The 57,671-nt window shown below is 52.1% G+C and carries 47 protein-coding genes (2 of these 47 only partly in view); 21 read left to right on the forward strand and 26 right to left on the reverse strand.

Annotated features, from left to right (window positions below; genetic code table 11):
- From LC084_RS18075 to LC084_RS18095, 5 genes are all read right to left on the reverse strand, one after another.
- Window positions 1–63: the 5' end (the start) of an L-lactate MFS transporter gene (locus tag LC084_RS18075; RefSeq protein WP_226572605.1), read on the reverse strand. The gene continues 1,152 nt to the left of window position 1, outside the view; only the first 63 of its 1,215 coding nucleotides appear in the window; it begins with the start codon at window positions 61–63; its stop codon lies beyond the left edge, outside the window.
- Window positions 64–321: 258 nt separating this feature from the next.
- Window positions 322–1,116, reverse strand: coding sequence for an ethanolamine ammonia-lyase subunit EutC (eutC, locus tag LC084_RS18080; RefSeq protein WP_226572607.1), 795 nt, complete (start codon window positions 1,114–1,116; stop codon window positions 322–324).
- Window positions 1,113–2,501, reverse strand: a complete 1,389-nt coding sequence (locus LC084_RS18085; RefSeq protein WP_226572608.1) for an ethanolamine ammonia-lyase subunit EutB — start codon at window positions 2,499–2,501, stop codon at window positions 1,113–1,115. The genes eutC and LC084_RS18085 overlap by 4 nt, the downstream gene beginning before the upstream one ends.
- Before the next feature lie 13 nt (window positions 2,502–2,514).
- Window positions 2,515–3,891: an ethanolamine permease gene (gene eat, locus LC084_RS18090; protein WP_226572610.1), complete on the reverse strand. Its 1,377-nt coding sequence runs from the start codon at window positions 3,889–3,891 to the stop codon at window positions 2,515–2,517.
- A 201-nt stretch (window positions 3,892–4,092) separates the two neighbouring features.
- Window positions 4,093–4,722 (reverse strand): hypothetical protein, encoded by a 630-nt coding sequence (locus LC084_RS18095; RefSeq protein WP_226572611.1) that lies wholly within the window; start codon window positions 4,720–4,722, stop codon window positions 4,093–4,095.
- Between the two features lie 243 nt (window positions 4,723–4,965).
- Here LC084_RS18095 and tag point away from each other — a divergent pair, with 243 nt between their 5' ends.
- Together tag and LC084_RS18105 are read left to right on the forward strand one after the other, a co-directional pair.
- Window positions 4,966–5,529 carry a DNA-3-methyladenine glycosylase I gene (gene tag / locus LC084_RS18100; protein WP_226572612.1) on the forward strand — a complete coding sequence of 188 codons (564 nt, stop codon included), beginning with the start codon at window positions 4,966–4,968 and terminating at the stop codon, window positions 5,527–5,529.
- Complete coding sequence (locus LC084_RS18105; RefSeq protein WP_226572613.1) at window positions 5,526–5,957, forward strand: N-acetyltransferase; 432 nt, start codon at window positions 5,526–5,528, stop codon at window positions 5,955–5,957. Before tag ends, LC084_RS18105 begins: the two co-directional genes overlap by 4 nt.
- Here LC084_RS18105 and LC084_RS18110 read toward each other — a convergent pair.
- The gene (locus LC084_RS18110; RefSeq protein ID WP_226572614.1) at window positions 5,935–8,262 is read right to left on the reverse strand and encodes a molybdopterin guanine dinucleotide-containing S/N-oxide reductase; all 2,328 of its coding nucleotides are present in this window, start codon (window positions 8,260–8,262) and stop codon (window positions 5,935–5,937) included. The genes LC084_RS18105 and LC084_RS18110 overlap by 23 nt on opposite strands.
- Before the next feature lie 165 nt (window positions 8,263–8,427).
- Between LC084_RS18110 and LC084_RS18115 the strand changes: the two genes are divergently transcribed.
- The gene (locus LC084_RS18115; RefSeq protein WP_226572615.1) at window positions 8,428–9,090 is read left to right on the forward strand and encodes an OmpA family lipoprotein; all 663 of its coding nucleotides are present in this window, start codon (window positions 8,428–8,430) and stop codon (window positions 9,088–9,090) included.
- 1,307 nt (window positions 9,091–10,397) lie between these two features.
- The gene (gene ghrB / locus LC084_RS18120; RefSeq protein ID WP_226572616.1) at window positions 10,398–11,378 is read left to right on the forward strand and encodes a glyoxylate/hydroxypyruvate reductase GhrB; all 981 of its coding nucleotides are present in this window, start codon (window positions 10,398–10,400) and stop codon (window positions 11,376–11,378) included.
- Between the two features lie 57 nt (window positions 11,379–11,435).
- Here the strand turns inward: ghrB and LC084_RS18125 are convergent, their stop codons facing one another.
- Entirely contained in the window at window positions 11,436–12,146 is a 711-nt protein-coding gene (locus LC084_RS18125) for a DUF3053 domain-containing protein (protein ID WP_226572618.1), read from the reverse strand.
- Window positions 12,147–12,442: 296 nt separating this feature from the next.
- Between LC084_RS18125 and LC084_RS18130 the strand changes: the two genes are divergently transcribed.
- A complete protein-coding gene (locus tag LC084_RS18130) occupies window positions 12,443–12,718 on the forward strand; it encodes an HTH-type transcriptional regulator (protein ID WP_226572621.1) in 276 nt (91 codons plus the stop codon).
- A 94-nt stretch (window positions 12,719–12,812) separates the two neighbouring features.
- On the opposite strand, the gene glyS is transcribed toward LC084_RS18130, so the two are convergent.
- The 3 genes from glyS to LC084_RS18145 form a co-directional block, all read right to left on the reverse strand.
- A complete protein-coding gene (gene glyS / locus LC084_RS18135; RefSeq protein ID WP_226572623.1) occupies window positions 12,813–14,882 on the reverse strand; it encodes a glycine--tRNA ligase subunit beta in 2,070 nt (689 codons plus the stop codon).
- Window positions 14,883–14,891: 9 nt separating this feature from the next.
- Window positions 14,892–15,803 (reverse strand): glycine--tRNA ligase subunit alpha, encoded by a 912-nt coding sequence (glyQ, locus tag LC084_RS18140; protein ID WP_036107088.1) that lies wholly within the window; start codon window positions 15,801–15,803, stop codon window positions 14,892–14,894.
- A 159-nt stretch (window positions 15,804–15,962) separates the two neighbouring features.
- Window positions 15,963–16,280: a YsaB family lipoprotein gene (locus tag LC084_RS18145; RefSeq protein WP_226572625.1), complete on the reverse strand. Its 318-nt coding sequence runs from the start codon at window positions 16,278–16,280 to the stop codon at window positions 15,963–15,965.
- Window positions 16,281–16,528: 248 nt separating this feature from the next.
- Between LC084_RS18145 and LC084_RS18150 the strand changes: the two genes are divergently transcribed.
- Window positions 16,529–17,524: an acyltransferase gene (locus LC084_RS18150; RefSeq protein WP_226572629.1), complete on the forward strand. Its 996-nt coding sequence runs from the start codon at window positions 16,529–16,531 to the stop codon at window positions 17,522–17,524.
- On the opposite strand, the gene LC084_RS18155 is transcribed toward LC084_RS18150, so the two are convergent.
- The 4 genes from LC084_RS18155 to xylA all read right to left on the reverse strand — a co-directional run bounded on the left by LC084_RS18155 (window position 17,487) and on the right by xylA (window position 22,096).
- Window positions 17,487–18,440: a GlxA family transcriptional regulator gene (locus LC084_RS18155; RefSeq protein WP_226572631.1), complete on the reverse strand. Its 954-nt coding sequence runs from the start codon at window positions 18,438–18,440 to the stop codon at window positions 17,487–17,489. The genes LC084_RS18150 and LC084_RS18155 overlap by 38 nt on opposite strands.
- An 8-nt stretch (window positions 18,441–18,448) precedes the next feature.
- Window positions 18,449–19,000: an isochorismatase family protein gene (locus LC084_RS18160; protein ID WP_226572699.1), complete on the reverse strand. Its 552-nt coding sequence runs from the start codon at window positions 18,998–19,000 to the stop codon at window positions 18,449–18,451.
- Between the two features lie 189 nt (window positions 19,001–19,189).
- A complete protein-coding gene (xylB, locus tag LC084_RS18165) occupies window positions 19,190–20,644 on the reverse strand; it encodes a xylulokinase (RefSeq protein ID WP_226572700.1) in 1,455 nt (484 codons plus the stop codon).
- Between the two features lie 129 nt (window positions 20,645–20,773).
- Window positions 20,774–22,096 carry a xylose isomerase gene (gene xylA, locus LC084_RS18170; RefSeq protein WP_226572632.1) on the reverse strand — a complete coding sequence of 441 codons (1,323 nt, stop codon included), beginning with the start codon at window positions 22,094–22,096 and terminating at the stop codon, window positions 20,774–20,776.
- 369 nt (window positions 22,097–22,465) lie between these two features.
- Between xylA and xylF the strand changes: the two genes are divergently transcribed.
- From xylF to xylR, 4 genes are all read left to right on the forward strand, one after another.
- Window positions 22,466–23,461 carry a D-xylose ABC transporter substrate-binding protein gene (gene xylF, locus LC084_RS18175; RefSeq protein WP_226572633.1) on the forward strand — a complete coding sequence of 332 codons (996 nt, stop codon included), beginning with the start codon at window positions 22,466–22,468 and terminating at the stop codon, window positions 23,459–23,461.
- A gap of 65 nt (window positions 23,462–23,526) precedes the next feature.
- Complete coding sequence (locus tag LC084_RS18180; RefSeq protein WP_226572634.1) at window positions 23,527–25,068, forward strand: xylose ABC transporter ATP-binding protein; 1,542 nt, start codon at window positions 23,527–23,529, stop codon at window positions 25,066–25,068.
- Entirely contained in the window at window positions 25,046–26,227 is a 1,182-nt protein-coding gene (gene xylH / locus LC084_RS18185; RefSeq protein WP_226572635.1) for a xylose ABC transporter permease XylH, read from the forward strand. The genes LC084_RS18180 and xylH overlap by 23 nt, the downstream gene beginning before the upstream one ends.
- Before the next feature lie 101 nt (window positions 26,228–26,328).
- Window positions 26,329–27,504 carry a D-xylose utilization transcriptional activator XylR gene (xylR, locus tag LC084_RS18190; RefSeq protein WP_226572636.1) on the forward strand — a complete coding sequence of 392 codons (1,176 nt, stop codon included), beginning with the start codon at window positions 26,329–26,331 and terminating at the stop codon, window positions 27,502–27,504.
- An 80-nt stretch (window positions 27,505–27,584) separates the two neighbouring features.
- Here xylR and LC084_RS18195 read toward each other — a convergent pair whose 3' ends face one another.
- Entirely contained in the window at window positions 27,585–28,406 is an 822-nt protein-coding gene (locus tag LC084_RS18195; RefSeq protein ID WP_226572637.1) for a protein bax, read from the reverse strand.
- A gap of 309 nt (window positions 28,407–28,715) precedes the next feature.
- Between LC084_RS18195 and LC084_RS18200 the strand changes: the two genes are divergently transcribed.
- Entirely contained in the window at window positions 28,716–30,746 is a 2,031-nt protein-coding gene (locus LC084_RS18200) for an alpha-amylase (protein ID WP_226572639.1), read from the forward strand.
- A 253-nt stretch (window positions 30,747–30,999) separates the two neighbouring features.
- The gene (gene avtA, locus LC084_RS18205; protein ID WP_226572641.1) at window positions 31,000–32,253 is read left to right on the forward strand and encodes a valine--pyruvate transaminase; all 1,254 of its coding nucleotides are present in this window, start codon (window positions 31,000–31,002) and stop codon (window positions 32,251–32,253) included.
- A 32-nt stretch (window positions 32,254–32,285) separates the two neighbouring features.
- Here the strand turns inward: avtA and LC084_RS18210 are convergent, their stop codons facing one another.
- Window positions 32,286–32,792 (reverse strand): 4Fe-4S binding protein, encoded by a 507-nt coding sequence (locus tag LC084_RS18210; protein WP_226572643.1) that lies wholly within the window; start codon window positions 32,790–32,792, stop codon window positions 32,286–32,288.
- Window positions 32,793–32,940: 148 nt separating this feature from the next.
- Window positions 32,941–33,762 carry a helix-turn-helix domain-containing protein gene (locus LC084_RS18215; protein WP_226572645.1) on the reverse strand — a complete coding sequence of 274 codons (822 nt, stop codon included), beginning with the start codon at window positions 33,760–33,762 and terminating at the stop codon, window positions 32,941–32,943.
- Between the two features lie 260 nt (window positions 33,763–34,022).
- On the opposite strand from LC084_RS18215, the gene LC084_RS18220 reads away from it, so the two are divergent.
- Together LC084_RS18220 and LC084_RS18225 are read left to right on the forward strand one after the other, a co-directional pair.
- Complete coding sequence (locus LC084_RS18220) at window positions 34,023–35,426, forward strand: MFS transporter (RefSeq protein ID WP_226572647.1); 1,404 nt, start codon at window positions 34,023–34,025, stop codon at window positions 35,424–35,426.
- 10 nt (window positions 35,427–35,436) lie between these two features.
- Window positions 35,437–37,413, forward strand: a complete 1,977-nt coding sequence (locus tag LC084_RS18225; RefSeq protein ID WP_226572650.1) for a glycoside hydrolase family 127 protein — start codon at window positions 35,437–35,439, stop codon at window positions 37,411–37,413.
- 72 nt (window positions 37,414–37,485) lie between these two features.
- Here LC084_RS18225 and LC084_RS18230 read toward each other — a convergent pair whose 3' ends face one another.
- The 9 genes from LC084_RS18230 to LC084_RS18270 all read right to left on the reverse strand — a co-directional run bounded on the left by LC084_RS18230 (window position 37,486) and on the right by LC084_RS18270 (window position 48,983).
- Window positions 37,486–38,298 carry a DUF6708 domain-containing protein gene (locus LC084_RS18230; RefSeq protein ID WP_226572653.1) on the reverse strand — a complete coding sequence of 271 codons (813 nt, stop codon included), beginning with the start codon at window positions 38,296–38,298 and terminating at the stop codon, window positions 37,486–37,488.
- A 55-nt stretch (window positions 38,299–38,353) separates the two neighbouring features.
- Window positions 38,354–39,184, reverse strand: coding sequence for a DUF6708 domain-containing protein (locus tag LC084_RS18235; protein ID WP_226572656.1), 831 nt, complete (start codon window positions 39,182–39,184; stop codon window positions 38,354–38,356).
- A 55-nt stretch (window positions 39,185–39,239) separates the two neighbouring features.
- On the reverse strand, window positions 39,240–40,058 hold the full coding sequence (locus tag LC084_RS18240) for a Vps55 family protein (RefSeq protein ID WP_226572658.1): 819 nt from the start codon (window positions 40,056–40,058) through the stop codon (window positions 39,240–39,242).
- Between the two features lie 55 nt (window positions 40,059–40,113).
- The gene (locus tag LC084_RS18245) at window positions 40,114–40,932 is read right to left on the reverse strand and encodes a DUF6708 domain-containing protein (protein ID WP_226572660.1); all 819 of its coding nucleotides are present in this window, start codon (window positions 40,930–40,932) and stop codon (window positions 40,114–40,116) included.
- Window positions 40,933–40,987: 55 nt separating this feature from the next.
- The gene (locus LC084_RS18250) at window positions 40,988–41,806 is read right to left on the reverse strand and encodes a DUF6708 domain-containing protein (protein WP_226572663.1); all 819 of its coding nucleotides are present in this window, start codon (window positions 41,804–41,806) and stop codon (window positions 40,988–40,990) included.
- A 32-nt stretch (window positions 41,807–41,838) separates the two neighbouring features.
- A complete protein-coding gene (locus LC084_RS18255; protein WP_226572665.1) occupies window positions 41,839–44,898 on the reverse strand; it encodes a T6SS effector BTH_I2691 family protein in 3,060 nt (1,019 codons plus the stop codon).
- A gap of 162 nt (window positions 44,899–45,060) precedes the next feature.
- On the reverse strand, window positions 45,061–46,914 hold the full coding sequence (gene selB, locus LC084_RS18260; protein WP_226572666.1) for a selenocysteine-specific translation elongation factor: 1,854 nt from the start codon (window positions 46,912–46,914) through the stop codon (window positions 45,061–45,063).
- On the reverse strand, window positions 46,911–48,302 hold the full coding sequence (gene selA / locus LC084_RS18265; protein ID WP_226572668.1) for an L-seryl-tRNA(Sec) selenium transferase: 1,392 nt from the start codon (window positions 48,300–48,302) through the stop codon (window positions 46,911–46,913). Before selA ends, selB begins: the two co-directional genes overlap by 4 nt.
- Window positions 48,303–48,374: 72 nt before the next feature.
- A complete protein-coding gene (locus LC084_RS18270; RefSeq protein WP_226572669.1) occupies window positions 48,375–48,983 on the reverse strand; it encodes a glutathione S-transferase in 609 nt (202 codons plus the stop codon).
- Window positions 48,984–49,508: 525 nt separating this feature from the next.
- Here LC084_RS18270 and LC084_RS18275 point away from each other — a divergent pair.
- The 7 genes from LC084_RS18275 to lldD form a co-directional block, all read left to right on the forward strand.
- On the forward strand, window positions 49,509–51,434 hold the full coding sequence (locus tag LC084_RS18275) for a PTS mannitol transporter subunit IICBA (RefSeq protein ID WP_226572670.1): 1,926 nt from the start codon (window positions 49,509–49,511) through the stop codon (window positions 51,432–51,434).
- 268 nt (window positions 51,435–51,702) lie between these two features.
- On the forward strand, window positions 51,703–52,842 hold the full coding sequence (mtlD, locus tag LC084_RS18280; protein ID WP_226572671.1) for a mannitol-1-phosphate 5-dehydrogenase: 1,140 nt from the start codon (window positions 51,703–51,705) through the stop codon (window positions 52,840–52,842).
- A gap of 10 nt (window positions 52,843–52,852) precedes the next feature.
- Entirely contained in the window at window positions 52,853–53,431 is a 579-nt protein-coding gene (gene mtlR, locus LC084_RS18285) for a mannitol operon repressor MtlR (protein ID WP_226572672.1), read from the forward strand.
- A gap of 123 nt (window positions 53,432–53,554) precedes the next feature.
- Window positions 53,555–53,917, forward strand: a complete 363-nt coding sequence (locus tag LC084_RS18290) for a YibL family ribosome-associated protein (protein WP_110026901.1) — start codon at window positions 53,555–53,557, stop codon at window positions 53,915–53,917.
- Window positions 53,918–54,171: 254 nt separating this feature from the next.
- The gene (gene lldP / locus LC084_RS18295) at window positions 54,172–55,827 is read left to right on the forward strand and encodes an L-lactate permease (protein WP_226572673.1); all 1,656 of its coding nucleotides are present in this window, start codon (window positions 54,172–54,174) and stop codon (window positions 55,825–55,827) included.
- Window positions 55,824–56,612 carry a transcriptional regulator LldR gene (lldR, locus tag LC084_RS18300; protein WP_226572675.1) on the forward strand — a complete coding sequence of 263 codons (789 nt, stop codon included), beginning with the start codon at window positions 55,824–55,826 and terminating at the stop codon, window positions 56,610–56,612. Before lldP ends, lldR begins: the two co-directional genes overlap by 4 nt.
- Window positions 56,609–57,671, forward strand: partial view of an FMN-dependent L-lactate dehydrogenase LldD gene (gene lldD, locus LC084_RS18305; RefSeq protein WP_226572678.1) — the 5' portion only. The gene runs 128 nt beyond the window's last position; 1,063 of the gene's 1,191 nt are visible here — the first part of the coding sequence; its start codon is at window positions 56,609–56,611; the stop codon falls past the right edge of the window. Before lldR ends, lldD begins: the two co-directional genes overlap by 4 nt.

Raw genomic sequence — 57,671 nt, forward strand, 5'->3', positions numbered from 1 at the left:
CTGAGTTACGATGGTACCCACAAGTGTCAACCAGCGTGTTTGGTTTGAAATTGATGTTTTCATGGCAGATGTCCTGCATTACTGAATAAGGAAAGGTATTTATCTGCCTGTAACCATACTCCCAGGGTGGAAATTGCAGGGTAAAAACGGCATGAAATGCATTGAGTGCGGAATGAAATGCATCTGAGGGGGTATGAACAGCCTTGAAATGCATGAACGACACGTAACACAAACCACTAATGTAAGTGTTCACTATCTCTGTATTGCGCGTCATTCCTGTGTATTAAATGTAAAGCCTGTCTTTGAAGAAGATCACAAATTTCACTTTTCGCGTAAAGCATTAACTTGTGTAAGATGCGGTTTAACACGGCCATACAGCGCCGGGTTATCACTTTCATCTTTCAGGTTAACCCCGGACAGGCGGCGAACAAACGCCTGCTCAAGTAACCAGGCCAGTTTAAAGGCGGCCGCTTCCCAGTTAAGCCCTTCCGGGCGCACGTTAGAAATACAATTTCGCTCAGCATCGCGCCGCCCACGGCTGGGTGACCAGGTCATGTACACGCCAAGGCTGTCCGGTGAAGAGAGGCCCGGACGCTCACCAATCAACATGGCGACCGCCTTTGCATGTAAGCACTCACCAACATCATCAGCCAGCGCGACACGCGCCTGATGCGCCAGAACCACAGGCCCCAGGGAAATACCCAACTCAGAAAGGTAAGGTAACAATGCGCGAATCAACTCACAGGCCTGGCGGTGTACAGCCCAGGATGACAGACCATCGCCCACCACCAGCACCAGGTCAGGTGCATCATTACGCAGTTGGGTGAGCTGCCTTCTGCTTTCAAGGCTAAGTTGTCGGCCTAAATCCGGGCGCTGGAGAAAACAGTGCCTGTCAGGCGCAGCACTTTGCACTGTCAGGGTTTTCAGCCCCAGGCATTCCAGGCTCTGTGCTACTTTTTCGCTATCAAAGGGCTGATGAATCGCATCCCGCGCCTGGGCATGGGCCAGGCCAAATTTCAGCACTTCTCGGGTAGGTAAACTCGCCCCACTGCGCCCCAGCGCAATACGTGCATCGGTAAACTGCGTGAGGGAGCGCCAGGCATCCGGTAATGTCATGCCACTTCTCCTTTGGGTAATGCACTCAGCAGCGGGTGGCTCGCGCCAGTCAGGCGTAATTGCCCTGCGCGATCAATAATCTGCATCCGCTCTAACCAGGCAGCAAACTCTGGTGCATGTTTAAGCCCCAGTAAGCGGCGAATATAGAGTGCATCATGGAATGATGTGCTCTGGTAATTAAGCATAATGTCGTCTGCACCCGGCACCCCAATCAGGAAGGTCAGCCCGGCTGCCGCCAACAGCGTCAGCAAGGTGTCCATGTCATCCTGGTCGGCTTCGGCATGGTTGGTGTAGCACACATCGCACCCCAGTGGCAGGCCAAGTAATTTGCCGCAGAAGTGGTCTTCCAAACCAGCGCGAATAATCTGCTTACCATCGTACAGATATTCCGGGCCGATAAACCCAACCACCGTATTCACCAGCAAAGGTTTAAAGTGGCGGGCAACCGCATAAGCACGGGCTTCGCACGTTTGCTGGTCAACCCCATGATGGGCATCTGCCGACAGGCAACTTCCCTGCCCGGTTTCAAAATACATCACGTTATCGCCCAGCGTACCGCGCTTAAGTGACAATGCGGCGTCACGCGCTTCACCCAGCATCGCCAGGTCAATACCAAAACCGCTATTCGCCGCCTGCGTGCCTGCAACTGACTGGAAAACCAGGTCAACCGGGGCTCCGCGCTCCATTAATTGCAGGGTATTGGTTACATGAGTCAGCACACAAGACTGTGTGGGGATTTCGAAACGGCTGATAACATCGTCCAGCATGTAATTCAGCCGCTCAAGCACGGGCAGGCTGTCACTGGCCGGGTTGATCCCCACCACCGCATCGCCACTGCCGTATAACAGGCCATCCAGCATGCTGGCGGCAATGCCTTGTAAATCATCGGTTGGGTGGTTCGGTTGCAGGCGCACGCTTAGATGGCCGGGCAAACCAATCGTGTTACGAAAACGGGTGATAACCTGGCACTTGCTGGCCGCCAGGATCAAATCCTGGTTACGCATAAGTTTACTGACTGCCGCCGCCATTTCTGGCGTAATCCCCGGCGCAACCTGGGTTAGCACCGTATGGTCTGTACCATCTTCCAGTAGCCAGTCCCGAAATTCACCCACCGTCAGGTGGCTAATGGATGAGAAGGCGTCATGGTCGTGGGTGTCCATGATTAGGCGGGTGACTTCATCTTCTTCATAAGGCACCAGCGCCTGGTTCAGAAATGTGGTTAAGGGTAAATCCGCCAGCACAAATTTCGCGGCCATGCGCTCTTCTGCACTTGCCGCTGCAACCCCAGCCAGCTGGTCCCCGGAACGCGCCGGGGAAGCTTTAGCCATAACCTCTTTCAGACTGGCGAATGTCCATGTGGTGTGCGCCAGAGTGGTTTTATACATGGGATAACCTTTATTACATCACTGTGAGTTGCGGGTCCAGCGCAGCACGGGCACGCGCTGCAGCAGTCATTCGGAACCACACATAACCCGCCAGCATCATCACGGCGAAAATGACCGCCAGTTCAAAATTGTAGTACACCATCGCCACCAGGCAGAGTACCGACACAGCCAGTGCAAACGCCGGAACCAGCGGGAAACCCGGTGCTTTAAAAGGTCGCTCCAGGTCAGGCTCTGTCCGGCGCAGCCTGAACAGCGCCGCCATCGATGTGATGTACATAACAATCGCCCCAAATACAGACATGGTGACAATACTGGCAGTCAGCGGCATGCCGTTAATCGTAATCAGTGAATCGGAAAAAATGGCGGCAATACCAATCACACCACCGGCAAGAATGGCCAGAATGGGCGTTTGTGTGCGGCGATTAACACGCGCTAAAGAAGCAGGCAGGTAACCCGCCCGCGCCAAAGAGAAGATCTGGCGGGAATAGCCCATAATAATGCCATGGAACGAAGCCACCAGGCCGAACAGCCCCAGCCAAACCAGCATATGTAACCAGCCGCTGCTGCCACCTACCTGCAGCTTCATCGCTTGTGGTAATGGGTCATTAATATTCGACAATGCACGCCAGTCACCTACGCCACCAGCAAAAACCATCACACCCACAGCCAGCACAGTTAGAGTGATAATTCCGCCGCCCAGTGCACGAGGAATGGTATGGCGCGGGTCTTTTGCTTCTTCAGCCGCCATGGAAGCACCTTCAATCGCCAGGAAGAACCAAATCGCAAAAGGAATAGCGGCAAACATGCCAGAAAGCGCCACAGAAGAGAATGTGTCACTGCCTGCCCAGCCATGGCTGACAAAATTGCTCCACTGGAACCCTGGAGCTACAACGCCCATAAACACCAGCAACTCAAAAATTGCCAGCAGTGTAACGAACAATTCAAAGGTTGCCGCAATGCCCACACCCAAAATATTGAGTGCCATAAATACCAGATAGGCACCACAAGCTACCCATTTGGGATCCAGAGACGGGAACTGCACATTCAGGTAGGCACCAATCGCCATCGCAATGGCCGGTGGAGCAAAGACAAATTCCACGAGAGTTGCAAACCCGGCAATAAAACCACCGGTTGGCCCAAAAGCACGAAAAGCGTACGCAAACGGCCCACCGGCGTGCGGAATAGCGGTTGTCAGTTCAGTAAAACTAAAAATAAACGCGCAGTACATGGCGGCGATCAGCACGGCGACTATCAGGAACCCCAGGGTTCCTGCCGCAGACCAGCCATAACTCCAGCCAAAATATTCACCTGATATCACCAGCCCAACAGCGATGCCCCATAACCGGAAGCTCCCCAGTGAGCGTTTTAATGTTGTCGGTTGTTCAGACATAACGACCTCGCCATAAAATTAATCAAAAATAAACGCAACTGGCGGAGGTGTTGCAAAGTGTGTACCAGGTCTTAAATACCCATAAAGTCACTGGGTTAATCAGGAATACGCAAGGTGCTGAAACGCAACAAGCAGGAAATGCACTTTTTTAGTGCGCAGGGTTCAGAGGCAAAATAAGGCTGCACCATTTTCGGGCCAGAGTTAAAACGCGACGTCCAGCCCCAGTTGCCAGGTAGTCAGGTCATTGCCTGGCTGGGTGTTACCCTGCGACATGCGGGCATAAGCAGCAACGTTTTGATTTAGTGGAAGGTTTGCCCCCATTGAAAAGCCAATTTTTTCGTCTTCTTGCCCACTTTGAGAGGTATAAGGTTCAGACCATAAAGATGAACCAGAAATAAGATCCACCTGTGCCCAGGGCTGGAGCACTCCCCAGGCATAATCCAAACGCCAGCCAATACGGCTCACATTTACCGTTTCAGCAGAAAGGCCAGACCAGGGCGCATGGTACTGATCCCAACCCGCGACAGGGCCGGTTGCAAGATTATCGTTTAACGGGAATTGCCAGTGAGTATTCACAGACTGCTCACCCGGTAGCGACGGGTCACGCCACATGACGATATTGCCCATCGGTGCATGAGACGCTTTGATATGTTGTGCGAGAACGGTGTTGTAGTCCACCCGGCTGGGGGAGCCAGACTGCTCGGGAACAGGGGCTGCAGTTATATCACCGCGTGCATCCAACGCCAGGGCCACCGACGAATAAAATAAACACAACCCGCAACAGGCTGCATAACTGACTGCTTTGCCACTGCTAAAGGAAATGTTGTTCATTGTGGATGCCTGCAAATATTCAGTTTTATATTTTCTTTATCGGTGTTTTTTTTATGTACAACAGTGCAGAACTGGATTTATTTACGCGCTGAGATTGCCATGTGCTTCACAGGATGGTGTGATGTCCGTCCAGTTTTCCCCCTTACCTGCGTGTTACCCAGATAATGTTAAAAACGCAGGGTATATATTTTAAGCGTATAGCCGATAATAACGATTTACCACATCACAATAAGGACTGGCACCATGCAACGTTGCGGTTGGGTTACCCAGGATTCACTTTATATTGATTATCATGACAATGAATGGGGCATACCGCAAAAATCAGGCGAAAAATTATTCGAAATGCTGTGCCTTGAAGGGCAACAGGCCGGGTTGTCCTGGATTACCGTATTGAAAAAGCGAGAGAATTACCGCGCTGCGTTCCACCAGTTTTCCCCAAGAAAAGTCGCGCAAATGCAGGAAGATGACGTGGAAAAACTGCTGCAAAATGCCGGTATTATTCGCCACCGTGGCAAGATTGAAGCAATTATTACCAATGCCCGAGCATGGGTAGCAATGGAACAAAATGGCGAGTCATTTTCAGATTTTATCTGGGGTTTTGTGAACCACCAGCCAGTGATTAACAGCCCGGCTGCGTTGTCGGATGTTCCTGCCAGCACTCCTGTATCGGAAGCGATGTCTAAGGCACTGAAGAAGAAGGGTTTCAAATTTGTTGGCTCGACCATTTGCTATGCGTTCATGCAAGCTTGCGGGCTGGTGAATGACCATGTCGTGGGTTGCGCCTGCCACTCAGGGGCTGGCAGATGATTCGTCGCAGTCGCAAACGAGATATGCCTGAACTGCTGTCACTCTGGCTTGCCAGCACAACGGCAGCCCACGAATTTATTCCGGTCAGTTACTGGCAGGCCAGTGTGCCTGTTGTCCGGGATATTTACCTGCCCCACGCCACCACCTGGGTTTACCATGAGCAGGGAGAGTTACAGGGTTTTGTCAGCGTACTGGAATCGCGCTTTATTGGGGCGCTTTTTATCGCGCCTCATTCAGTAGGCCATGGGATTGGGCGAGAATTACTCAGCCACGTTAAAAATCGCTACCCGCTGTTAAGCCTGGAGGTATACCAGAAAAACAGCCGGGCAGTGAGTTTTTACCATGCTCAGGGCTTTCGTATTATTGAAAGCGCCTGGCAGGACGATACTCAGGAACCCACCTGGATCATGAGCTGGCAGGCGGGGTAAAAGCCGTCACCACTGGCAGCTCGCCAGTAAATTTTTCCATCCACACCAGTGATGTATTCGCGGCACAACCATTCCCCAGGCGCGACGAAGGAATATCTTTCGTCAGCACATTCACTGCACCGTGCTTGCACAGGCTGCCTTCCCCATTCTGTAAATCTGGCCAGGCCCCCTGGTGAATACAAATTACGCCAGCTTTAATGCCATCAGTCACATGCGCCCCAGCAAGCACTTGCCCACGATCATTCCACACCCGCACCACATCGCCATGGCGAATACCGCGAGCTTCTGCATCAGTGGCATTGAGTGTCACAGGCTCCCGCCCGGCAACCTGGTAACGCTCACGCAACCGGCTGTAATTCAACTGGCTGTGCAACCGATGAGCCGGGTGGGCAGACAACAACTGCAATTGTTCCGGTTGCGCATTGCCGTGCCATTCATCAGGTGCAAGCCAGGTGGGGTGCCCTGGGCAATCCGGGTAACCGTAACTGGCAATCCGCTCTGAATGAATCACAATTTTACCGGTTTCGGTTTTCAGTGGATGTGCCTGCGGGTCTGCCCGGAAATCACCAAACCGCACAAACTGGCTGTTCGCCGGGTTTTCAGGCATTTCGATGAGCTGGTTTTGCTCCCAGAAAGTGGCAAAAGGGATCAGAGCTACCTGGTTTGCCGCTCCCCGTGTTGCTGCCATTTGATAAAACGTCTCCAGCCAGGCCATTTCATCTTTACCTTCCGTAAAGCGCTGTTTTCCACCTTTCTCCCAATACTCGCTCAGGTCGGCAAAAATAGTGAAATCATCACGTGCTTCATATTGGGGTGCGACAACCTGCTTCATGGGAACCAGGTGCTGCTGGCTGTAATCCCCGGTCATGGTCATATCATTACGTTCGTAGGTTGTGGTAACGGGTAACACGATATCGGCATGCTTCGCAGCCCCCGTCCAGAAACACTCCGAGATAACAATAAGCTCGGGCTTTTGCCAGGCACGAATCAGGCGGTTGGTGTCCTGATGGTGAGTAAAATTGGCTCCACCTGCCCACCAAATCATTTTCACGTCCGGGAATATGCGGTTTTCACCATTGTGCTGGTAAGCGCCACCGGGGTTTTCCAGTGCCTCGACAATCCGGGCAACCGGCACTTTATCCACCGCATCAATTCCGCCTGCCACACTCCCTTGCATGGAAGCCAGCACGGCTGAACGCCGGGTTGGGTTACCGCCATTAGCAAAATGATAAGACAACCCAAAACCACCACCTGGCAGGCCAATCTGCCCCAACATGGCCGCCAGCGTCACCAGCATCCAGTGTTTCTGCTCACCATATTGCTGGCGCTGCATGCCCCACCCTGCCATCAGCATGGTGCGGTTGTGGCTAAATAACTCAGCCAGTTCACGTAGCGTGTGCGCCGGTATGCCACAAATCTCCGCGGCCCAGTCGGCGTCTTTTCTAATGCCGTCCTGCTCACCCAACAGGTAATCCTGGAAAGTCGCGAACCCACTGGTGTATTTGCCGAGAAAATCACTGTCATGCCACTGATTTTCCAGCAATGTTGTGGCGATACCTAACATCATTGCGACATCGGTACCCATATGCGGAGCCAGCCAGGTCATCTGCTCGCCAAAGAAATCGAGGGTTTCTGAACGCATCGGGTCAATACAAATCAGGCGCTTGCCGCTCTTTTTCAGCGCCTCGTAATACTTCATGCCTTGCTCATCGCTGGCATTCCAGGCAATTTTCAGGGTATTGAGTGGGTTGGCACTCCACATCACCACCACATCGCTATGCTCCAGCACCAAAGGCCAGCTGGTTTGCTGCTGGTAAACTTCGTTACCACCCACGACATACGGCATGATCACCTGAGCGGCCCCGGTAGAGTAATCGCCAAGATGCCCTGTGTACCCGCCAGCCAGACTCATATAGCGCTGTAACAGTGTGGCGGCTTTGTGCATCACGCCATTAGAGCGCCAGCCATATGAACCCGCAAAAATTGACGAAGCCCCCCAAGTTTGGCGGATACGGCGGTGCTGTCGGTCAATCAGCGCCAGCGCATCTTCCCAGCTGACCCGAACAAATTCATCCTGCCCACGCACACCCTGAGGGCTGTCTGGTGATGCCAGGTAGCCCTTACGCACCATGGGGTAACGCACACGGGTTGGGCTGTGAACCTGGTCGGCAACAACGGTTTGCAGCGTATTTTCGTGGGGCGTGTCGAGTGCTCCGCGAGACGAAAATACGGTTTCACCATCAGTTTCTACCAATACCGGCCCCCAGTGGGCTGCTGTCAGTACCTGGTATCGTTTTTTATCCACAATGGGCTCCGGAATCTTTGCAGGTGTTAAGTGTTGTTGTTTTGCCGCGCTCTGTTGGCGCATTTTACAAAATCAGACTTTTCAACGAAATTTTCTTTCGGTAAAGCCGTCATAATCTACCGCCATCCGCATTACGACAATTCAATTTCGGCATAAGGATATAACATGCAAAAACATAAGGTTATGCTGGCGACTTTAGTATGCGCCACACTCGTTATTTCTGGTTGTACAACAAACCCTTATACCGGTGAAAGCCAGGCTGCAAAATCTGGCGTTGGCGCAGGTATTGGCTCGCTGGTTGGTGCTGGCGTGGGTGTACTGTCTTCTTCAAAAAGCGACCGGGGTAAAGGTGCGCTAATTGGTGCGGCAGCCGGTGCTGCATTAGGCGGTGGCATTGGCTACTACATGGATGCCCAGGAAGCGAAGCTGCGGGAAAAAATGCAGGGAACCGGGGTGAGTGTAACGCGCCAGGGCGATAACATCGTGCTGAACATGCCCAATAATGTCACCTTTGACAGCAGCAGCGCTGTGCTGAAGCCTGCCGGGGCCAATACCTTAACGGGTGTCGCGATGGTGCTGAAAGAGTACCCGAAAACTGCCGTTAATGTGGTGGGCTATACCGACAGCACTGGCGGGCACGACCTGAATATGCGCTTGTCACAGCAACGCGCAGACAGCGTTGGTAGTTCGCTGATTACTCAGGGTGTTGCAGGTAACCGGGTGCACACTTCTGGTATGGGCCCGGCTAACCCTGTCGCCAGCAACGCTACCGAACAAGGTAAAGCCCAAAACCGCCGGGTAGAAATTACGTTGTCGCCGCTGCAGTAACACATATTGTCCGGGTTATAGATTAGCCCGGCCAATAAATAAGAACATTCTTATTTAAAGAAAATGACACTCCTCTATTTTAGCCCTACCATTTTCCAGAGTTTCATTATCATTGACAACATGAAAAAATGGAGTTTTAAGAATATTGATATAAGAAATGGAAGATGGACATATCACTCGCCAGGCCAACCGAAATATTTTTCATCATTGAGCGCTTATTCCCGAGAGATAATTTAGTACCGGAAATGTTAGCTTTTGGTGAAATAAGTCCGTCAGCAATACAAATACACAGAACTGTAATACGTCTTATGGTTAAACAAGATCTCTACATGGATGGCATAAAAATTCAGGCAGGTGACATATCCTTATGGCAAAGAATTAAATACCTCTTTGGTGCAAATGTGTCGTAAAAAGATACTAAAAACTTCATTTACAAATTGGATTACTCTGGATCATTGATTGCCATTATACCGCTTCCTGGCTCTGACATCATTAATGTTAAATGGGGGAATATTTTTATACTCGCATTCATCACATTCATCACATTCATCACATTCATCACATTCATCACATTCATCACATTCACTATCGAATCACGCAATAGGCTCAGAATTACAATAGTGAATACAGCATGCAATGTGATTCTTCTAATATTAAGCATAACATTAACATTTAAAGTAGCTAGTTACCTTATATCCTCACCATCAAATAACATCGTATTAAATACATACGATAGAAATGTTTTTCTGTTATGCTTAATCGGATGTATTATCTATTTTATCATTAAAAAAGTTATCTATGAATTACATACCAAGAACATTAGTTAAAGCTTATACACAGGCGCTTGATTGTTATGGCAAAGATACAAAACTGGAGTATCTATTAACTGCATCTTTCCAATGCGCTTGGTACTTCAGCTATTTGTTCTTATTATCTGGAGATTATTGGTCAATAATTCTAACCGGGCTATTCATTGTACCACTTATTTCCAGCAGTCTGCGTTGCCTGAATGGGTTAAAAAGGAGTAGAGCTATCGGGTTCCTGTGGCTCATCTGCCCTTATGTTATGCTGTTTTTACCTTTATTGCTGCCAGTTAACAAGAACACTCACCAAGAATAAACACATCAAAATGGGCACCTGCACAAAAAACAGTGTAATTATCTGTCTTTTTTCGCACTTTCCTGCTCAGTAAACACTGTACTCTAGTAGTAGAATCGTAATGTCATATCAGCCTTTCCAGGCAAAATCACAACGTGTGGCCGGCAATTGCCGCCCGTTAATATTCAGTTGAATTTACGGAGACCTGTATGAAGCCGTCCATTATTCTCTATAAAACACTGCCCGAAAACCTGGTTGCCCGCCTGAAAGAAAAAGTGGACGTTATCCAGGTGAATAACCTGAGCCCGGAAACTGTTCAGGCCAATGCGGATGCCTTTGCCAGCGCGGCAGGTTTGTTAGGTGCGGGGGGAAAAGTGGATGCAGCACTGTTAACTGCCATGCCTGCTTTACGCGCTGCTTCAACCGTTTCCGTGGGTTACGACAACTTTGATGTCGATGCCCTCACTCAGCGCAATGTCCTGCTCATGCACACCCCTACCGAATTGACAGAAACCGTGGCAGACACGTTGATGACACTGATTCTGGCAACAGCCCGTAGAGCACTGGAAGTGGCTGAGCGGGTAAAAAAAGGTGAATGGACCAGCAGTATTGGGCCAGACTGGTACGGCGTGGATGTGCACCATAAAACTATCGGTATTATTGGCATGGGTCGCATTGGTATGGCGCTGGCACAACGCGCGCACTTTGGGTTTGGTATGCCGGTGTTGTATAACGCTCGCCGCCACCACACCGAAGCAGAATCGCGCTTTGGCGCCCGCTACTGTGACCTGGATACACTGCTGAGCGAAGCGGATTTTGTGTGCAGCATTCTGCCGCTGACCGATGAAACATACCATGTGCTGAATGCAGAAAAACTGGCGCTGATGAAACCTTCAGCCATTCTGATCAATGCAGGTCGTGGCCCGGTGATTGATGAACCCGCGCTGATTGATGCCCTGAAAAACGGCAAAATTCACGCTGCCGGATTGGATGTGTTCGAGCAAGAACCGCTGCCCGTTGATTCTCCACTTCTGAGTATGCCAAATGTTGTTGCCCTGCCGCATATTGGCTCAGCAACCCATGAAACACGTTACAACATGGCAGCTACGGCGGTGGAAAATCTGCTTAATGCGCTGGAAGGAAAAGTTGAGAAAAACTGTGTGAATCCGGCTGTTGCCAGGAAAGGTTGAAGAAAGCGAAACAGGTAATAACCGCTCTGTGTTTATGGCACAGAGCGGAAAATGAGTTTACTGCATTGTGTTCATGGCGCTAGCGTAAGCCTGGCTAAATGCCTGGTGTTGTGCGGTAAGCGGCCCAATCAGCGCGTTGTACTGGTTGGCTTGCTCTGTGGTTGGGAATTGAATACCGTCTGCCACAAAAGTCACTTTATCGCCCTGCTGCTGTACAAAATCCCCTACCTGCACCAGTTGCTGAGACAATACCTGTGCTGCCGGAATCAGTGGCGTAACCGCATTTGACGGCGCAGTCACCACCTTCTGGTAAGCCTGGTCAAATACCGGCTTCAGGTCATCCGCCAGTTGCAACCCAGAACGTGCTGAATCAGCCTGCATTTTGGCATTCTGGACCTGCTGGCTTAATACCCCTAGGGAACCGTTAATCTGGCGTAACGTATCACGGCTCGTCATATAATCCTGCGGTGAGCGAATCCCATTAATGCTGTCCACCAGGGGCTTAATACCGGAATCCATTGCCTGGTTCATTTGTTGGGAGAAGCCATACAGAATGGCATAATCAGAAACAAACGAGCCAAACTGTTTTTTCTGATCGGTGGTTAACGTGGGCAAATGCTCACCACTGCGCATCACTGTATTCTGCAGAAAATCAATGAATGCTTTACGCTGATCAGCTTCTTTGTCAAAACACCCACTCAAACTGACCACCATCAATAACGCCAGAAACGGCGCAAACCAGCGAGAGCAGGACTTTCCTGTCGCCATTTTCTACTCCTTACACCCGAAAAACGCGCAAGCGCGACCATAAATTCAACGCACACAAGGATAGTCCAGTCGGCGCGCACTTAATAGCCTTTCCTTATGAATCTGGCGAATTTCTTCGCAAAACTGGCCCGCCGAAAGCCACAAATCCACGGCGCATTTTTCGTTCAAGAATTGTTCTGTTGCGCGAAATTTTCCGTCTATTATTAAAAATGCGGCCCCGGAAAATGCACATTGTTTTTGCTCATTCCCTGTGCCACAGGCATGCCATTTCCGCTGTGAGATTTGAGGAGTTCTCAATGGAATTAAAAGACCCTGGAGCTGAACTACTGACAAGCCTTGAGCAGATTATTTTTAAAGATATGCCGCAGGCCAACCTGACAACCCCGAATAGCATTTTTTCTGAGTATGAACAATTACGTCAGGGGACAGGCCTGAAACTTGATGACTTTGCCACTGCAATGGGCGTGACTCTTGCCCATGTGCAGGAGTGGGAAGAGCGGCGGGCACAACCTTCCGCAACAGAGTTAAAATTAATGCGCCTGATTCAGGCAAAAAACCCTTTGCTTCAATAAATCCGCACTTTTTTATCTTTCCTTGTAACCCCTGATACAGTGACAAAAAAACCCGCCATTTGAGGCGGGTTTTGATTTTTAGCAGAGCAGAACCTTACTGCAATAAGGAAATATCAGCAACCTGCAGGAAAAGCTCGCGCAATTTCTCTAACAGTGTCAAACGGTTAACCCGAAGCGCTGGGTCTTCATCCATAACCATTACCTTGTCAAAGAAAGCGTCAACGGTATCGCGCAGTTCAGCCAGTTCCACCAGGGCATCCTGGTAACGACCTTCTGCGAAATACGGTTCCAGCTTGTCGCGCAATACAGTGACCTGCATCGCCAGGCGAATTTCTTCGTCTTCTTTCAACACCGACGCATTCACTCGTTCATTCAGCGTCTCGTTGGATTTTGCCAGAATATTAGACACACGCTTGTTGGCCGCGGCCAGGCTTTGTGCTGCGTCCAACGTACGGAAGTGAGAAACTGCTTTCATGCGGGCATCGAAATCAGCGGGGCGTGTCGGGCGGCGCGCCAGAACAGCCTGAATGGTATCAACCGCATGGCCTTCTTCCTGGTACCAGGTACGGAAACGGCCCAGCATAAAGTCGATAACTTCATCCACCACTTTCGCGTTAGTCAGCTTATCGCCATACAACCGCACTGCTTCCTCTGCCAGGGTTTGCAGGTCAAGAGGCAAGTTTTTCTCAACGATAATACGCAGTACGCCCAGTGCAGCACGGCGCAGAGCAAATGGGTCTTTATCACCTTTCGGGTGCTGACCAATACCGAAGATACCGGCCAGGGTGTCCATTTTGTCGGCGATAGCCACCGCACAGGCAACCAGGCTTGAAGGCAGGTCATCACCAGCAAAACGCGGCATGTACTGCTCGTTCAGAGCAACGGCCACGTCTTCTGCTTCACCGTCATGGCGTGCATAGTGCATCCCCATAACGCCTTGCGTGTCGGTGAATTCGAACACCATGTTGGTCATCAGGTCACATTTGGACAGCAAGCCCGCACGAGTAGCGTGGGTAACATCGGCACCAATTTGGCGGGCAATCCAGCCAGATAGCGCTTCAATGCGGTCTGTTTTGTCACGCAATGTACCCAGTTGTTTCTGGAACAATACGGTTTCAAGGCGCGGCAGGTTATCTTCAAGGCGTTTTTTGCGGTCAGTATTGAAGAAGAACTCCGCATCTGCCAGGCGAGGGCGAACCACCTTCTCGTTACCGGCGATAATTTGCTGCGGGTCTTTGGATTCAATGTTTGCCACGAAAATGAAATTGGGCAACAGTTTCCCGTCGTTGTCATACACCGGGAAATACTTCTGGTCGCCTTTCATGGTGTAAACCAGCGCTTCAGCGGGTACCGCCAGGAATTTTTCTTCAAACTTCGCGGTCAGCACTACCGGCCATTCCACCAGAGAAGCCACTTCTTCCAGCAAGCTTTCGCTCAAATCGGCATTACCACCAATTTGGCTGGCTGCAGCCTGAGCATCTTGCTTAATTCTGGCTTTACGCATCTCGTAATCCGCCATGACTTTGCCACGTTCCAGCAAAATTTGCGGATACTGGTCGGCATTATCAATGGTGAATTCCGGCTCGCCCATAAAGCGGTGACCACGAATCACACGGCCAGAGTCGATACCCAAAATGGTGGCTGGCACCACGGTATCGCCCAACAGCAGCGTAAGAGTATGTACCGGGCGCACAAACTGCACGTCAGAAGCACCCCAACGCATCAGTTTAGGAATCGGCAGTTTAGACAGTGAATTGCTGACCATAGCGGGCAACAGCTTCTCGGCAGTTTCGCCTTGCACGTGAGCACGGTATAACAACCACTCACCTTTATCAGTCACCAGGCGCTCAGCCTGATCCACTGTAATGCCGCAACCCCGAGCCCAGCCTTCAGCGGCTTTACTTGGTTTACCTTCGGCATCAAAAGCCTGAGCAATCGCCGGGCCACGCTTTTCCAGCTCGCGATCAGGTTGCGTTGCAGCAAGTGCAGATACTTTCAGCGCCAGACGACGCGGTGCAGCAAACCACTGAACTTCGCCATGGGCTAAATTAGCCGCATCCAGTTCAGCGGTAAAATTCGCAGCAAAAGACTCGGCCAGGCTGCGCAATGCTTTTGGTGGCAGCTCTTCAGTGCCAAGTTCCACCAGAAAGGTTTTTTCAGACATGGCAGCCTCTTACTTGTCCTTGTTACACATAGGGAAACCCAGCGCTTCACGGGAAGCGTAGTAGGCTTCAGCCACAGCTTTAGTCAGGGTACGGATGCGCAGAATATAGCGCTGACGCTCAGTTACCGAGATTGCCTTACGGGCATCCAGCAAGTTAAAGCTGTGAGCCGCTTTAAGAATACGTTCATAGGCCGGTAATGGCAGCGGTTTTTCCAGTGCCAGCAGTTGCTGGGCTTCTTTTTCATACTGTTCAAAACAGGTGAACAGGAAATCCACATCAGCGTATTCAAAGTTGTAGGTAGATTGCTCTACTTCGTTCTGATGGAATACATCGCCGTAAGTGGTTTTCCCCAGTGGGCCATCGCTCCACACCAGGTCATATACGCTGTCAACGCCCTGGATATACATCGCCAGGCGTTCCAGGCCGTAAGTGATTTCGCCAGTAACCGGTTTACACTCAAGGCCGCCAACTTGTTGGAAGTAAGTGAACTGAGTCACTTCCATCCCATTGAGCCAAACTTCCCAGCCCAGCCCCCAGGCACCCAGTGTCGGGTTTTCCCAGTTGTCTTCAACAAAGCGGATATCGTGAATAGTGGGATCCATACCCAGCTCTTTCAGCGAGCCAAGGTAGAGTTCCTGAATGTTGTCCGGTGAAGGTTTGATTATCACCTGGAACTGATAATAGTGCTGTAAGCGGTTCGGGTTTTCGCCATAACGCCCATCAGTAGGGCGACGAGAAGGCTGTACGTAAGCGGCGGCAATGGGCTCTGGCCCCAGTGCACGCAGGCAAGTCATTGGGTGAGAAGTGCCTGCACCAACTTCCATGTCCAACGGTTGAACAATGGTACAGCCCTGGCGAGCCCAGTAATCCTGTAATGTAAGGATGAGGCCCTGAAAGGTCCTGGTATCAAACTTTTGCATGTTGATTTCGCACGCGATACGAGTGGGTTTATAAAGAAGCGGTCAGTATACCCGTTGGGCGCAAGATATACAGCCCAAATCCTCCGACAAAACCTTACACACCGTTTGAGCCGTGCAAATAACACCATTTATGCGCATTTTTCCTGCTTAACTGCGCAATCAACGCATAGATAACGACATAAACTTTCCGGTATCGTCAAAGGTGCAGGTAAAACGCTCACGACGTTGGGTAGCGCCACGAATTTCATAGCTGCGCTGAAAGGCTTCCGGGGCATCGAACGTAACAGTACCCACCCGAGTGTTATAGCGCCAGGCTACCTGGTCACGGCACTGTGACGTCATGTCTTCTACAGAAGCTGGCGTAGAGTGGCGAGCTGATGTGTGGTGGGGGCGAGAGGCGTTCTGGCATCCTGCTAACAACAGGCAAGCAGGCAGCAGCAAACCTGCCACATGCCAGCGAAAAGGAACAATCATCATAAATTCTGTATCAAATGTTTTTGCGTGTGACGCGCCGCATACCACCATGCAAATACCGGAACGTTAGGTACAGTTAGCCGCGGGCTGGGTTTTCTACCCAGTCACATCAATATGTTAGTAATAACTTATCAGTTTGCAGGGCGATGTTGGCTGATGCAAGACTTGCACCAGAAACTCGGTTTTTTCCTGGAGGCAAAGCCCACCTCAACCAACACACTGGCTCTACATGCATAGAAACTGAGGACCGGATGAATCAAAAAGTCGCCTGGATTGACAACTTGCGCGGTATTGCCTGCCTGATGGTTATTGTTATTCACACCACAACCTGGTATCTCACCAATGTAGATAAAGTCAGCATGATGACCTGGGATGTCGCGAATGTTCTGAACTCTGCATCAAGGGTATGTGTGCCGTTATTTTTTATGATTTCGGGTTACCTGTTCTTTGGTGAACGCAGCGCCCAACCAAGGCATATTGCCCGCCTGTTTTTGTGCCTGGTGTTTTACAGCGCCATTGCGCTTCTTTATATGAGCACACTCACGCGCATTAACGCCTGGCAGGCATGGCTGCATATTCTACAAAAGCCCGTGTTCTATCACTTATGGTTTTTCTACGCGCTGTTCGTGATTTACCTGATGTCTCCATTAATCAACGCCCGGCAAGTCAGTGCACCAGTGCTGATTCTGCTGGTTGCCGTGCTAGGTGTTATTGCCAACCCGAATATGCTGTCCGTTTATGGCTGGCATACCCGCCTGTTGCCTGTCGACCTCTATATTCAGGGAGATGTGTTCTACTACATTTTGTACGGTGTGCTGGGTTATTCGCTCGGGCAGGTACAAACTGAACGGGGTTGGGTTACCTTGCTGGCACTGGCAGGTTTTATCGCCTGCGTCGTCGGGATTATTAAAGGGACACAACATGCCTTACATACTCATGGCGATTTCGCAGACACCTGGTATCGTTATGCCAGCCCGCTGGTGCTGCTTGCCGCAATTAGCCTGTTTATTCTGGTAAAAAATACCCTGAGCAGCGGCCCGGTGCCTGGCCTTGCTACCATTGCACGCTATTCACTGGGTATTTATGGTTTCCACGCCTTTTTCATCCATTTTCTGCGCACACGGGATATCGAAATAACCCGTTATCCACTGCTGGACATGCTGTGGATATTCAGTGCGACACTGGCTGGCAGCCTGGTTCTGGCAACCGTTACTCAGTGGGTGGACCGTAAGCGGTGGGTGAGTTAGCCGGTACACGGAGTAATGCCCGCTGCCATTGGCGGCGGGACGAAAAACCCGCCTTAAGCGCCACCTGCTCACCATGCAACCCCTGGCGCAGGTATTGATCTGCCAACGCCAGGCGTAATTGTTCAATATAATCCCGCACGGTAACGCCAAGGTGTTCATGAAATAAACGCGCAAGATGGCGGGCGCTGACATGAACCTGTTCCGCAAGAATGGAAACCGACCAGGCTTGTTGAGGGGCTGAAGACAATAAATCTTGTGCCAGGTGCAGTGCCGGGTGAAGGTGGTTGCGGTAACGCAACCAGGGCGAAAGTTGTGGGTCATCTCCGGCGCGCCGGAACCACACCACCATTTCACGGGCGACTTCCAACGCCTGATGCGGGCCACACAGGTGGCTGATTAAATGCAGGCTTACATCAATACCCGAGGTAATTCCGGCACTGGTCCAGACACCCCGGTCAACAACAAAAATCCGGTTAGTTTTAACCTGTGCATCCGGTGCCGCCTGCTTCAGGCGCGCAATAACATCATGGTGAGTGGTGCACTGGCGCTGGTGCAATAACCCGGCTCTGGCTGCCATTAATGCCCCGGAACAAATACATAACAGCGCTAATTGCTGGTGATGAATAGCCGGTTGCTGGCGAGTCAGCCAACGGCGCACTTGTTCAGCCTCTGGGGTAGAAAAATTGCGGGACGAATCTGCCACACCGGGTATCACCAGTAAGCTGCCAGGCGGCAGGGTATCTGGCAATGGCGCAATACCGCCCAGTGTCAGCCCAATGGAACTGACTACTTCAGGTTGCGGCCCGATATAGTGCAAACGGAACGCTTCCCCCGCCAGCCCAAAGGTTTCAGCCGGGCCAGTTAAATCCAAAGCCAGCACCCCAGGTAGCACCACAAACCAGACATCCACTGCCATAGTTACCCTCACTCTTGCCTGGTTAAACCCGCCAGGCACTGTTCAACGGTGCTGATGGTGGCAAACCGGCCGGTTAACACCGTTTCAGTTCGGTGGTGTAACACATCGCTGCTCAGCGTAACCCCTTGCCACGTCATAGCAAATGTCAGAGTAGCTTCACTGACAAATGTCACCTGGTACCCAAGGTCAGATGCTACTCGGGCCGTGGTTTCACAGCACTGTTCAGTTCGCATACCACAGATAATCACATGGCCAATATTCTGGCGACGCAGCCAGTTATCCAGCCCGGTATCAGTAAATGCATTATGCACATGTTTATGAAAAGTTGCGGCGGGTTTATGGGTTAGAAACGGCATCGGTGTGACAAAACCGGACTTAATTGAGAATGGCCCGCTTTCATCGACATGGAAAATATCTACCACCGGAATTTGGCGTTCAGTACAACCCGAAATCAGCATATTCATGTTCCGGGAAAAATCAGCAAAATGGCTGTCCTCCCAGAAATCACGCTGGAAAAAGGAACATTGGGTATCGATATTCAGTAATGCGCTGCGTGTCATGGTCATTCGCCTCATTTGGAAACCTGACGCTATTCTGGCAAGAAAAAATTGCCCGGCGAATACCAAAAACGGACAGAACAGGGGTACGAGCGGACAAACGGGAAACAGGAGCAGAGCCAGCATAAAAAAACGGCGGCACAGGGCTGAATTCGCCCGGCACCGCCGGTTATGCTCAGAAGGCTTGCAGAGTCACACCATCAGTGGCGCAAGCTGCTGGTAAATCTGGCGGAAGGTTTCCCTGCGCGCCGCATACTGCTGGTTACGCGGTACATCCGGGTGGTGGCGCTGCTCCAGGGGTAACTGCGGCAATAATGCCGTTAACGGCGCATTAGGGCTTAACGCCACCTGCGCCAGCCGTGCCGCCCCGAGAGCCGGGCCAACATCCCCACCAGTGCGGTAATCCAGCACCTGGCCACTGATATCTGCCAGCATCTGCCGCCAGTAAGGGCTGCGGGCACCACCACCAATCAGGGTGATGCTTTCCGGGCGCAGTCCGCAACTGTGCACCACATCCATACCATCCGCCAGGGCATACCCCACACCTTCCAGCACCGCCCGCGCCAACTCCGCCGGGCCATGTTGGTGTGTCAGGCCAAAAAAGACACCTTTGGCAGCAGGATTATTATGGGGGGTACGTTCGCCGGAAAGATAAGGTAAGAACCACAGCGCACCTGCCGTGCCATCGGCCTGTTCTGCCGCAGCCAGCAAAGCAGGAACTGAAGGCTGCCCGGTTAATTTTGCCGCCCAGTCCAGGCAGGAAGCAGCACTCAGCATGACTGACATTAAGTGCCAGCGTTCCGGCAATGCGTGGCAAAAACTGTGCACCGCACTTTCTGGTTTACTCAGGAAACCGTCACTGACAGCAAAGTAAACCCCGGAAGTGCCTAACGACAACATAGCCTGCCCGGCATCCACCATACCAACCCCAACAGCCCCTGCGGCGTTGTCACCACCACCAGCAACGACCGGTACCACCGGCATGTGCCAGGCGTCGGCGAGGCCAGCATGAAGTTCACCAGTCATCTCATTGCCTTCATACAGTGCAGGCATGTTATCGCGTGTCAGGCCGCAGGCAGCCAGCAGCTCATCACTCCAGTCGCGCCGTGCAACATCCAGCCACATAGTCCCTGCGGCATCAGACATATCGCTGGCATAATCACCAGTCATACACAAGCGCAAATAATCTTTGGGTAACAGTACCTTGTCTATCTGGCGGAAGATTTCCGGCTCGTGATTTTTCACCCACAACAGCTTGGGTGCAGTAAAGCCGGGCATCATCAGGTTGCCGGTGATTTTGCGGGAATCAGGCACTGCCTGCTCCAGTTGCATACACTCAGCAGCACAACGCCCATCGTTCCACAGAATTGCCGGGCGCAGGATGTTTTGTTGATTATCCAGCAACGTTGCGCCGTGCATTTGCCCGGTCAGGCCGATTGCTTTTACACCCTGCAAAGAGTGCTGCCGGCCTAATGCTTTCATCGCCCGGTCGGTTGCCGCCCACCATTGCAGGGGATCCTGTTCCGACCACAACGGGTGTGGCCGCGACACTGCCAGCGACTCGGTTTGGGTTGCTAACAGGGCTCCGTCTTCACTTAATAAAATGGCTTTAACGCCGGATGTACCTAAATCAATACCAATATACATTTGCGCCACACCCTCCCGGCAATAAACAGCGTGCATAGCCCCGACAGGCAGATAACACAGAGGATACGCCAGCACACACCGCGTATCCTCTTACCTGTTTATCGGGGCGCTTTCTGTCCGCCCTGGCCCTTAACGGTCAAACAACCAGGTATTCACCAGATTTTCCAGCAGTTCCTGGTGGCCGCTTTGATGCTGTGGTGCCAGGTTATGCTGCGTTGCATATTGTGCAATTTGCTCAAGGCTAAGCTGGCCTTTCAATACTTGCTGGCCGAACTCGCTATTCCAGCCTGAGTAGCGTTTCGCAACGCGTTTATCCAGCTCACCATCTTCCACCATGCGCGCCGCTACTTTCAGTGCCAGCGCCATGGTATCCATGGCACCAATGTGGCCATAGAACAAATCATATTTATCGGTGCTCTGGCGGCGTACTTTGGCATCAAAGTTCAGGCCGCCCGTGGTAAAGCCACCCGCTTTGATAATTTCATACATCACCAGCGCATTCTCTTCCACACTGTTCGGGAATTGGTCAGTATCCCAGCCCAGTTGGGCATCGCCACGGTTAGCATCCACCGAACCGAAAATCCCCAGCGCAATGGCTGAAGCGATTTCATGATGGAAACTGTGACCAGCCAGCGTGGCATGGTTTGCTTCAATGTTAACTTTGATCTCTTTTTCCAGACCAAACTGTTTGAGGAAGCCATACACCGTCGCCACGTCGTAGTCGTACTGGTGCTTGGTAGGTTCCTGTGGTTTGGGTTCAATCAGCAATGTGCCCTGGAAGCCGATTTTATGTTTATGCTCCACGACCATTTGCATAAAGCGGCCAATTTGTTCGCGCTCCTGGCGTAAGTCTGTGTTGAGCAGGGTTTCGTAACCTTCACGCCCACCCCACAACACATAGTTTTCGCCGCCTAGTTTGTGCGTGGCATTCATGGCATTAACAACCTGTGTGGCGGCCCAGGCGAAGACTTCCGGGTCCGGGTTAGTAGCCGCACCTGCACCGTAACGCGGGTTGGTAAAGCAGTTTGCGGTACCCCACAACAATTTCACGCCACTCTGTTGCTGTTTTTCCGCCAGCACGTCAACCATTTGCTGGAAATTACTCTGGTAGGTTTTCAGCGAATCGCCTTCCGACACCACATCCACATCGTGAAAGCAGTAGTAAGGCACGCCCAGTTTTTGGAAAAATTCAAAGGCAACATCGGCTTTCTGGCGCGCCACAGCCAGCGCATCGCCAGGATGCTGCCACGGGCGGTCAAACGCGCCCACGCCGAACATATCTGCGCCATTCCAGCAGAAGGTGTGCCAGTAGCAGGCAGCAAAGCGCAAGTGATCTTCCATGCGCTTACCTAATACAAGCTCATCAGGGTTATAGTGGCGAAATGCCAGAGGATTAGTGGTTTTAGAGCCTTCGTAACGCACCCGTTCAAGTTGGTCGAAATAAGCTTGCATAGTGAACTCCGTAATCAAGTAAAGGAGGTTTAACAACCATGCATTCATCCTGGTTACTCCAGGCCGCTTCCTCAATTACGTTATTTCACACTGCGATTAAGAGAATACCCAACTGTGCGCCACCTCTCAAAATACCACTTTGTTAAAACATTCGAATCACTTTCTATTTTCAAATGAAAACATAATTATGGCGAATATATGAAACAGGATCTCCATCATAAAACCAACAATTAAACCAAAAAACATAATAGCAAGATAAAAATAGATAATTGCAAGGTTGCGCCTGCACGATAACAATTCCCCTCGTCTGCAGATGTTAATTATTCTTTAAATCCCTCAATCCTACATAAACAAACAGGCATCAAGACCATGAAGATAAAGAACATTTTACTAACAATCTGTGCTTCCGTACTGCTCACTACCAGCCTTAACAGCCTGGCAAAAGAGATAAAAATCGGCATGGCTATTGACGATTTGCGCCTGGAACGCTGGCAAAAAGATCGCGATATCTTTGTTAAAAAAGCAGAATCTCTTGGTGCATCTGTATTTGTTCAATCTGCTAATGGGAATGAAGAAACACAGATGTCACAAATTGAAAATATGATAAATCGCGGTGTGGATGTCCTGGTCATTATTCCTTACAACGGGCAAGTCTTAAGCAACGTAGTTGCCGAAGCCAAACAAGAAGGCATTAAAGTTTTGGCTTATGACCGTATGATTAATAATGCCGATATTGATTTTTATATTTCATTTGATAATGAAAAAGTAGGAGAACTACAGGCACAAAGCCTGGTCGATAAAGTGCCCCAAGGTAATTATTTTCTGATGGGTGGTTCTCCAGTAGATAATAATGCCAAATTGTTCCGCGCCGGGCAGATGAAGGTATTAAAACCCTTTATTGATAGTGGAAAAATTCACATTGTTGGCGACCAGTGGGTGGATGGCTGGCTACCGGAAAATGCCCTGAAAATTATGGAAAATGCGCTAACAGCCAACAAAAACAATATTAATGCCGTGGTTGCCTCCAATGATGCTACCGCAGGCGGTGCCATTCAGGCTCTCGCCGCGCAGGGGCTGGCAGGTAAAGTCGCCATTTCCGGGCAGGACGCAGACCTGGCTGCAGTGAAGCGTATCGTCGCTGGCACACAAACTATGACGGTTTACAAACCTATCACCCAACTGGCAAATACCGCGGCAGAAATTGCTGTTGAGCTGGGTAATGGTAAACAGCCAGAATCAAACGCCACATTAAACAACGGCACAAAAGATGTGCCTTCCCGTTTATTAACACCAATCCCGGTCAATAAAAGCAATATTGAAGACACAGTCATAAAAGACGGTTTCCACAAACAAAGCGATCTCTGAACGCCGGGCCCGCGCTTGCGCGGGTAACCGCTCTTGCCTGAAGAAGTGTATCGAGGAGCAGCGTTATGCCTTATTTGCTGGAAATGAAAAATATTACCAAGGCGTTCGGTACGGTAAAGGCCGTGGATAACGTCAGCCTGGCACTCAACGCCGGTGAAATTATGTCGTTGTGCGGGGAAAACGGTTCCGGGAAATCCACATTAATGAAAGTGTTGTGTGGCATTTATCCCCACCCTGGCTGGCAGGGTGAAATCTGGTTTGCTGGCGAACAACTTAAACCCGCCCATATCCGCGACACCGAACAGAAAGGGATTGCCATCATTCACCAGGAACTGGCGCTGGTTAAGCACCTGACCGTACTGGAAAACATCTTTTTGGGGAATGAGATCACTCAGCATGGCGTAATGGATTACGACACGATGACGGTCAAATGTGAAAAATTACTCAACCAGGTGAGCCTGGCTATCTCTCCACATACCCGAGTAGGGGATTTGGGGTTAGGCCAGCAACAACTGGTCGAAATTGCCAAAGCCCTGAACAAACAAGTGCGACTGCTGATTCTGGACGAACCCACAGCATCACTGACTGAGCAGGAAACTGCCATTTTACTGGGGATAATCCGCGACCTGCAAAATCACGGTATCGCCTGTATTTATATCTCCCACAAACTTAATGAAGTCAAAGCGATATCTGACACCATTTGTGTGATTCGCGACGGGCAGCATATTGCCACCCGCGATGCCAGCCAGGTAGAAGAAAACGACATTATTGCCATGATGGTAGGCCGGGAACTCACGGCGCTTTACCCCAGTGAACCTCACCAAACCGGTGAAGAAGTCTTACGGGTTGAACACCTTACCGCCTGGCACCCGGTTAACCGCCATATTAAGCGGGTGAATGATATTTCCTTCAGCCTGCACAAAGGCGAAATACTGGGTATCGCCGGGCTGGTTGGCGCAGGGCGAACCGAAGCCGTGCAGTGCCTGTTTGGTGTCTGGCCCGGCCGCTGGCAGGGCGATATTTTTATTGAAGGGAACAAAGTGGCGATTCGCCGCTGCGAGCAGGCCATTGCCCACGGTATCGCAATGGTGCCGGAAGACCGGAAAAAAGATGGCATCGTGCCGGTCATGGCGGTAGGGCAAAACATTACCCTGGCAGCTCTCAACCAGTTTTCAGGCAAGCTGACTACGCTGAATGATGCTGCGGAGCAACACTGTGTAGAGCAATCAATCCAACGCCTTAAGGTGAAAACCTCGTCCCCGGAATTAGCCATTGGCCGGTTAAGCGGTGGTAACCAACAAAAGGCGATTATTGCCCGCTGCCTGCTGCTCAACCCTCGAATCCTGATCCTGGATGAACCCACCCGCGGCATTGATATCGGCGCCAAATATGAAATCTACAAGCTGATTAACCACCTGGTGCAACAGGGTATCGCCGTCATTGTTATCTCATCTGAACTGCCTGAAGTGCTCGGCCTGAGTGACCGGGTACTGGTCATGCATGAAGGGCAACTCAAAGCTAACCTGGTTAACCATAACCTGACGCAGGAGCAGGTAATGGAAGCCGCACTGAGGAGCGACCACCATGTCGAAAAGCAACTCGTCTGAAATAAAACTCACGGCGCCGGGTTCATCCCCTTTTTCGGGGCTGAAGTCACTGAACCTGCAAGTCTTTGTCATGATTGCCGCCATTATCGTCATCATGCTGTTCTTTACCGCCATGACTGATGGCGCATATTTGAGTGCCCGTAATATCTCCAACCTGTTACGCCAGACTGCCATTACCGGTATCCTGGCGGTCGGGATGGTGTTTGTGATTATCTCGGCGGAAATTGATTTGTCCGTCGGCTCCATGATGGGCCTGCTGGGCGGTGTAGCAGCTATTTGTGATGTCTGGTTGGGCTGGCCTCTGCCACTGACAATTATCACTACGCTGGTGCTGGGCCTGTTGCTGGGCGCATGGAACGGGTGGTGGGTGGCCTACCGCAAAGTGCCATCATTTATTGTTACCCTGGCCGGTATGCTGGCTTTTCGCGGCATACTGATTGGTATCACTAACGGGACAACTGTTGCCCCCACCAGCCATGCCATGTCGCAAATCGGCCAGAGCTATTTGCCCGACGGTATTGGCTTTACCTGCGGAGCCCTGGGGCTGATGGCGTTTATCGCCTGGCAGTGGCGCGGGCGTATGCGCCGCCAGTCTATGGGCCTCGGCGTGCCAGCATCGGCCTCTGCGGTGGGCCGCCAGGCATTTACCGCCATTATTGTGCTGGGAGCCATTTGGCTGCTTAACGATTACCGTGGCGTGCCAACGCCCGTACTGTTACTTACCCTGCTACTGCTGGCGGGCATGTTTATGGCAACCCGCACGGCTTTTGGCCGCCGGATTTACGCAATTGGCGGCAACCTGGAAGCCGCACGCCTGTCCGGTATCAATGTTGAGCGCACCAAAATGGCTGTATTTGCCATTAATGGCCTGATGGTGGCGGTGGCAGGGCTTATCCTCAGCTCAAGGCTCGGAGCTGGCTCACCCTCCGCCGGGAATATTGCTGAGCTTGATGCCATTGCAGCCTGTGTTATTGGCGGCACCAGCCTGGCAGGTGGGATTGGCAGTGTGGCAGGCGCGGTGATGGGGGCATTTATTATGTCTGCGCTCGATAACGGTATGAGCATGATGGATGTGCCAACATTCTGGCAGTACATCGTCAAAGGGGCCATTTTACTGCTGGCTGTTTGGATGGATTCGGCAACGAAACGCCGGGCATAAATTTATTAATCTGCAAAAGATCACACAAAGCCTGGGCATTCCCCCCGGCTTTGTGCGTCTTGTGGTATTCAGGGAATGACTTATCACCAGGAACAACAAACATGTTTGAGAAACGTCATCGCATTACGTTGTTATTCAATGCCAATAAGGCCTACGACCGCCAGGTCGTGGAAGGCGTGGGCGAATATCTGCAGGCCTCTCAATCTGAATGGGATATTTTTATCGAAGAGGATTTCCGTACCCGTATCGATAATATTAAAGACTGCCTGGGCGATGGTGTCATCGCTGACTTCGACGACCCGGAAATTGAAACATTACTGGCCGGAACCACGGTACCCATTGTGGGCGTGGGTGGCTCTTACCATGACCCGGCGCAGTACCCGCCAGTGCATTATATTGCCACGGATAACTACGCACTGGTGGAACAGGCTTTCCTGCACCTTAAAGAACGGGGGGTGAACCGTTTTGCTTTTTATGGTTTGCCTGCGTCCAGCGGCAAGCGCTGGGCTGTTGAGCGGGAATATGCCTTTCGCCAGTTGGTACAAAAAGAGCAATACCGCGGTGTGATTTACCAGGGGCTGGAAACTGCGCCAGAAAACTGGCAACACGCACAGAACAGGCTGGCAGACTGGTTACAAACCCTGCCGCCACAAACCGGGATTATTGCTGTTACAGACGCCCGCGCCCGCCACCTTCTCCAGGCCTGTGAACACCTGCATATTCCAGTGCCGGAAAAATTGTGTGTCATTGGCATTGATAACGAAGAGCTGACACGTTATTTGTCGCGTGTGGGGTTGTCTTCCGTTGCCCAGGGAACCCGGCAAATGGGTTACCAGGCAGCCCGGGTTCTTCACCGCCTGCTCGCCCACGAAACACCGCCCTTGCAACGTATTCTGGTGCCCCCGGTGCGGGTGGTTGCTCGCCGCTCAACCGATTTCCGTTCACTGCATGACCCGGCAGTGATTCAGGCCATGCATTACATTCGCAACCATGCCTGCAAGGGAATCAAAGTAGAGCAAGTGCTGGATGCGGTCGGCATTTCTCGTTCGAACCTGGAAAAACGCTTTAAAGAAGAAGTGGGGGAAACTATCCACGCAGTGATTCACAGTGAAAAGTTGGAAAAAGCCCGGACGTTGCTGATTTCAACCAGCCTGTCGATTAACGAAATATCCCAGGTATGTGGTTACCCGTCACTACAGTATTTCTATTCAGTATTTAAAAAGGGCTACGACACCACACCTAAAGAGTACCGGGATGTGCACAGCGAAATGTGCTGACAAGAAATGATAACGGGAATAAAAAACGCCAGCCCACATTGCAGAGAGGCTGGCGTTGTCAGAGCCGTTTTTACTGGTTATCAGTAAGTATTCAGCAACTGCTTGTTACTCTGGAACATAGCAAACAGGTAGTTGTTATAACTGCTGCCCTTGGTGGAGTAACCTTCCAGTTTGTGAATCATGTTCGCGGCCGTTAATTCCTGGTCTGCCCGGCGTAATTGCGAGCGGGACTTACGGAATGAGGCATAAGCCGGGTGCGTATTCAGATTATTCACATACGCCTGCACGGATTCATCAACAGACGAAAACTGTGAATACCCTTTCACCTTCCCTTTGCCACCTGAGCAACTGCGACCACACTTCATACCGAACAGGTTATTATTCACACGCGCCAGTTTTGATGTCCCCCAGCCGCTTTCTGCCGCAGCCATGGTTGCCACCATATTGGTCGGGATAATATCAACGCGGTCCAGCAGCGTATTCCACGGCACACGCCGCGTATCACCACGCCATGACACATTGTACTGGCGAACCAGCCCTTTCAGGCGAGTGCGTTCAGCAGCCGTCCAGTGACCGGCATAGCGTTTTTGCTGTAACCATTCACGGTCAGCAAGAATTACGTCATTCTGGCGGTTGATATACGGCATTACAGTCCGGAGAAATGCTTTCTTTCTTGCTGCTCCGGAAGGGTATTTTCGCAAATCAGGAAGTGAACTGCTTGCACTATTGCGAGAATACTCTTTTTTACTACTAACCGCCTGCTTACTGCCATGAACCTTTGTTACATGGGGCTTATGATTCGTTGTTGTTTCATGTTTCTTTGCCAAAACCCCGCCGGAAAATCCCAGGGTGAAACACATCAGAATCGTCGCCCCGTATCGTCGTATACGTGTCGACATCATCAGGTCTCCAGGTCGGATATCATCTCTCCAACACCTTATTTTTTAAAATAAATAAACAATCAGCAGCAAATTGTAGCAAAAATAGCGCAATTTTGCACCTTTCGGGAATAGTACAAATCTGAAAGGTTGTTATGAGGAATAATCTTATCGCAGAAAAAAATAGGGAAAAAATGGCGGCAGTTCGCATAAATAGCGAAAAATTGTGTCTGAAGTTCTCCCCCCTGCGCCTCATCCCCCTTCACGTTTACTTCAGGATGAACCGTTGTTTTTTTCGCCATGCCAGACTGAGCAGAAAAACAGGACATTCCTATGAAAATAAAATACCTTGCCCTACTGCTTTTCCCGGCCACCAGCGCACTGGCTGGCTGGAACGCCCCCGGTTTGCCTGTATTTCAAGAAACACACCCCGGACAGTTTCAGAGCCAGGGGCCACTGAAAAAAGGCACATTGCCTCTGGCCCTGCACCTGGGTGACCAGTGCTGGCAACCCGCCGAAAATATCAAACTCAACCAAACATTGTCTCTGGAGCCTTGCAAAGGCACACCACCACAATGGCGGCTGTTCCGTGATGGCACTTATCATGTGCAAATAGATACCCGCTCCGGCACGCCAACCTTGTTACTCAGTGTCGACAGCACAGCAACAGCGCCGCAAAATGTCACCCGGCAATGCCCGCGCTGGGATGGTAAACCGCTTAGCGTTGATGTCAGCAGCACCTTCCCGGAAGGCACAACTGTGCGTGATTTCTACAGTGGCGATACCGCAACGGTCCATCAGGGCCATGTCACTCTGATGCCTGCGGCCAATAGTAACGGCCTGCTTCTGCTGGAAAGCGCAGAAACCCAAAAGACCGCGCCGTTCTCCTGGCATAATGCAACCGTCTACTTTGTGCTAACAGACCGCTACGTTAATGGCGACCCCAGCAATGACCACAGTTATGGGCGCAAATCTGATGGCATGCAGGAGATTGGCACCTTTCACGGCGGTGACCTGAAAGGATTAGCCAGCAAGCTCGATTATTTGCAGCAGCTAGGTGTAAATGCCCTGTGGATTAGTTCACCACTGGAGCAAATCCACGGCTGGGTTGGGGGCGGGACCAAAGGCGATTTCCCGCATTATGCCTACCACGGCTACTACACCATGGACTGGACCCGGCTGGATGCCAACATGGGCACAGAAGAGGACTTACGCCACCTGGTAGATGGCGCTCACCAGCGTGGGATTCGGGTACTGTTTGATGTGGTAATGAACCACACCGGCTACGCAACACTTGCGGATATGCAGCAATACCAGTTCGGCGCCCTGTACCTCAAGGGCGCAGAACGGGACAAAATCCTCGGCAAAAACTGGACCGACTGGACACCCGGCCCAGGCCAGACCTGGCACAGCTTTAACGACTACATCAATTTCAGTGACAAAAGCGCCTGGCAAAAATGGTGGGGTAAAGCCTGGGTGCGCACAGATATCGGCGATTACGACAGCCCAGGCTATGACGACCTGACCATGTCATTAGCTTTTCTGCCCGATATCAAAACTGAATCTACCACGCCTTCCGGGCTACCGGTTTTCTATGCACATAAGCCGGATACCCACGCCAAAGCCATAGCCGGTTACACACCACGTGATTACCTGACTCACTGGCTCAGCCAGTGGGTACGTGATTATGGTATTGATGGCTTTCGTATCGATACCGCGAAACACGTAGAAATGGCGGCCTGGCAGCAACTAAAAAACCAGGCAACCGATGCCCTCAAAGCCTGGAAACAGGCCAATCCCGACAAAAAACTGGATGATGCCCCTTTCTGGATGACCGGTGAAGCCTGGGGCCACGGCGTCATGCAAAGTGATTATTACCGCAACGGCTTTGATGCCATGATCAACTTCGACTACCAGGACCAGGCATCCAGTGCCAAAGACTGCCTGGCATTTATGGATATGGCCTGGCAACACATGGCCGAAAAACTGCAGGGCTTCAATGTGCTCAGTTATCTGTCATCCCACGATACCCGCCTGTTCCGTGAAGCAGGCCAGCGCAATGCAGAGCTGCTACTGCTCGCCCCAGGTGCCGTTCAAATTTTCTATGGCGATGAAACCGAACGCCCCTTCGGCCCCACAGGCTCAGATCCGCTACAGGGCACGCGCTCACAAATGAACTGGCAGGATATTAACGGCAAAGAAGCGCTGACCCTGGCGCACTGGCAAAAATTGGGGCAATTTCGCGCCCGACACCCGGCAATTGGTGCAGGGGTGCAAACGACCCTTCACCAGGCACAGGGCTACAGTTTTAACCGTGTGCTGGGCGATGACAAAGTGATGGTGGTGTGGGCTGGTAATCAATAACTGCGCGCCCATCTCAATACCGGGGCTGGAGCGTTCCTGCCCCGGTATTCTCCTGCGGCAGCCATGTCCGAACAACCGTTCCCCGCACGGATATAGCAAGTTTGTTAAGCAAAACACTCAACGATATATTCTGCTGATTTTTAACATTCCCTCGGGATTTATTTCACCAGACAACAGAGTTATCTGGTTTGCACATCGATATCTGTGGCGCTATGGTTAGCATCTTTAACAGACCTACAACACTTTTACTGCTATGACGTTTTCACTTTTCGGCGACAAATTTACCCGCCATTCCGGCATTACACGCCTGATGGAGGACCTTAACGACGGCCTGAGAACGCCCGGAGCCATCATGTTAGGGGGCGGGAACCCGGCACAGATCCCCGCCATGCAGGATTACTTTCAACAACTCCTCGCGGATATGCTGAAAAGTGGCAAACTCACTGATGCGCTTTGTAATTATGATGGTCCACAGGGCAAAAGCGAGTTGCTCGATGCCCTGGCGGGTATGCTGCGCGATGAGTTGGGTTGGGATATTGAACCGCAGAATATTGCACTAACAAATGGCAGCCAAAGTGCATTTTTCTACTTATTCAACTTATTCGCAGGGCGTCGTGCTGATGGCCGGACCAAAAAGGTCCTTTTCCCTCTGGCACCAGAATACCTGGGTTACGCTGACGCAGGGCTGGAAGAATCCCTGTTTGTTTCTGCTCGCCCCAATATAGAACTACTCCCCGAAGGGCAGTTTAAATACCATGTAGACTTCGAACACCTGCATATTGGCGAAGATACCGGCATGATTTGTGTATCGCGCCCAACCAACCCAACCGGGAATGTGATTACAGATGACGAGCTGATGAAGCTCGATATGCTGGCAAACCAGAACGGAATTCCACTGGTTATTGATAATGCGTATGGCGTGCCTTTCCCGGGCATTATCTTCAGTGAAGCCCGCCCGCTATGGAACCCCAATATTGTGCTGTGCATGAGCCTGTCTAAACTGGGCCTGCCCGGCAGCCGTTGCGGCATCATCATTGCTAACGAAAAAATCATCTCGGCCATCAGCAATATGAACGGGATTATCAGCCTGGCTCCGGGCGGCACCGGGCCTGCCATGGCGAGTGAAATGATTAAGCGCAACGATTTGCTGCGCTTGTCAGAAACGGTGATTCGCCCGTTCTATTTGCAACGCGTGACCGAAACAATTGCAACCATTCGCCGTTATTTACCAGAAGAACGCTGCCTGATCCATAAACCGGAAGGGGCGATCTTCCTGTGGTTATGGTTTAAAGACCTGCCAATCAGCACCGAAGTGCTGTACCAGCGCCTGAAAAAACGTGGTGTGCTAATGGTGCCGGGGCACTTCTTCTTCCCAGGGCTCGATAAACCCTGGCCGCATACCCAACAGTGCATGCGGATGAACTATGTGCCGGAACCAGAAAAAATTGAAGCTGGGGTAAAAATCCTGGCGGAAGAAGTGGATCGCGCCTGGCACGAAGTGCAGTAAAGCGTCACCTGGAGCAACCGCCAGTGCCGCACTTACAAGTGCAAAGGGCTGGCGGCTGCCTGCAAACGGCGCTGGCGGGTTAACGCTTCCAACGCTTCACCACTTACACACCGTAACGCCCCCGTTGGGCAAGCGTCCACACAGGCAGGCCCGGCATCACGTCCCTGGCATAAATCACATTTCAATACTTGTGGGTGCGCTTGGCTCTCCCCGCCCGTAGCAATGCGTATCGCGCCGTAAGGGCACACCACCATGCAGGTTTTGCAGCCAATACACGCCGCCTGAGTAACCGTAACATAATCCGCACCGCGAGCCAGTGCTCCTGTCGGGCAAACGCGGGCACAGGGAGCATCTTCACACTGCCGGCACATCACTGGCACTGATACATGTGCGGTTTTCTCCACCTGCAACCGCGCCTGAAACGTACCGGGCGACAGCGCTGCGCAATCTGCCTGCGCCTGGTGAGAAACGGCACAGGCCACTTCACAGGTACGGCAACCAATACATTTGGTGGCATCGGCCAGAATAAAACGGTGCATGAGATTTCCCTTAATAATGCGTTACCCGCCAGACGCGGAAGTAACAGCCTAAGGGAACCGGCGGCCAACTGCTTTGATCCCACAAGGTAAAGGCATGATTTACTGAGAATGGCTGTGAAATTCGGGCAATTGCCTGAATACCGGAAAATCAGTCTGAATTGATATGTTCTTTGCAGTAACGGCGCTTCCAGGCTGCAGGTGTAAGGCCGGTTTGCTTACGAAAAATTTGCCGGAAATACCCCACATCCTGAAACCCACAACGTGTAGCTACCTCCACCAGCGCTAACGAATCACTGAGCAGGAGTTTTTGCGCGGCAACCACCCGCTGGCGGTGGATAGCATCAGTAATCGTCAGGTGAAACACGCGCCGGTAAACCCGCCCTAAATAATCAGCACTACAGTGCAGGTTTTGCGCCAGCGATGAAGTGGAAATAGCCTGGTGATACTGGGTACGGATGCACTGTTGTGCACGCCAGGCAAGCGCAGTGCCACTGCGGGTTTGCGCATCACTGATTGGCGCTGTCAGTGAGATTTTTTGCAAAATCAGCAGTAATAACAATTCCAGAGCACAACTGCGGGTGATATTTTCCTGCTCGGTGAGAAACTGGCGGAATAATGTCATCACTTGTTCTGGGTCGGGGACCTGGCTGTGTTGAGGCAGCGAGATTTTTGCCTGAGGCAATCCTACAGAAGCAGGTACATCATGGACATCGAAATGCACCCAATAGAATTTTAAATCAGGCGGAAACACGCCAACGCCCTGGTGACGGCGGTGCGGGTACAACACCAGGCTTTCACCTTCGCCAACCTCAAAAACCTTGTGGTCTTCCTTAATCGTAAGTGTCCCTTTTTCCACAAAAATCACTTCCCAGGAAGTCAGCGTTCTTTCCGGGTGAATCCCTATTCCACGGGAAATAAACACGCCACCATTTTGTACAGACAAAGGGAAAGAAAGATTAAAATCAATCATATAAATAACCACTCACTTACTGCATTACACCTGATTATGCAGGGCGTCGCTGTCAGCAGCGTTTATTTTTCTCAAGAATCGATCCTCTTCACAAAATTTTCACCAGGTCGGAATCGTCATCTTTTTATACTTTTCTCTTGTCTTGTTGGTCATGAAACCTTGTGCAAAATAAAAAGTGTTTGCGCAAACAACAACCAAAACCCGGCTTATTAGCGGTTTCGTTTCGGGTACAGACAACGCAAAACTGCGAGGCGTTAACCATGACCTCTACCCCTATATCACAAACAGACATTGTCACTCAGCGCACTGACACGAAATTATCCCTGCGGGAAAAAATCGGTTATGGCCTGGGTGATGCGGGCGGGACAGTTATTACCTGCCTTATCATGAACTTCCTGACTTTTTTCTACACTGATGTCTTCGGCCTGACTCCGGCAATTGTTGGCACATTATTTATTGGCCTGCGGGTGTTCGATGCAGTTTCCGACCCCATTATGGGCGTGTTGGCAGACCGCACACAAAGCCGCTGGGGCCGCTTCCGCCCGTGGCAACTGTGGGTTGCCCTGCCCATCGGCATTATTGGGGTGCTGACGTTCACCGTACCGGATGTCAGCATGACAATGAAAATCGCCTGGGCATTCGGCACTTATCTTATGCTGTCTGTCGGTTACACCGCCATTAACGTGCCGTACTGCGCGCTTATCAACACCATGACCACCCGCCATGATGAAGTGATTTCTTGCCAGTCCTGGCGCTTTATTCTGTGCGGCGTGGCAGGTTTTCTGGTGTCCGTCGGGCTGCCGTGGCTGGTTGCCGAACTGGGCCAGGGCAATGCAGCCAAAGGTTACCAGCTCGGTGTGGGCCTGCTGTGTGGTATTGCGGTGGTGATGTTCCTGTGCTGCTTTTTCTGGGTGCGTGAGCGTGTACCACTGGCGTTGATGGGCAAATTCAGCCTGCGGGAACACCTGGCCGGTTTACGCAAAAACGACCAGTTATTACTGATGCTGGTGATGTCATTCCTGCTTATCAACGTGTTTAACCTGCGCGGCGGCGGCTATATGTATTTTATTACCTATGTCCTGCACGGCAGCGCCGCGTTTGCTTCACTGTTTTTCACTATGGTGACCCTGGCGTCTATTCTCGGTGCCATTCTGGTGAACCCACTTGCCCGCCGTATTGATACCGTAAAACTCTACTACTACACCAACCTGGTGCTGGCCGCCTGTGCCGCTGGCATGTGGTTTCTGCCCACCGGCCCACAATGGCAGACATTGTGGCTCGGTATTATTCTCAGTAACGGTATTATTCTTGGTTTCACGCTTCCCCTGCACTTTTCCATCATGGCGTTTGCCGATGACTACGGCGAGTGGAAAACCGGTGTGCGTTCTTCGGGTATGAACTTCGCTTTCAACCTGTTTTTCATCAAGCTGGCCTGGGCTGCCAGTGCCGGTATCATCAGCCTGGTGTTTATTTTTGTGGCTTACAAACCCGGCATGGAAAACCAGACTGCCGCCTCACTGCAAGGCATTACTGCCCTTGAAAGCCTGCTACCCGCCGCTTTTCACCTGTTACTGGCTCTCGCCCTGCGCAAGTGCCGCCTCAATAACCCCATGATGGCGACTATCGCAACCGATTTACGCCAACGCCATGTACACACATCCTGAAGAGGTTGTTATGACTCAGCATGTTGTTTTTGATGTCGATTTACACCGCCTGAAGATTACGGACACGTTTTTGGGCCAGTACCAGCGCCTGGTACGTGACGTGGTTATCCCTTACCAGTGGGATGCCCTGAACGACCGAATTCCGGATACCGAACCCAGCCACGCTATTGAAAACTTTCGCATTGCGGCAGGCCAACAAACCGGCGAGTTTTACGGCATGGTGTTTCAGGACAGCGATGTCGCTAAGTGGCTGGAGGCCGTTGCCTGGTCTTTGTGCCAAAAACCCGATGCTGAGCTGGAAAAGATTGCCGATGGCGTGATTGAACTGGTTGCCGCCGCCCAGTGCGAAGATGGCTACCTGAATACCTGGTTCACCGTCAAAGCGCCGGAACAGCGCTGGACTAACCTGGCGGAATGCCATGAGTTATATTGCGCCGGGCATATGATTGAAGCAGGCGTGGCTTTCTTTCAGGCCACAGGCAAGCGCCGCCTGTTGGATGTGGTCTGCCGCCTTGCTGACCATATCGACCATGTGTTTGGCCCAGGCGAAAACCAGTTACAAGGTTACCCAGGGCACCCGGAAATTGAACTGGCGTTAATGCGCCTGTTCGATGTCACCCAGGAGCCCCGCTACCGTGCGTTGACTCATTTTTTTGTTACTCAGCGCGGCCAGTCACCGCACTATTACGATGAAGAGTATGAAAAGCGCGGCAAAACATCGTACTGGCATACCTATGGCCCGGCGTGGATGGTAAAAGATAAAGCCTACAGCCAGGCGCACCTTCCCCTGGTGGAACAAAACCAGGCAACCGGCCACGCCGTACGCTTTGTCTACCTGATGACCGGTGTCGCGCACCTGGCGCGCCTGAGTGAAGATGAAACCCTGCGCCAGTCCTGCCTGCGCCTGTGGCAAGATATGGCACAGCGCCAGATGTATATCACTGGCGGTATTGGTTCCCAGTCCAGCGGTGAAGCATTCAGCAGCGATTACGACTTACCTAACGATACAGTCTATGCCGAAAGCTGTGCGTCTATCGGCCTGATGATGTTTGCCCGCCGGATGGTGGAAATGGAAGCCGACAGCCAGTATGGCGATGCCATGGAGAGGGCGCTGTATAACACGGTGCTGGGCGGTATGGCGCTGGATGGCAAACACTTTTTCTATGTAAACCCGCTGGAAGTACAACCTAAAGCGGTGCCGTTTAACCATGTTTACGACCATATTAAACCCGTGCGCCAACGCTGGTTCGGATGTGCCTGTTGCCCGCCGAATATCGCCCGCCTGTTAACCTCGCTGGGCCATTATATCTACACACCACGCAGCGATGCGCTGTATGTGAATTTATACGTGGGCAATGAGGCAGAGCTGGTTGCAGGTGAAGGAGCGCTGCGCTTGCGTATGAGCGGCAACTACCCGTGGGATGAACAGGTAACCTTGTCTGTGTTATCTCCAGAACCGGTCAAGCATACTCTTGCTTTGCGCCTGCCAGACTGGTGCCCGTCACCTTCAGTAACACATAACGGCCAACCGGTTCAGGGCGATGTCGTGCGCGGCTACCTGCACCTGCAACGCACCTGGCGGGAAGGCGACACGCTGTGCCTTACGTTGCCCATGCCTGTGCGGCGTGTGTACGGCAACCCACTGGTGCGCCACCAGGCCGGGAAAGTTGCCCTGCAACGCGGGCCAGTCGTGTATTGCCTGGAGGAAGCGGATAACGGCGCGCAACTACATAACCTGTGGTTACCAGAAAACGCCGTACCGCGCCTGCTGGATGGCACTGCGAGCCTGGCGCATAAAGTGCTTTTGCAGGCTGAAGGGCTGCGCTACCAGGCAAATCAACCCGAGAAACAGGCCCTGTGGCGCTATGATGCACACCCGGCCACACCCGTTCCCCAAACACTGACCTTCATCCCCTGGTTCGCCTGGGCTAACCGTGGCGAAGGGGAAATGCGTGTCTGGGTAAATGAGGCTCCCGGCCCGGCGTGATTTTGTACGTGATTATGCAATATTGCCGCAATAAAAACCCCGCAGGCACTGGCTGGCGGGGTTTTGTTTGGTTCAACATTCATTGTCTGGTGCGGTAGTGGATTCTCTTTCCATATCTTCCGGCCAGTGAATATTATCCATAGGTTTCACTTTGCGTGTTACCGAGGGTATCTCTTGCGTATACAGTAATTCGTTTCCTTGCATGTAGTAACAGCAGTAGCTCCAGAAACGGTGGAGTTCATGTTTTTCTCCCTGATATCTCAACGGGAAACGTTCAACTACATGAAAGGTTCTTGGTTTACAGATTGCACAAGAAAGCTCATAACCCGAGAAAAAAATCCCCTGCCGGTACACCAGTTCCCCTTGCACATCTGCCCAGTCAACTACCCGGATAGTCGAAGGGCCTGAAATCCGTGTAAGATCATGATCATTCTCATATTCATAGATATAGACTTTCTGGCGTTTACGGTTGAACCTGACAGGTGTACTCCTGAGAGGAAAGGCCATGGTGCGCGTGTTAAATACAACAATAACCAACGTAGCGAGCATCACCACCATCACGAAGGGGTTATAGTCCGTGCCGATTAGTTGCCATAATATTCCTGACAGTGGAATGGCTATAAGAGAAAATGCAATACACAAACCTCGCGGGCAGGTTTTTGTTTGGTAACGAGGCAGCTCCATCCATGTTTCATTCAACTCATCCACCTGAACAACCCATGGGATATCCTGGATCTCACCCCGTGGATCCGGAAGGTCCTCTTCCCAATAATCAAGTGACGGTTTTAATCGCGAAAACCCTGGGTCAAATAATGTGTTAGGTTTCCGGTTTGGATCACTGTATGGCTTAAGGCGCTTTTTCTGCCCCTTAGTTATCTTGCTCATGGTTCCCTCCGGTTAATGCTGAAATATCCCTGTGGTGACAATTTGTGGCGGCCGGTTATTCACCCGGTGCCGTGGTGGATTCGCGGTCCAGCGCTTCTGGCCAGCGGATGGTGTTTACCGGCGTCCAGCTCGCCGGCACATGCCTGATAACCGGCGTTGCCGGTACTCTTCTGCCCTGCATGTACATGCAGCAGTGGCTCCACACACTTTTCAGCGGAATACTGCCACCCTGAAAATTCAGTGAAAACCGGTCCACCACCTCGTAAGTACCGGGTTTACAGACTGCGCAGGACAGCTCATAACCCGAGGCATAGATATCACTGCGCCGTATCAGTTCGCCGCGCACATCCGCCCAGTCAAACACTTTGATGGTGGTACGCCAGGGGAACCAGGGCCAGCCCCGTTTATGCTCGTAGACATACACTTTCTGCCGCTTACGGTTAAGCCGGACAGGTTTTCCCCGGGGGGCAAACACTGCCATTCGGAAGTGATATAACGCGATGCTAAAAAAAATGAAGATAGCAACCATAAAACCTAAACTGGTCTGATTATCAAATTCTGGCAATCTCGCATATGTGTAAATAAAAGGGATAGGAATTAAGGAGACAGGAAGCATCAGCCATGCCCCCCACCAGGAAATTCTATCCTCATAACGGGGGATCTCCATCCAGGTATCATTCAGCTCGCTGAGCCGGATCAGCCGGGGGGATGCCATTGGCGGCTCACCCGGCTCCGGCAGGTCTTCTTCCCAGTACTCAGACTGGGGTTTTAACCGCGAAAAGCCCGGGTCATAGAGGGTATAAGGTGGCCGCGCAGCAGGTGGCGGGCCTGGTGGTGGTTGGTGCGCCTTACGGCGACGCTGGCGTGACGGCGATTTCTGGCTCATGGTTCCCTCCGGTTAATGCTGAAATATCCCTGTGGTGACAATTTGTGGCGGCCGGTTATTCACCCGGTGCCGTGGTGGATTCGCGGTCCAGCGCTTCTGGCCAGCGGATGGTGTTTACCGGCGTCCAGCTCGCCGGCACATGCCTGATAACCGGTGTTGCCGGTACTCTTCTGCCCTGCATGTACATGCAGCAGTGGCTCCACACACTTTTCAGCGGAATACTGCCAGCCTGAAAATTCAGTGAAAACCGGTCCACCACCTCGTAAGTACCGGGTTTACAGACTGCGCAGGACAGTTCATAACCCGAGGCATAGATATCGCTGCGCCGTATCAGTTCGCCGCGCACATCCGCCCAGTCAAACACTTTGATGGTGGTGCGCCAGGGGAACCAGGGCCAGCCCCGTTTATGCTCGTAGACATACACTTTTTGACGCTTACGGTTAAGCCTGACAGGCGTGCCCCGGGGGGCAAACACGGCCATTCGGAACATATATAATGCGATACTAGAAAAAACAAAAAAAAGAAATATAAAACTAGAGTTTGGTCCAAACTGAATCGAGATATATAGAGCATAAAATATTGGGGCCAAGGATACTGGTAGTAGCACCCATGCCCCCCACCAGGAAATTCTATCCTCATAACGGGGGATCTCCATCCAGGTATCATTCAGCTCGCTGAGCCGGATCAGCCGGGGGGATGCCATTGGCTGCTCACCCGGCTCCGGCAGGTCTTCTTCCCAGCACTCAGACTGGGGTTTTAACCGCGAAAAGCCCGGGTCATAGAGGGTATAAGGTGGCCGCGCAGCAGGTGGCGGGCCTGGTGGTGGTTGGTGCGCTTTACGGCGACGCTGGCGTGACGGCGATTTCTGGCTCATGGTTCCCTCCGGTTAATGCTGAAATATCCCTGTGGTGACAACTTGTGGCGGCCGGTTATTCACCCGGTGCCGTGGTGGATTCGCGGTCCAGCGCTTCTGGCCAGCGGATGGTGTTTACCGGCGTCCAGCTCGCCGGCACATGCCTGATAACCGGCGTTGCCGGTACTCTTCTGCCCTGCATGTACATGCAGCAGTGGCTCCACACACTTTTCAGCGGAATACTGCCACCCTGAAAATTCAGTGAAAACCGGTCCACCACCTCGTAAGTACCGGGTTTACAGACTGCGCAGGACAGCTCATAACCCGAAGCATAGATATCACTGCGCCGTATCAGTTCGCCGCGCACATCCGCCCAGTCAAACACTTTGATGGTGGTACGCCAGGGGAACCAGGGCCAGCCCCGTTTATGCTCGTAGACATACACTTTCTGCCGCTTACGGTTAAGCCGGACAGGTTTTCCCCGGGGGGCAAACACTGCCATTCGGAAAAGATAGAGTCCAAAGCTAAATGCCAAAAAAATGATAAGACCAAAACTCGGTTCTGCACTGAAGTTAATCATAAGGTCAAGAAAAAACCATATCAGCGCAAAACATACTGGAAGCAATACCCATGCTCCCCACCAGGAAATTCTATCCTCATAACGGGGGATCTCCATCCAGGTATCATTCAGCTCGCTGAGCCGGATCAGCCGGGGGGATGCCATTGGCGGCTCACCCGGCTCCGGCAGGTCTTCTTCCCAGTACTCAGACTGAGGTTTTAACCGCGAAAAGCCCGGGTCATAGAGGGTATAAGGTGGCCGCGCGGCAGGTGGCGGGCCTGGTGGTGGTTGGTGCGCCTTACGGCGACGCTGGCGTGACGGCGATTTCTGGCTCATGGTTCCCTCCGGTTAATGCTGAAATATCCCTGTGGTGACAATTTGTGGCGGCCGGTTATTCACCCGGTGCCGTGGTGGATTCGCGGTCCAGCGCTTCTGGCCAGCGGATGGTGTTTACCGGCGTCCAGCTCGCCGGCACATGCCTGATAACCGGTGTTGCCGGTACTCTTCTGCCCTGCATGTACATGCAGCAGTGGCTCCACACACTTTTCAGCGGAATACTGCCACCCTGAAAATTCAGTGAAAACCGGTCCACCACCTCGTAAGTACCGGGTTTACAGACTGCGCAGGACAGCTCATAACCCGAGGCATAGATATCGCTGCGCCGTATCAGTTCGCCGCGCACATCCGCCCAGTCAAACACTTTGATGGTGGTGCGCCAGGGGAACCAGGGCCAGCCCCGTTTATGCTCGTAGACATACACTTTCTGCCGCTTACGGTTAAGCCGGACAGGCGTGCCCCGGGGGGCAAACATCACGGCACGAAATAGGTGTAAGGAAATACTCAAGAAAAGCAACATAATCAAACTAAAGCTGGGATTAAACTCAGGATGAGTCATATCACGATAAATGAAGGGGATCGGTAAAATTGATAGCGGTAGCATTAACCAAAGTCCCCACCAGGAAATTCTATCCTCATAACGGGGGATCTCCATCCAGGTATCATTCAGCTCGCTGAGCCGGATCAGCCGGGGGGATGCCATTGGCGGCTCACCCGGCTCCGGCAGGTCTTCTTCCCAGCACTCAGACTGGGGTTTTAACCGCGAAAAGCCCGGGTCATAGAGGGTATAAGGTGGCCGCGCGGCAGGTGGCGGGCCTGGTGGTTGTTGGTGCGCCTTACGGCGACGCTGGCGTGACGGCGATTTCTGGCTCATGGTTCCCTCCTGTATGCCATATTGAGTAATCACTATGCTTCCACAACCAGCCCTAACTGATCATGCAGGTTATATTTATGTGGCCAGTACGCCACCCGCAGAATTGCCTGTTGGTAACGCCCGGGGTTCACCCACAAATGTATTTCTATTGCCAGGCCATTTTTCCCAGGATTGCGCCGGTATACCCCATCCTGGTGGATCCCCCCGGCCTGGCGTGTATTCGTCTGGTCTGGAACGTTGTGGGTTTCTGTGAACATAACCACCTCGTGCCCGGTTTTTTCTTTCGCCACCAGGTTAACCTGCCAGGCAGAGTGCTCTTCACTCCCCCCAGGCAGTAACAGCCGGACCTGCAGCCGGGTGAGATGTTCCCCATATTGGTTAACATGCAGCCCGCGAAACCCCACTTCTGCCACCATACCTTTGACGATGGCGTAAAAGGCGGCCATGCACTCTGCCATATCCTGATCACTGCGGGCATGCCAGCGATAATCGCTGCCCCGCGGGCGGCCAAAACAGCAACGCCGTAGCCAGACTTCCAGTGGGTTACTACGCTGACTTTCTGCCTCCAGGGTAATAAGCGCCCCGGTAATAACGAACAGAGCGGCAATACCGACAGGGCCAAAGATAGCTGTGCTTCCATAGTATCCGGAAATAGCAGCAATAATTCCTCCCCCAACAGTTAAATAACTAGCCTCTCGAAATCGTTCAGAAGCATCTTTATCTCCCGACTTCCCTACCAATTCACTTTTGAAATATAACCCTCCCCCTTCTATTACCGCTCCCACCCCAGCAAAAATGCCGCCCATCCTCACCAATGGATGCACATAGTTGGGGCTCAGTATCGCCCAGCTTTTTTTATTCATCAGCACCCGGCCAAAGCCAGCGACTTCACTGGCCGCCCCCATCATCATCAACCCATTGGCGATAGCTTTGAATTGCGCTGATTGTTGGTCGCCAAAAGCCGTGTTCAGGCTGGTTAAATTATTGCGCAAGTTGTGTGTCTGAAAGGCGAACATAAAAAACGAGAGCACCAGCCCAATGGCCTGCCCGCCAGCAAAACGCCGGGCATTTTCGTCCAGAATCGTGTCAATCATCTCGCTGCTCAGATGGCCAACCATGCGGTGTTGCTGGCCCTGGCCATGCAGAGAAACATCAGATACCACGACATTTGAATAATGGCTTTGCGCCAAGGGGTTACCCGGCATCGTCATGGTGGAAGGAACCCGGCCCGATGCCGGTGTGCTTACCATGGCAGCACGCAGTTCTTCTGGTGTTCTCAGGGTGCTCATACGCACGGTGACTTCGCGCGCCAAATCATGTGGATCAGTAAACCCCATGATATAACCGGTAGTTGAAGTCGTTACCTTGCTGGCAGAACGCTGTAATTCCCCGGTCAATACCTGGGAGTTCACTGCAGCAGAAGCAGCATTTATCGCATTTACATTTCTGCGAATCATCTCCTGCAATTTGCCAACGGTGGTTTTGGCTTCAAATAAAGTGATGGTTTTCCCTGTAGAGTTATACATACCTGCCTGTAGCATCTTGCTATAACGATCATGAGCCTCTTGGCTAAGACTTTTAGACAGCTTTATGGAACTACTGGTAAGCGCTGCCATTCTGGAAACCCATAATGCCTGAACTGATTTAGACTCCATAGCTCTGGCCAGTTCTCTGGAACCCAGTACTGTTTTCAAATGCCCGTAAGCATCGAATGGGTTGTCTGGTGAGGCACTCAAGATTTGTGCAATAGCAGAAGGATGCAAGCCTGTCATGCCTAAGTAAGCAGGTGCCGTGCCACTCTTATCTTCAAGCCACTCAATCCATACATCGCTTGTTGAGCTGTCCATTGCGCCCCCCTGAATACAGGCGGCAACAGTCGCAAACTGGCAGACCCAACTGTCTGTACTGATATCAGGGGAGTAATCATTATTAATAACCGCCAGCCAGCGGGTATTGCGGTACCAGGCAGCTAAATCTTTACCAATAGCTTCAATCTTCTGGCTGAAACTACCCATGATTCCGTCATGTTCCTGCTGGAACTGAGCACGTTTTTCTTCATCATAGCTTTGCTGCAGGCGGCTGTATTGCCGGGCAATGGCGTCATCAGCCATCTGCTGCTGGGTTTTGGTCTGGGTAAATGTCATGGGGTAGCCAGACGATGGCCGTTCAAACAGAGGTTGGCTGTTCGCCTCTGCATTTTTCCGTATTGATTTCATCGTCTCATCTATCGCGTTGGATACCAGCGCCTGATGAAAAACGCCTGGTTGTTGCAGATAAACATCGCGAACTTCGGAAATATGTAGCCGGCCAATGTTCAGCTCTTCCACGATACCTACCGGATCGTTCATGGGGACGGCCATGACTTCACAACGGTATTGAGACCCCAACGCACTGATGTACTTCCCCATCCAGGTGAGTTTTTCTCTATTTTTCAGGGAATGAAAACCATGAGCGCCCCCTGTCACTTTATCTCCTACCCTGCCGACATTAGGGAAAAAATCCGTCGCAAACTCTGCCACATTGTTTGTCAGTGCACTGAGTGAGCTGTCCACAACCAGGCCACCTTCAGCCTGTACTTTGCCGTCTTTGGACACCGTCAGCTTTGTAAAACGGTCACTCGGCAGGCGGCCACTTTTATAGTCTTCCAACACCTCTTTACTCCATGGATCACTACTGAATGCCAGCCAGACCTCACTAAACAAACTGTTATCGATGTGGATAAAGCGGGTTTTGATGTCGTGGTTTATGGTGTGGCACCGTGGTGACAAGGGCTCAACACAGTTAGAAGGGCGGGAATCATAGGGGTTGAAATAGCGCATGCAGCAGTCTGCTGTTACCTCATACCCCTGCCAGGCGCATTTATCGAGCAGGACATACAAAAAACCCATGCGCAATGTCCGCAAGGCATACTTAAATTCGCCCCCAGATAACTCAACTGGCTGAGGAAGAACAGGCGGGGACCAGTTTGATGACACCAGGCCTTTTGGTACAGCGGCCACACGCAGTGGAAAAATAGGTATACCTTTGCGCTCACAGGCTTTGCACCCGGTTGGTACCGCTGCTGCTTCTTTACAGGCAGCAATAGTACTCATGATCTGCTCACGAATATCCATTTCATAATTCCCTTATTTTCCATGTTGTTAATTGGGCGTAATCATCACAGAAAACCGGGTGGAATTTAACCGAAATTGCGTGGAATCAGTCCTAAAATTCCCACGGAAAAATTCCGTGGGTTGGTGATATGAGAGAGGAAATTAGTTGGTGAGAGACGCCTGAAACAAATTCCTGTCACGCAGCAAGTGGTCGTTGCCCCGGCGGCGGGTGAAACCGGTACGGTCGAAATATTCCAGGATTTGCACTGCCAGTTTGCGGCCAATGCCCAGTTGATCGCGGAAATCCGCTGCACTGGTTGATCCGTTTTCAGGGTCAAGCGCACGGATCAGATCAGCAAACTGCTGAATACGCTCCTGCCGATAGTAACGATCTTTTACAATCGCTGTGATCAGCCCGAATTGTGCCGCCTGGCGCAATACCTGGCGCATGGTTTGTTCATCCTCGCCCGCTTTTTTTGCCAGGTCGCGCACCCACCAGGGGTCGTCAGCAAACAACCCTTCCACCTTGTGCCAAATAGCTTCGGCTGCCGGAGAAAACCCAGGTTCATGCCCCGGTAAATGCAGCCAACCCTGGCGGCTGACTACTTCGCCTTGCTGGCGTAGTTGTTCAATCAGCCCCAGCACCAAACCTTCATGCTCTGCAGGCAGTGCCATACGGCGCAAACGCTCACGCCCGGGGCCGGGCTGGTCGTCATGGTTTTGGTGGTATTCGGCAAGCGTTGCCAGCAGTTTTTCCTGCCAGCGGCGGGCAAGCCCGGCACCCACAGCCTGTCCTTCCACGCACAAGGCCGTACCTTGTGCCAGTTGGGTAATCTCAGGCTCGCGCAATTGCCGCGCCCAGGCGAAATCAGCCAGTGAAACAGCATGGCGTTGCAGGTGGCACCTCAGTACGGATTCGTCGTCCTCGCAGCGAGCCAGTTGCTTCAGCCAGGCAAGAAATTCAGGCTGGCGCTTACCACGTTTGGGCGAATTAAGCAGCACAACGCGCGCACCAGCCAGAGTTTGCCGGGCGCTGATGTCCCGCAACACCAGGTCATCGTTGTCTGCCAGCAATAGCGGTGTGTCGAGCACCAGTTCGGCCAGGTCATCTTCCAGTATCGAAACCCGCCCGGTGATATGGCTGGCTCCATGGTAAATATGCAGTGGCTGCCACTGTTGCAATGGGCTGTGGCGCTTCAGCGTAACAATGACACGCTCAGCGCCCGGGCTGGGCGGGCTATTTTCCAATAACCAGTCGCCGCGGCTGATATCTGCTTTCTGCGCGTCGCCACTCAGGTTCAGCGCAATACGTTGCCCGGCAGTAGCTTGTTGCACCGGCTGGTTTTGTGCATGCAGCCCACGTACACGCATGGGTTTATCTGCGCCTGCCAGCCACAACGTATCACCCACTTGTACCGTGCCCGATAACGCAGTGCCCGTGACGACCAACCCGGCACCTTTCACGGTAAACGCCCGGTCGATGGCCAGGCGAAAACGCCAGGCCGTGCGGTGAGACTGTTCTTCACAAGCCAGTAAATGCTCACGTAACGCATCAATGCCGGTACCATCAGACACCGAAGTAACAAAAAACTGTGCTTCGTGCCAGCCGTAAGCCAACAGCAAGTGGTGCACACTTTCACGCACTTCTTCAATACGCTCAGCACTGACCCGGTCTGATTTCGTCAGCACAACGGTTAAATCTGGTTGCCCGGTCAGTTGTAAAATTGCCAGGTGCTCCCGGGTTTGCGCCATTACGCCATCATCGCAGGCAACTACCAGCAAGGCATGGTCGATACCGCCCACACCTGCCAGCATATTCGCCAGAAATTTTTCGTGGCCCGGCACATCAATAAACCCAATCACACGGCCATCGGGTTGCGGCCAGTAGGCAAAACCCAGGTCTATTGTCATGCCGCGCTGTTTTTCTTCAGGCAGACGGTCTGCATTCACCCCAGTCAACGCCTGAATCAGCGAGGTTTTCCCATGGTCAACATGGCCCGCAGTGGCAATAATCATTGCAGTAACATCTCCAGTAATCCTGCTTCATCTTCCAGGCAACGTAAATCCAGCCACAGCCCACCACCGGCAATGCGCCCAATCACCGGCACCGGTAACCCACGCCAGCGTGCAGCCAGTGCTTCCAGCTCACTGCCTTGCCCGGAAATCGGGGTGAAAGTCAGTGCCGCACTGGGCAGGGAATCGACTGGCAAAGCACCACTGCCGGGCTGAGACAGGCAAGGCTGCACCGCCACAGTAAACGCCGGGCTGTAATGAGCCGCCAGTGCAGGCAACAAGCGCTGCGCTTGTTCATGAATCGCCGCGGCGTCACGGTGCAGCAAACGCAAGGTAGGTAAATTCTCGAACAGCGTTTCGGGTTGCAGATACAAACGCAGGGTAGCTTCCAGTGCAGCGAGGGTCATTTTATCGGCACGCAAGGCGCGTTTAAGTGGGTGTTGCTGGATTTTTGCAATCAGTTCTTTCTTACCGACAATAATTCCGGCCTGTGGCCCGCCGAGCAGTTTATCACCGGAGAAACTCACCAGGCTCACCCCATCGGCAATCAGTTGTTGCGGCATTGGCTCTGGCGGTAAACCGCAAGTACGCATATCCACCAGCGAACCACTGCCCAAGTCAGTTACTACCGGAATACCGTACTCCTGTGCTTCTGCCACCAGTTCCGCTTCACTCACACTGGCAGTAAAGCCCATTACCTGGTAGTTACTGGTGTGCACTTTCATTAATAATGCGGTGTTTTCTGTCACAGCCTGGCGGTAATCCTTGCAGTGGGTGCGGTTGGTTGTCCCAACTTCCACCAACTGACATCCGGCCTGGCGCATAACGTCGGGGATACGGAAAGCCCCGCCGATTTCGACCAACTCCCCACGGGACACCACCACTTCTTTTCCTGCGGCGGTCGCCGCCAGCATAAGTAGCACCGCTGCAGCGTTATTATTCACCACGCAGGCATCTTCCGCGCCTGTGAGCTGGCAGAGCAAACCGGCCACCGCCTGGTCACGGTGCCCACGGCCCGCACCATCCAGGCTGTATTCCAGAGTTACCGGGTAGCGCATGGCATCGCACACGGCATGTACCGCCGCTTCAGCCTGTAAAGCTCGCCCCAGGTTGGTGTGCAACACCGTGCCTGTCAGGTTAAATACGCGGCGAATAGCTGGCCTGCCTGCTTGCTCCAGGTGTTGCGCCACGGCAGTGGACCAATTTTGTGTCCAGGCAGGTAACACCTGATCCTGAATAATGGATTGCCGGGCCTGCTGTACCCGTTCACGCAGTGCATTCACCACTTGCGTGTGCCCAAACTGTTGCACCAGCGGAATAATCTGCGGGTCATGGAGTAAGCGGTCAATAGCCGGAATCTGGCTGAATAACTGACGGTGATCCTGAGTCATAGTGTGTTCAGTGCCATTGAAAAGACAAAAGTAAAGTGTACCGGGGGATTGCCCCGGTTTCCTGAGCGGAGATCAAGCGACGCGCGGTTCTGTGCGGGCAAAACTGTCACGCTGAAAGAGTTGCTCTACTAATTTAACCAGATGCGGGCGGTCCACACACCAGCCGGGAGCGATACGGCGAAAATTCAGGTAGCCCATCGCACAACCCACAGCAATAGTGGCGACATCCAGTTGTTGCGTATTGAATGCCCCATTTTTTGCGGCGTCATCAAGTGCATCCAGCCCACGCAATATTTTTTCCCGCTGGCGCACCAGTTCACTTTCCAGTTGGTGCGCCGCCGGGCGTTGCTGTTCACGAAAAGAAAGAATAGCGGCATCCATTACACCGTCGGCCAGTGCTTCGAGCTGGCGTACCTGCAAAGCCGCATACGGGTCTGATGGAATGCTGGCTGGCACGCCTTGGGTAAGCTCCAGAAAAGAAGCAATAACCGGTGAGTCATACCAGCAGGCACCGTCATCAGCTATCAGAACGGGTACTTTCCCTAGTGGGTTAGACTGCGCAACATGGTTATTTTCATTCCAGGGCGAGTCATTGACAAAGTCGAAGGCTATGCCTTTCTCCAGCAACAGCACCGATATTTTTCGAACAAAAGGGCTTGTGTAACTCCCGACCAGTTTCATGCGCAGAACCCTCATCAGTGAATGAGCATTGTGAAATGCCAGTACATCATGAAAAGTGAGCGTTATCTCAAATCATACGCTATTCCCCTGCAGCACGGCATGCCCTGCAGAAAAAATTTAACATGTAATTTACTTTCACCCAGCACCGAGAGGCCCTACTACAAGGTTGCTATTGATCACAATCAGGAAAAACCGCAAGAAATAGATTGTGATCAGCATCACAAAATACAAACAAACATAGGATGTTAAAATGTGATTAACATCACATTTACATGCCGCTTTTGCGTAATTTATCCCCATTGTGCTTTTTTTACACTGATATTTTGTGATCAAGATCACTCAATAACCCCATGAAATCCTATGAAAATAGTGATATTGATCACACAAATCCAGGCCGACTGGACAGATTCACGGTTAAGTGCCAGATTCGCGTCACTGAATCAATTCGGCGCTTACCTCTGCCGACACAGTTAACAATAAAACCCGGGTTGAATCCCAGCGCGTAAACAGAAGAAGGGGTGTTCTATGTCATCCGATATCAAGATCAAGGTGCAAAGCTTTGGTCGTTTTCTCAGCAATATGGTAATGCCGAACATTGGCGCATTTATCGCCTGGGGTATTATCACTGCGTTGTTTATTCCAACAGGCTGGCTGCCTAACGAAACGATGGCAAAACTGGTAGGGCCAATGATCTCCTACCTGTTGCCATTGTTGATTGGTTACACCGGTGGCCGTTTGGTAGGTAATGAGCGTGGTGGCGTGGTGGGTGCAATTACCACCATGGGCGTGATTGTTGGCGCCGATATTCCGATGTTCCTTGGTGCAATGATTGCCGGCCCGTTGGGCGGTTACTGCATTAAAAAATTCGATGGTTGGGTAGATGGTAAGGTTCGTTCCGGCTTCGAAATGCTGGTGAACAACTTCTCTGCCGGTATCATTGGTATGTTACTGGCAATGCTGGCGTTCCTCGGCATTGGCCCGGCTGTTGAAGTGCTGTCTAAAGTGCTGGCGGCGGGCGTTAACTTCATGGTCGTACACGACATGCTGCCGCTGGCGTCCATCTTTGTTGAACCGGCAAAAATCCTGTTCCTCAACAACGCCATCAACCACGGTATCTTCTCACCGTTGGGTATCCAGCAATCTCATGAAATCGGGAAATCTATCTTCTTCCTGATTGAAGCCAACCCGGGCCCGGGTATGGGTATCCTGCTGGCGTACATGTTCTTCGGCCGCGGTAGTGCCAAACAGTCTGCTGGCGGTGCGGCTATCATCCACTTCCTGGGTGGTATCCACGAAATTTACTTCCCGTATGTTCTGATGAACCCGCGTCTGCTGCTGGCTGTTATCCTCGGTGGTATGACTGGCGTGTTTACTCTGACCGTGCTGCACGGCGGCCTGGTTTCTCCGGCATCTCCGGGTTCTATCCTGGCGGTACTGGCAATGACTCCGAAAGGCGCATACTTCGCTAACATTGCTGCGATTTTCGCCGCCATGGCAGTTTCCTTCGTCGTTGCTTCTATTTTGCTGAAAACCAGCAAAGTTAAAGAAGAAGACGACCTGGAAGCAGCAACTGCACGTATGCATGATATGAAAGCACAGTCCAAAGGTGCTGGCGCACCGCAGGCTGTGGGTGCAGGCCTGAGCAACGACCTGAGCCATGTACGCAAAATCATTGTTGCCTGTGACGCCGGTATGGGTTCCAGCGCAATGGGTGCGGGCGTGCTGCGTAAAAAAGTGCAGAATGCCGGCCTGAACCATATTTCTGTAACCAACTGTGCAATCAACAGCCTGCCAGACGATGTTGATATTGTGATTACGCACCGTGACCTGACAGAGCGCGCTATGCGCCAGGCTCCTCAGGCACAGCATATTTCACTGACCAACTTCCTGGACAGCAGCCTGTATGCCAACCTCACTGACCGCTTGCTGGAATCCCAGAATCTGAGTGAGAAAGAAACCAAAGTGATGCACAGCCTGGAAGACAGCTTCACCTCCAGTGAAGAAAGTCTGTTCCGCCTGGGTGCCGACAACGTGTTCCTTGGCCGCAAAGCTGCCACCAAAGAAGAAGCCATTCGTTTTGCCGGTGAACAACTGGTGAAAGGGGGCTATGTCCAGCCAGAGTACGTTGAAGCCATGCTGGATCGTGAAAAACTGACCCCGACTTACCTGGGCGAATCTATCGCGGTGCCGCACGGTACAGTAGAAGCCAAAGACCGCGTGTTGAAAACCGGCGTGGTATTCTGCCAGTATCCGGAAGGTGTACGTTTTGGTGAAGAAGAAGATGATATCGCCCGTCTGGTTATCGGTATTGCTGCCCGCAATAACGAGCACATTCAGGTTATCACCAGCCTCACCAACGCACTGGATGATGAGAGTGTGATTGAGCGCCTTGCTGCCACCACCAGTGTCCAGGAAGTATTGGATCTGCTGTCTGGCAAACAGGCTGCGTAATACTCGTATGCGGTGGTTCGCCGCCGCATACAGTACGCATCGCGCAACAGCCAACACCAGGTAAACGCGCAACAGATGCACCGCTGGCTATGGCACACCCCTTCGCCAGCACAAAGCACCATAATAGCCTGAAGTGGCGTTACGCTACGGTGGCAATAAAACGTATCTCCCCTCTCCTTTACAGGAGAGGGTTACGGTGAGGCGATGCTTGTTCCACGTAACTCACCTTAGCCCTCTTCGGGAGCCATAATTTAGAGAAGGTTTACACATGAAAGCATTACATTTCGGCGCAGGTAATATCGGTCGTGGCTTTATCGGCAAACTTCTGGCAGATGCCGGTATCAGCCTGACATTCGCAGATGTTAACCAGGTAGTACTGGATGCATTAAACGCACGCAACAGCTACCAGGTGCATGTTGTTGGCGAACAAAAGCAAATCGATACCGTTACCGGTGTGGATGCCGTCAGTAGCATCGGTGACGATGTGGTGAAACTGATTGCCAGTGTGGACCTGGTGACTACCGCGGTAGGCCCACAAATACTGGAGCGTATCGCACCGGCTATCGCTAAAGGCCTGGTGTTACGTAAAACCCAGGGGAACGCCGCCCCGCTCAACATTATTGCCTGTGAAAACATGGTGCGTGGCACCACACAGTTGAAAGGCCATGTATTCAATGCGCTGGGTGATGAGGACAAAGCCTGGGTAGAAAGTCACATCGGCTTTGTTGACTCTGCCGTGGACCGCATTGTTCCCCCTTCCGAAGCCACCAATGACCCACTGGAAGTCACAGTTGAAACCTTCAGCGAATGGATTGTGGACAAAACCCAATTCGTTGGTGAGCTGCCTGCCATCAAAGGAATGGAGTTAACTGATAACCTGATGGCATTTGTTGAACGTAAGCTCTTCACGCTGAACACCGGGCATGCTATAACCGCGTACCTTGGTCAAATGGCGGGTCACCAGACTATTCGTGATGCCATTCTTGACCCGGCAATCCGCGCTGTTGTGAAAGGCGCAATGGAAGAGAGCGGCGCGGTGCTCATCAAGCGTTACGGCTTTGATGCAGAGAAACACGCAGCCTATATCCAGAAAATCCTTGGTCGTTTTGAGAACCCGTATCTGAAAGATGATGTGGAACGTGTTGGCCGCCAGCCATTGCGTAAATTAAGTGCGGGTGACCGCCTGATCAAACCGTTGCTGGGAACGATGGAATATGGTTTGCCCCACCCGAACCTGGTGAAAGGTATTGCAGCCGCAATGCACTACCACAGTGAACAGGACCCGCAAGCTCAGGAATTGGCAAAATTACTGGCGGAAAAAGGCCCACGCGCTGCCCTGGCAGACGTTTCCGGGCTCGATGCGAACAGCGATGTCGCCAATGATATCGTCGCCGCATTTAACGCCTGAAGATGAAATAATGGGCGCGGTCACGCGCCCTGGAAAATTGTCAGGTATGCAGGCAAAGATGGAAGAACCACAGGCATTTGAAAACCGTGTGCTTGAGCGTCTGAATGCTGGCAAAACCGTAAGAAGTTTCTTGATAGCGGCCGTAGAGTTATTAACGGACGCTGTCAATATTCTGGTACTCCAGGTCTTTCGCAAAGACGATTATGCTGTGAAATACGCGGTGGAACCTTTGCTGCATGGCGATGGCCCGCTGGGTGATCTCGCGGTACGGTTAAAGCTGATTTATGGTCTGGGTGTACTGAACCGCCTGGAGTATGAAGACTGCGAACTGCTTATTGCCCTGCGTGAAGAGCTGAACCACGATGGCAATGAGTATAGTTTTACTGATGACGAAATTCTCGGTCCGTTTGGTCAGTTACACTGTGTTGCCGCACTGCCTCCCGCGCCAGTGTTACTGGAAGGTGCCGATGCCAGCCTGCTGGCCATGCAACGCCAGCGTTACCAGCAAATGGTGCGCTCCACCATGGTGCTGTCGTTAACTGAGCTTATCTCCACCATCAGCCTGAAAAAGGCCTTTCAAAAAAAGTAATCTCTTTGCGGCCCAACTACGCCGCACCACTTCACCGTTCTCCCGTTCCCTTGCGCCATAGCAGGCAGTGTGTGCGGAAATAGTGTATTCTTGCCACAAACCAGACAGCCCTGAGTAAGCAACATGAAAGATGTAGAAAAAAATGAAATCAAGCGCCTGAGCGACCGCCTCGACGCCATTAACCACCAGCAGGCCAGCCTTTCTCTGGTCAACGATGCTGAGAAATACAGTGAACTGGCGGCAGAAAAAGAGACACTGGAAACCGAAATAGCCCGGTTACACCAGGTGGTTAACCAAAAGCTGAGCAAAGAAGCACAGAAATTACTGGGTATGCCGTTTCGCCGTGAAATCACCAAAAAAGAACAGGCTGATATGGGCAAACTCAAAAAAAGTGCCCGAGGCCTGGTGGTTGTGCACCCAATGACGGCACTTGGCCGTGAAATGGGCCTGAAAGCGATGACCGGTTTCTCCCGCACTGAATTCTGAGTTATCTGCCCACTCGGTCCTGCATGGAGTGGGCTATTTGGTCCTACCAATCCTCCCTGAATTTTCTCCTCTCTTCACATAAGCCAAAAAACTGTCGCAATAGCGTTGCTTTTCGTTAACACAAGGTTAACTATTTATTGGCATTTAACCTACAACCCTACATTGGTGGGACCACTTTTACAAAAAGCGTAACCAGCATCACTGGGTAAGCGCAAGCCTGAAGGCAACAAAAGGGTTCCCGGGAGACACCTGCTATGCATCTCTGGCATCAGAACTACGACCCCGCAGGCAATATCTGGCTGTCCAGCCTGATAGCCGCGCTGCCGATTCTGTTTTTCTTCTTCGCCCTGATAAAACTCAAAATGAAAGGCTACCAGGCAGCAACATTCACTGTGGTGATTGCCTTACTCGTAGCACTGTTTTTCTACCGGATGCCCGTTGACCGGGCACTTGCCTCAGTGGGATATGGCTTCTTCTATGGCTTGTGGCCAATTGCCTGGATAATTATTGCCGCGGTATTTGTATACCGTATTTCTGAAAAAACAGGCCAGTTTGATATTATCCGTGCTTCGATTCTCTCCATCACACCAGACCAGCGCCTGCAAATGCTGATTGTGGGTTTCTCCTTCGGTGCATTTCTGGAAGGTGCTGCTGGGTTTGGCGCGCCCGTTGCCATTACCGCGGCACTGCTGGTTGGGCTGGGGTTTAACCCACTGTATGCGGCAGGCCTGTGCCTGATTGTTAACACAGCCCCGGTAGCCTTTGGCGCGATGGGCATTCCGATTCTGGTTGCCGGCCAGGTAACCGGGCTGGACAGTTTCCATATTGGCCAGATGGTGGGCCGCCAGTTACCCTTCCTGACCATTATCGTGTTGTTCTGGATTATGGCGATTATGGATGGCTGGCGCGGTATTAAAGAGACCTGGCCTGCAGTTGTGGTGGCTGGTGGGTCATTTGCTGTTGCCCAGTTCCTGAGCTCTAACCTGCTGGGCCCGGAATTGCCGGATATCATCTCTTCACTAGTATCACTGGTGTGCCTGACGCTGTTTTTACGCCGCTGGAAACCTGCCCGTATTTTCCGTTTTGGCGATGTGTCTGCCGCTGTTGTCGACCAGACACTGGCTCGCAAGAATTACACTCGCGGCCAGGTGATTCGCGCCTGGACCCCGTTTCTGTTTTTAACCGCGACCGTAACACTGTGGAGCATTCCACCCTTTAAAGCCCTGTTTGCAGCCGATGGCGCACTGGCGCATTGGGTGGTCAAAGTTTCTGTCCCGTTCCTGGATAATCTGGTGGCACGTATGCCGCCCGTTGTGGCCAGCAGCACCCCATACCCGGCGGTGTTTAAATTTGACTACCTGTCTGCCACCGGTACTGCCATTCTGTTCGCCGCGTTGCTCTCTATTATTTGGCTGAAAATGAAGCCACGTGCAGCACTGGCGACTTTCAATGAAACCGTGCGCGACTTGCTGCTCCCGATTTATTCCATTGGGATGGTGCTGGCTTTCGCGTTTATCTCCAATTATTCAGGCTTGTCATCCACCCTGGCGCTGGCACTCGCCCATACCGGGCCAGCCTTCACCTTCTTCTCACCCTTTTTAGGCTGGCTTGGTGTGTTCCTGACAGGTTCAGATACCTCATCCAATGCCCTGTTTGCCGCATTACAGGCAACAGCAGCCCAGCAAATTGGCGTCTCTGACTTGTTAATGGTTACCGCCAATACCACTGGCGGTGTCACGGGCAAGATGATCTCGCCACAATCCATCGCCATTGCCTGTGCAGCGGTGGGCCTGGTAGGAAAAGAAGCGGACCTGTTCCGTTTCACAGTGAAACACAGCCTGATTTTCACCTGCATGGTGGGCGTGATTACCACACTGCAGGCTTATGTCTTAACCTGGATGATTCCATGACGTTAGTTTTACCCCGCCGCGCCGAGCAACTGGTTGAACGCCTGCGCGGTTATATTCGTGAACACAAACTGGAAGCGGGCATGCGTTTGCCCGCAGAACGCCAACTGGCTGTTGAACTGGGTGTTTCGCGCAATTCTCTGCGCGAAGCACTGCAAATGCTGATTAGTGAAGGCCTGCTGTTAAGCAGACGCGGAGGCGGTACCTTTATTCGCTACCAGTTAGAGCCCTGGTCAGAGCAACGTATTGTGCAACCCATTCGCCACCTGATGGCCGATGACCCGGACTACCGTTACGATATTCTGGAAGCCCGTTACGCCATTGAAGCCAGTACCGCATGGCACGCTGCAATGCGGGCAACCCCTGCCGATAAAGAACGCCTGCAATACTGTTTTGACGCCACGCTACAATTTAAAGAGAGCGATGACCCAAATCTTGCGGCCCAGGCAGACCTGCGCTTTCACCTTGCCGTGGCAGAGGCTTCACACAACGTGGTGTTGTTGCAAACCATGCGGGGCTTTTTCGATTTACTGCAATCTTCGGTGATGCAAAGCCGCCAGCGGATGTACACCCACCCGCCGATTTTCGCCCAGTTAACAGAGCAGCATCAGATGATGCTGGACGCCATTCTGCAGGGTGACGCGGAAGCTGCACGCAAAGCCGCCACTCACCATTTAGGTTTCGTGCATACCACCATCAAACGACTGGATGAGGACGAAGCCCGCCAGGCACGGGTTACCCGCCTGCCTGATTCCGACACTGATTATCCCAGGGAGAATGAAGCATGATTATTTCTGCCGCCAGCGACTATCGCGCCGCCGCGCAACGCAAACTACCCCCATTTCTGTTTCACTATATTGATGGTGGGGCCTATGCCGAACACACACTCAAACGTAATGTCACAGACTTATCGGATGTCGCCCTGCGCCAGCGGGTACTGAACAATATGGCTGAACTGAGCCTTGAAACGAAACTGTTCAACGAAACCCTCAGTATGCCGGTTGCCCTTGGCCCGGTGGGCTTGTGTGGCATGTATGCCCGGCGTGGCGAAGTTCAGGCTGCGCGCGCGGCAGCGGCACACGGCATTCCGTTTACGCTTTCTACCGTTTCAGTGTGCCCTATTGAAGAAGTCACCCCTGCGATTAACCGGCCAATGTGGTTCCAGTTATATGTGTTAAAAGACCGCGGCTTTATGCGTAACGCACTTGAGCGCGCCAAAGCGGCAGGCTGCACCACACTGGTGTTCACCGTAGATATGCCAACACCTGGCGCGCGCTACCGTGATGCCCACTCAGGTATGAGCGGCCCCCATGCTGCATTGCGCCGCTACTGGCAGGCGGTAACACACCCGTCCTGGTCGTGGGATGTCGGCTTGTTTGGTCGCCCTCATGATTTAGGGAATATTTCCGCTTATTTGGGCAAACCCACGGGCCTGGAAGATTATATTGGCTGGCTGGCAAAAAATTTCGACCCGTCAATTTGCTGGAAAGACCTGGAGTGGATCCGTGAGTTCTGGGATGGCCCCATGGTTATCAAAGGGATTCTCGACCCGGACGATGCCCGCGACGCAGTGCGTTTTGGTGCCGACGGTATTGTGGTTTCTAACCATGGTGGCCGCCAACTGGATGGCGTGCTCTCTTCAGCCCGCGCCCTGCCCGCCATTGCCGATGCGGTAAAAGGGGATATCACTATTCTGGCCGACAGCGGCATTCGCAGTGGGCTGGATGTAGTGCGCATGATTGCGCTGGGTGCCGACAGTACCTTGCTGGGGCGCGCTTATCTCTATGCGCTGGCAACCCACGGCGAAGCGGGTGTGGCAAACCTGTTGCAGTTGATTGAAAAAGAGA

It is taken from the genome of Mangrovibacter yixingensis (assembly GCF_020523985.1).
GTDB lineage: Bacteria > Pseudomonadota > Gammaproteobacteria > Enterobacterales > Enterobacteriaceae > Mangrovibacter > Mangrovibacter yixingensis.

What these genes read in the sequence shown, in the direction of transcription:
- eutC (WP_226572607.1), bottom strand. Translation starts at nt 1,116, where the DNA reads ATGACATTACCGGATGCCTGGCGCTCCCTCACGCAGTTTACCGATGCA.
- LC084_RS18085 (WP_226572608.1), bottom strand. Translation starts at nt 2,501, where the DNA reads ATGTATAAAACCACTCTGGCGCACACCACATGGACATTCGCCAGTCTG.
- eat (WP_226572610.1), bottom strand. Translation starts at nt 3,891, where the DNA reads ATGTCTGAACAACCGACAACATTAAAACGCTCACTGGGGAGCTTCCGG.
- LC084_RS18095 (WP_226572611.1), bottom strand. Translation starts at nt 4,722, where the DNA reads ATGAACAACATTTCCTTTAGCAGTGGCAAAGCAGTCAGTTATGCAGCC.
- tag (WP_226572612.1), top strand. Translation starts at nt 4,966, where the DNA reads ATGCAACGTTGCGGTTGGGTTACCCAGGATTCACTTTATATTGATTAT.
- LC084_RS18105 (WP_226572613.1), top strand. Translation starts at nt 5,526, where the DNA reads ATGATTCGTCGCAGTCGCAAACGAGATATGCCTGAACTGCTGTCACTC.
- LC084_RS18115 (WP_226572615.1), top strand. Translation starts at nt 8,428, where the DNA reads ATGCAAAAACATAAGGTTATGCTGGCGACTTTAGTATGCGCCACACTC.
- ghrB (WP_226572616.1), top strand. Translation starts at nt 10,398, where the DNA reads ATGAAGCCGTCCATTATTCTCTATAAAACACTGCCCGAAAACCTGGTT.
- LC084_RS18125 (WP_226572618.1), bottom strand. Translation starts at nt 12,146, where the DNA reads ATGGCGACAGGAAAGTCCTGCTCTCGCTGGTTTGCGCCGTTTCTGGCG.
- LC084_RS18130 (WP_226572621.1), top strand. Translation starts at nt 12,443, where the DNA reads ATGGAATTAAAAGACCCTGGAGCTGAACTACTGACAAGCCTTGAGCAG.
- glyS (WP_226572623.1), bottom strand. Translation starts at nt 14,882, where the DNA reads ATGTCTGAAAAAACCTTTCTGGTGGAACTTGGCACTGAAGAGCTGCCA.
- glyQ (WP_036107088.1), bottom strand. Translation starts at nt 15,803, where the DNA reads ATGCAAAAGTTTGATACCAGGACCTTTCAGGGCCTCATCCTTACATTA.
- LC084_RS18145 (WP_226572625.1), bottom strand. Translation starts at nt 16,280, where the DNA reads ATGATGATTGTTCCTTTTCGCTGGCATGTGGCAGGTTTGCTGCTGCCT.
- LC084_RS18150 (WP_226572629.1), top strand. Translation starts at nt 16,529, where the DNA reads ATGAATCAAAAAGTCGCCTGGATTGACAACTTGCGCGGTATTGCCTGC.
- LC084_RS18155 (WP_226572631.1), bottom strand. Translation starts at nt 18,440, where the DNA reads ATGGCAGTGGATGTCTGGTTTGTGGTGCTACCTGGGGTGCTGGCTTTG.
- LC084_RS18160 (WP_226572699.1), bottom strand. Translation starts at nt 19,000, where the DNA reads ATGACACGCAGCGCATTACTGAATATCGATACCCAATGTTCCTTTTTC.
- xylB (WP_226572700.1), bottom strand. Translation starts at nt 20,644, where the DNA reads ATGTATATTGGTATTGATTTAGGTACATCCGGCGTTAAAGCCATTTTA.
- xylA (WP_226572632.1), bottom strand. Translation starts at nt 22,096, where the DNA reads ATGCAAGCTTATTTCGACCAACTTGAACGGGTGCGTTACGAAGGCTCT.
- xylF (WP_226572633.1), top strand. Translation starts at nt 22,466, where the DNA reads ATGAAGATAAAGAACATTTTACTAACAATCTGTGCTTCCGTACTGCTC.
- LC084_RS18180 (WP_226572634.1), top strand. Translation starts at nt 23,527, where the DNA reads ATGCCTTATTTGCTGGAAATGAAAAATATTACCAAGGCGTTCGGTACG.
- xylH (WP_226572635.1), top strand. Translation starts at nt 25,046, where the DNA reads ATGTCGAAAAGCAACTCGTCTGAAATAAAACTCACGGCGCCGGGTTCA.
- xylR (WP_226572636.1), top strand. Translation starts at nt 26,329, where the DNA reads ATGTTTGAGAAACGTCATCGCATTACGTTGTTATTCAATGCCAATAAG.
- LC084_RS18195 (WP_226572637.1), bottom strand. Translation starts at nt 28,406, where the DNA reads ATGATGTCGACACGTATACGACGATACGGGGCGACGATTCTGATGTGT.
- LC084_RS18200 (WP_226572639.1), top strand. Translation starts at nt 28,716, where the DNA reads ATGAAAATAAAATACCTTGCCCTACTGCTTTTCCCGGCCACCAGCGCA.
- avtA (WP_226572641.1), top strand. Translation starts at nt 31,000, where the DNA reads ATGACGTTTTCACTTTTCGGCGACAAATTTACCCGCCATTCCGGCATT.
- LC084_RS18210 (WP_226572643.1), bottom strand. Translation starts at nt 32,792, where the DNA reads ATGCACCGTTTTATTCTGGCCGATGCCACCAAATGTATTGGTTGCCGT.
- LC084_RS18215 (WP_226572645.1), bottom strand. Translation starts at nt 33,762, where the DNA reads ATGATTGATTTTAATCTTTCTTTCCCTTTGTCTGTACAAAATGGTGGC.
- LC084_RS18220 (WP_226572647.1), top strand. Translation starts at nt 34,023, where the DNA reads ATGACCTCTACCCCTATATCACAAACAGACATTGTCACTCAGCGCACT.
- LC084_RS18225 (WP_226572650.1), top strand. Translation starts at nt 35,437, where the DNA reads ATGACTCAGCATGTTGTTTTTGATGTCGATTTACACCGCCTGAAGATT.
- LC084_RS18230 (WP_226572653.1), bottom strand. Translation starts at nt 38,298, where the DNA reads ATGAGCAAGATAACTAAGGGGCAGAAAAAGCGCCTTAAGCCATACAGT.
- LC084_RS18235 (WP_226572656.1), bottom strand. Translation starts at nt 39,184, where the DNA reads ATGAGCCAGAAATCGCCGTCACGCCAGCGTCGCCGTAAGGCGCACCAA.
- LC084_RS18240 (WP_226572658.1), bottom strand. Translation starts at nt 40,058, where the DNA reads ATGAGCCAGAAATCGCCGTCACGCCAGCGTCGCCGTAAAGCGCACCAA.
- LC084_RS18245 (WP_226572660.1), bottom strand. Translation starts at nt 40,932, where the DNA reads ATGAGCCAGAAATCGCCGTCACGCCAGCGTCGCCGTAAGGCGCACCAA.
- LC084_RS18250 (WP_226572663.1), bottom strand. Translation starts at nt 41,806, where the DNA reads ATGAGCCAGAAATCGCCGTCACGCCAGCGTCGCCGTAAGGCGCACCAA.
- LC084_RS18255 (WP_226572665.1), bottom strand. Translation starts at nt 44,898, where the DNA reads ATGAGTACTATTGCTGCCTGTAAAGAAGCAGCAGCGGTACCAACCGGG.
- selB (WP_226572666.1), bottom strand. Translation starts at nt 46,914, where the DNA reads ATGATTATTGCCACTGCGGGCCATGTTGACCATGGGAAAACCTCGCTG.
- selA (WP_226572668.1), bottom strand. Translation starts at nt 48,302, where the DNA reads ATGACTCAGGATCACCGTCAGTTATTCAGCCAGATTCCGGCTATTGAC.
- LC084_RS18270 (WP_226572669.1), bottom strand. Translation starts at nt 48,983, where the DNA reads ATGAAACTGGTCGGGAGTTACACAAGCCCTTTTGTTCGAAAAATATCG.
- LC084_RS18275 (WP_226572670.1), top strand. Translation starts at nt 49,509, where the DNA reads ATGTCATCCGATATCAAGATCAAGGTGCAAAGCTTTGGTCGTTTTCTC.
- mtlD (WP_226572671.1), top strand. Translation starts at nt 51,703, where the DNA reads ATGAAAGCATTACATTTCGGCGCAGGTAATATCGGTCGTGGCTTTATC.
- mtlR (WP_226572672.1), top strand. Translation starts at nt 52,853, where the DNA reads ATGGGCGCGGTCACGCGCCCTGGAAAATTGTCAGGTATGCAGGCAAAG.
- LC084_RS18290 (WP_110026901.1), top strand. Translation starts at nt 53,555, where the DNA reads ATGAAAGATGTAGAAAAAAATGAAATCAAGCGCCTGAGCGACCGCCTC.
- lldP (WP_226572673.1), top strand. Translation starts at nt 54,172, where the DNA reads ATGCATCTCTGGCATCAGAACTACGACCCCGCAGGCAATATCTGGCTG.
- lldR (WP_226572675.1), top strand. Translation starts at nt 55,824, where the DNA reads ATGACGTTAGTTTTACCCCGCCGCGCCGAGCAACTGGTTGAACGCCTG.